This window comes from Zhongshania aliphaticivorans (assembly GCF_902705855.1).
Lineage (GTDB): Bacteria > Pseudomonadota > Gammaproteobacteria > Pseudomonadales > Spongiibacteraceae > Spongiibacter > Spongiibacter aliphaticivorans_B.
In genome coordinates, this window is sequence record NZ_CACSIJ010000013.1 from 114,603 (window position 1) to 172,273 (window position 57,671).

Annotated in this window: 46 protein-coding genes (2 of these 46 cut by a window edge); 36 read left to right on the top strand and 10 right to left on the bottom strand. The window is 48.3% G+C overall.

Features of this window, described 5'->3' with window-relative positions:
• From aceE to GVJ32_RS10195, 3 genes are all read left to right on the top strand, one after another.
• Positions 1 to 424 carry the end of a pyruvate dehydrogenase (acetyl-transferring), homodimeric type gene (gene aceE / locus GVJ32_RS10185; RefSeq protein ID WP_159240331.1) on the top strand. The gene continues 2,222 nt to the left of window position 1, outside the view, so 424 of the gene's 2,646 nt are visible here — the last part of the coding sequence; its start codon lies off the left edge, out of view; the stop codon is at positions 422 to 424.
• 20 nt (positions 425 to 444) lie between these two features.
• A complete protein-coding gene (locus GVJ32_RS10190) occupies positions 445 to 2,091 on the top strand; it encodes a dihydrolipoyllysine-residue acetyltransferase (RefSeq protein WP_159239958.1) in 1,647 nt (548 codons plus the stop codon).
• Positions 2,092 to 2,518: 427 nt separating this feature from the next.
• Positions 2,519 to 2,953 carry an SRPBCC domain-containing protein gene (locus GVJ32_RS10195; protein WP_159239959.1) on the top strand — a complete coding sequence of 145 codons (435 nt, stop codon included), beginning with the start codon at positions 2,519 to 2,521 and terminating at the stop codon, positions 2,951 to 2,953.
• Positions 2,954 to 2,969: 16 nt separating this feature from the next.
• Here GVJ32_RS10195 and GVJ32_RS10200 read toward each other — a convergent pair whose 3' ends face one another.
• The gene (locus tag GVJ32_RS10200) at positions 2,970 to 3,617 is read right to left on the bottom strand and encodes a response regulator transcription factor (RefSeq protein WP_159239960.1); all 648 of its coding nucleotides are present in this window, start codon (positions 3,615 to 3,617) and stop codon (positions 2,970 to 2,972) included.
• 114 nt (positions 3,618 to 3,731) lie between these two features.
• Here GVJ32_RS10200 and GVJ32_RS10205 point away from each other — a divergent pair, with 114 nt between their 5' ends.
• Positions 3,732 to 5,825 (top strand): sensor histidine kinase, encoded by a 2,094-nt coding sequence (locus GVJ32_RS10205; protein WP_159239961.1) that lies wholly within the window; start codon positions 3,732 to 3,734, stop codon positions 5,823 to 5,825.
• A gap of 307 nt (positions 5,826 to 6,132) precedes the next feature.
• Here GVJ32_RS10205 and GVJ32_RS10210 read toward each other — a convergent pair whose 3' ends face one another.
• Positions 6,133 to 6,609: an Lrp/AsnC family transcriptional regulator gene (locus tag GVJ32_RS10210; protein WP_159239962.1), complete on the bottom strand. Its 477-nt coding sequence runs from the start codon at positions 6,607 to 6,609 to the stop codon at positions 6,133 to 6,135.
• Between the two features lie 216 nt (positions 6,610 to 6,825).
• Between GVJ32_RS10210 and GVJ32_RS10215 the strand changes: the two genes are divergently transcribed.
• From GVJ32_RS10215 to GVJ32_RS10240, 6 genes are all read left to right on the top strand, one after another.
• Complete coding sequence (locus GVJ32_RS10215) at positions 6,826 to 10,302, top strand: indolepyruvate ferredoxin oxidoreductase family protein (protein WP_159239963.1); 3,477 nt, start codon at positions 6,826 to 6,828, stop codon at positions 10,300 to 10,302.
• A 25-nt stretch (positions 10,303 to 10,327) separates the two neighbouring features.
• Positions 10,328 to 11,383: a Glu/Leu/Phe/Val family dehydrogenase gene (locus GVJ32_RS10220; protein WP_159239964.1), complete on the top strand. Its 1,056-nt coding sequence runs from the start codon at positions 10,328 to 10,330 to the stop codon at positions 11,381 to 11,383.
• A gap of 449 nt (positions 11,384 to 11,832) precedes the next feature.
• Entirely contained in the window at positions 11,833 to 13,317 is a 1,485-nt protein-coding gene (locus GVJ32_RS10225; protein WP_159239965.1) for a circularly permuted type 2 ATP-grasp protein, read from the top strand.
• Positions 13,317 to 14,249, top strand: a complete 933-nt coding sequence (locus GVJ32_RS10230; protein WP_159239966.1) for an alpha-E domain-containing protein — start codon at positions 13,317 to 13,319, stop codon at positions 14,247 to 14,249. Before GVJ32_RS10225 ends, GVJ32_RS10230 begins: the two co-directional genes overlap by 1 nt.
• A 225-nt stretch (positions 14,250 to 14,474) precedes the next feature.
• Complete coding sequence (locus GVJ32_RS10235; protein WP_159239967.1) at positions 14,475 to 17,000, top strand: circularly permuted type 2 ATP-grasp protein; 2,526 nt, start codon at positions 14,475 to 14,477, stop codon at positions 16,998 to 17,000.
• Positions 16,997 to 17,944, top strand: a complete 948-nt coding sequence (locus GVJ32_RS10240) for a transglutaminase family protein (RefSeq protein ID WP_159239968.1) — start codon at positions 16,997 to 16,999, stop codon at positions 17,942 to 17,944. The genes GVJ32_RS10235 and GVJ32_RS10240 overlap by 4 nt, the downstream gene beginning before the upstream one ends.
• Positions 17,945 to 18,017: 73 nt before the next feature.
• Here GVJ32_RS10240 and GVJ32_RS10245 read toward each other — a convergent pair whose 3' ends face one another.
• The gene (locus tag GVJ32_RS10245; RefSeq protein WP_159239969.1) at positions 18,018 to 18,287 is read right to left on the bottom strand and encodes a BrnA antitoxin family protein; all 270 of its coding nucleotides are present in this window, start codon (positions 18,285 to 18,287) and stop codon (positions 18,018 to 18,020) included.
• 378 nt (positions 18,288 to 18,665) lie between these two features.
• Between GVJ32_RS10245 and GVJ32_RS10255 the strand changes: the two genes are divergently transcribed.
• Complete coding sequence (locus tag GVJ32_RS10255) at positions 18,666 to 19,010, top strand: PBPRA1643 family SWIM/SEC-C metal-binding motif protein (RefSeq protein ID WP_159239970.1); 345 nt, start codon at positions 18,666 to 18,668, stop codon at positions 19,008 to 19,010.
• Between the two features lie 49 nt (positions 19,011 to 19,059).
• On the opposite strand, the gene GVJ32_RS10260 is transcribed toward GVJ32_RS10255, so the two are convergent.
• Complete coding sequence (locus GVJ32_RS10260; RefSeq protein WP_159239971.1) at positions 19,060 to 19,428, bottom strand: DUF3703 domain-containing protein; 369 nt, start codon at positions 19,426 to 19,428, stop codon at positions 19,060 to 19,062.
• Positions 19,429 to 19,647: 219 nt separating this feature from the next.
• Between GVJ32_RS10260 and GVJ32_RS10265 the strand changes: the two genes are divergently transcribed.
• The 8 genes from GVJ32_RS10265 (at position 19,648) to GVJ32_RS10300 (ending at position 27,205) form a co-directional block, all read left to right on the top strand.
• Positions 19,648 to 20,508: an SDR family NAD(P)-dependent oxidoreductase gene (locus GVJ32_RS10265; protein WP_159239972.1), complete on the top strand. Its 861-nt coding sequence runs from the start codon at positions 19,648 to 19,650 to the stop codon at positions 20,506 to 20,508.
• 176 nt (positions 20,509 to 20,684) lie between these two features.
• Positions 20,685 to 21,518 carry an alpha/beta fold hydrolase gene (locus tag GVJ32_RS10270; protein ID WP_159239973.1) on the top strand — a complete coding sequence of 278 codons (834 nt, stop codon included), beginning with the start codon at positions 20,685 to 20,687 and terminating at the stop codon, positions 21,516 to 21,518.
• A gap of 2 nt (positions 21,519 to 21,520) precedes the next feature.
• The gene (locus GVJ32_RS10275) at positions 21,521 to 22,309 is read left to right on the top strand and encodes a fumarylacetoacetate hydrolase family protein (protein WP_159240333.1); all 789 of its coding nucleotides are present in this window, start codon (positions 21,521 to 21,523) and stop codon (positions 22,307 to 22,309) included.
• A 39-nt stretch (positions 22,310 to 22,348) separates the two neighbouring features.
• Positions 22,349 to 23,266: an acetaldehyde dehydrogenase (acetylating) gene (locus GVJ32_RS10280; RefSeq protein ID WP_159239974.1), complete on the top strand. Its 918-nt coding sequence runs from the start codon at positions 22,349 to 22,351 to the stop codon at positions 23,264 to 23,266.
• A 12-nt stretch (positions 23,267 to 23,278) separates the two neighbouring features.
• Positions 23,279 to 24,307, top strand: coding sequence for a 4-hydroxy-2-oxovalerate aldolase (dmpG, locus tag GVJ32_RS10285; protein ID WP_159239975.1), 1,029 nt, complete (start codon positions 23,279 to 23,281; stop codon positions 24,305 to 24,307).
• Between the two features lie 125 nt (positions 24,308 to 24,432).
• A complete protein-coding gene (locus tag GVJ32_RS10290) occupies positions 24,433 to 25,554 on the top strand; it encodes a helix-turn-helix transcriptional regulator (protein ID WP_159239976.1) in 1,122 nt (373 codons plus the stop codon).
• 40 nt (positions 25,555 to 25,594) lie between these two features.
• A complete protein-coding gene (locus tag GVJ32_RS10295) occupies positions 25,595 to 26,350 on the top strand; it encodes an SDR family NAD(P)-dependent oxidoreductase (protein WP_159239977.1) in 756 nt (251 codons plus the stop codon).
• Positions 26,351 to 26,482: 132 nt separating this feature from the next.
• Positions 26,483 to 27,205, top strand: coding sequence for a YebC/PmpR family DNA-binding transcriptional regulator (locus GVJ32_RS10300; RefSeq protein ID WP_159239978.1), 723 nt, complete (start codon positions 26,483 to 26,485; stop codon positions 27,203 to 27,205).
• Positions 27,206 to 27,463: 258 nt separating this feature from the next.
• On the opposite strand, the gene GVJ32_RS10305 is transcribed toward GVJ32_RS10300, so the two are convergent.
• Both GVJ32_RS10305 and GVJ32_RS10310 read right to left on the bottom strand, forming a co-directional pair.
• Positions 27,464 to 28,078 (bottom strand): hypothetical protein, encoded by a 615-nt coding sequence (locus GVJ32_RS10305; RefSeq protein ID WP_159239979.1) that lies wholly within the window; start codon positions 28,076 to 28,078, stop codon positions 27,464 to 27,466.
• Positions 28,079 to 28,616: 538 nt separating this feature from the next.
• On the bottom strand, positions 28,617 to 29,489 hold the full coding sequence (locus GVJ32_RS10310; RefSeq protein ID WP_159239980.1) for an AraC family transcriptional regulator: 873 nt from the start codon (positions 29,487 to 29,489) through the stop codon (positions 28,617 to 28,619).
• A 204-nt stretch (positions 29,490 to 29,693) separates the two neighbouring features.
• Here GVJ32_RS10310 and GVJ32_RS10315 point away from each other — a divergent pair, with 204 nt between their 5' ends.
• The 11 genes from GVJ32_RS10315 (at position 29,694) to GVJ32_RS10365 (ending at position 42,444) form a co-directional block, all read left to right on the top strand.
• Positions 29,694 to 31,112: an aldehyde dehydrogenase family protein gene (locus GVJ32_RS10315; RefSeq protein WP_159239981.1), complete on the top strand. Its 1,419-nt coding sequence runs from the start codon at positions 29,694 to 29,696 to the stop codon at positions 31,110 to 31,112.
• A 70-nt stretch (positions 31,113 to 31,182) separates the two neighbouring features.
• Positions 31,183 to 32,343 (top strand): acyl-CoA dehydrogenase family protein, encoded by a 1,161-nt coding sequence (locus tag GVJ32_RS10320; RefSeq protein WP_159239982.1) that lies wholly within the window; start codon positions 31,183 to 31,185, stop codon positions 32,341 to 32,343.
• Complete coding sequence (locus GVJ32_RS10325) at positions 32,340 to 33,131, top strand: enoyl-CoA hydratase (protein WP_159239983.1); 792 nt, start codon at positions 32,340 to 32,342, stop codon at positions 33,129 to 33,131. The genes GVJ32_RS10320 and GVJ32_RS10325 overlap by 4 nt, the downstream gene beginning before the upstream one ends.
• Positions 33,131 to 34,252: an enoyl-CoA hydratase/isomerase family protein gene (locus GVJ32_RS10330; protein WP_159239984.1), complete on the top strand. Its 1,122-nt coding sequence runs from the start codon at positions 33,131 to 33,133 to the stop codon at positions 34,250 to 34,252. Before GVJ32_RS10325 ends, GVJ32_RS10330 begins: the two co-directional genes overlap by 1 nt.
• Positions 34,253 to 34,378: 126 nt before the next feature.
• The gene (gene mmsB / locus GVJ32_RS10335; RefSeq protein ID WP_159239985.1) at positions 34,379 to 35,263 is read left to right on the top strand and encodes a 3-hydroxyisobutyrate dehydrogenase; all 885 of its coding nucleotides are present in this window, start codon (positions 34,379 to 34,381) and stop codon (positions 35,261 to 35,263) included.
• Between the two features lie 194 nt (positions 35,264 to 35,457).
• A complete protein-coding gene (locus GVJ32_RS10340) occupies positions 35,458 to 35,988 on the top strand; it encodes a shikimate kinase (RefSeq protein WP_159239986.1) in 531 nt (176 codons plus the stop codon).
• Between the two features lie 128 nt (positions 35,989 to 36,116).
• The gene (locus tag GVJ32_RS10345; protein WP_159239987.1) at positions 36,117 to 36,614 is read left to right on the top strand and encodes a 6-pyruvoyl trahydropterin synthase family protein; all 498 of its coding nucleotides are present in this window, start codon (positions 36,117 to 36,119) and stop codon (positions 36,612 to 36,614) included.
• Between the two features lie 124 nt (positions 36,615 to 36,738).
• The gene (locus GVJ32_RS10350; RefSeq protein ID WP_159239988.1) at positions 36,739 to 37,443 is read left to right on the top strand and encodes an SDR family NAD(P)-dependent oxidoreductase; all 705 of its coding nucleotides are present in this window, start codon (positions 36,739 to 36,741) and stop codon (positions 37,441 to 37,443) included.
• Positions 37,444 to 37,753: 310 nt separating this feature from the next.
• Positions 37,754 to 39,676, top strand: coding sequence for a PrkA family serine protein kinase (locus GVJ32_RS10355; protein WP_159239989.1), 1,923 nt, complete (start codon positions 37,754 to 37,756; stop codon positions 39,674 to 39,676).
• A gap of 30 nt (positions 39,677 to 39,706) precedes the next feature.
• Complete coding sequence (locus GVJ32_RS10360) at positions 39,707 to 40,930, top strand: YeaH/YhbH family protein (protein ID WP_159239990.1); 1,224 nt, start codon at positions 39,707 to 39,709, stop codon at positions 40,928 to 40,930.
• Positions 40,927 to 42,444: a SpoVR family protein gene (locus GVJ32_RS10365; protein WP_159239991.1), complete on the top strand. Its 1,518-nt coding sequence runs from the start codon at positions 40,927 to 40,929 to the stop codon at positions 42,442 to 42,444. The genes GVJ32_RS10360 and GVJ32_RS10365 overlap by 4 nt, the downstream gene beginning before the upstream one ends.
• Before the next feature lie 60 nt (positions 42,445 to 42,504).
• Here the strand turns inward: GVJ32_RS10365 and GVJ32_RS10370 are convergent, their stop codons facing one another.
• Complete coding sequence (locus GVJ32_RS10370; protein WP_159239992.1) at positions 42,505 to 43,320, bottom strand: enoyl-CoA hydratase-related protein; 816 nt, start codon at positions 43,318 to 43,320, stop codon at positions 42,505 to 42,507.
• 278 nt (positions 43,321 to 43,598) lie between these two features.
• Here GVJ32_RS10370 and GVJ32_RS10375 point away from each other — a divergent pair, with 278 nt between their 5' ends.
• Positions 43,599 to 43,889, top strand: a complete 291-nt coding sequence (locus GVJ32_RS10375) for a DUF6482 family protein (RefSeq protein WP_159239993.1) — start codon at positions 43,599 to 43,601, stop codon at positions 43,887 to 43,889.
• Between the two features lie 16 nt (positions 43,890 to 43,905).
• On the opposite strand, the gene GVJ32_RS10380 is transcribed toward GVJ32_RS10375, so the two are convergent.
• A complete protein-coding gene (locus GVJ32_RS10380; protein WP_159239994.1) occupies positions 43,906 to 45,216 on the bottom strand; it encodes a hypothetical protein in 1,311 nt (436 codons plus the stop codon).
• 500 nt (positions 45,217 to 45,716) lie between these two features.
• On the opposite strand from GVJ32_RS10380, the gene GVJ32_RS10385 reads away from it, so the two are divergent.
• The 3 genes from GVJ32_RS10385 (at position 45,717) to GVJ32_RS10395 (ending at position 53,405) form a co-directional block, all read left to right on the top strand.
• Positions 45,717 to 47,918 carry a peptidase M19 gene (locus GVJ32_RS10385; RefSeq protein ID WP_159239995.1) on the top strand — a complete coding sequence of 734 codons (2,202 nt, stop codon included), beginning with the start codon at positions 45,717 to 45,719 and terminating at the stop codon, positions 47,916 to 47,918.
• Positions 47,919 to 48,199: 281 nt separating this feature from the next.
• The gene (locus GVJ32_RS10390) at positions 48,200 to 52,339 is read left to right on the top strand and encodes a response regulator (protein ID WP_159239996.1); all 4,140 of its coding nucleotides are present in this window, start codon (positions 48,200 to 48,202) and stop codon (positions 52,337 to 52,339) included.
• A 106-nt stretch (positions 52,340 to 52,445) separates the two neighbouring features.
• Positions 52,446 to 53,405 (top strand): diguanylate cyclase, encoded by a 960-nt coding sequence (locus tag GVJ32_RS10395; protein ID WP_159239997.1) that lies wholly within the window; start codon positions 52,446 to 52,448, stop codon positions 53,403 to 53,405.
• Positions 53,406 to 53,451: 46 nt separating this feature from the next.
• On the opposite strand, the gene GVJ32_RS10400 is transcribed toward GVJ32_RS10395, so the two are convergent.
• Complete coding sequence (locus GVJ32_RS10400) at positions 53,452 to 54,504, bottom strand: NAD(P)-dependent alcohol dehydrogenase (RefSeq protein WP_286187612.1); 1,053 nt, start codon at positions 54,502 to 54,504, stop codon at positions 53,452 to 53,454.
• A 187-nt stretch (positions 54,505 to 54,691) separates the two neighbouring features.
• Complete coding sequence (locus GVJ32_RS10405; RefSeq protein WP_159239998.1) at positions 54,692 to 55,774, bottom strand: EAL domain-containing protein; 1,083 nt, start codon at positions 55,772 to 55,774, stop codon at positions 54,692 to 54,694.
• A 692-nt stretch (positions 55,775 to 56,466) separates the two neighbouring features.
• On the opposite strand from GVJ32_RS10405, the gene GVJ32_RS10410 reads away from it, so the two are divergent.
• Together GVJ32_RS10410 and GVJ32_RS10415 are read left to right on the top strand one after the other, a co-directional pair.
• On the top strand, positions 56,467 to 57,030 hold the full coding sequence (locus GVJ32_RS10410) for a CBS domain-containing protein (protein ID WP_159239999.1): 564 nt from the start codon (positions 56,467 to 56,469) through the stop codon (positions 57,028 to 57,030).
• Between the two features lie 233 nt (positions 57,031 to 57,263).
• Positions 57,264 to 57,671, top strand: partial view of a MarR family winged helix-turn-helix transcriptional regulator gene (locus GVJ32_RS10415; protein WP_159240000.1) — the 5' portion only. 93 nt of this gene lie beyond the right edge of the window; 408 of the gene's 501 nt are visible here — the first part of the coding sequence; its start codon is at positions 57,264 to 57,266; its stop codon lies off the right edge, out of view.

Genomic DNA, 57,671 nt, shown 5'->3' on the forward strand with positions numbered 1-57,671 from the left:
TGATTACAAAGTAGAGGCCGATATTTGGAGTGCGACCAGTATTAACCTGTTGCGCCGCGACGGTTTGGATTGCGAACGCTGGAATATGATGCATCCAGAAAGTGACGCTCGCGTGCCGTATGTGACTGAGCAGTTGCGCGGCAAGCAGGGACCGGTTATTTGTGCAACAGACTATATTAAGTCCTATGGTGAGCAGTTGCGGCCTTATATTGAGGCGCGCTACGTGGTGCTGGGTACAGACGGTTATGGCCGTTCAGACACCCGCGCCAAACTGCGCCAGCACTTTGAAGTAGACCGCCAGTACATTGTTGTTGCGGCATTAAAAGCCTTGGCCGACGATGGACAGCTCGCTGCAAGCGAAGTGACAAAAGCAATTAAGGCTTTTGATTTAGATGTGGATAAATCGAATCCACTTTATCGCTAATAGTTTAGAAGGATTTTTTTGTGGCAAAAGAAACGGTAAAAATTCCTGACCTAGGTGGCGGTGAAGTTGATGTCATTGAGGTCTGTGTCAAGGTGGGTGATATCGTCGCCAAAGAAGACTCGTTGGTGGTATTAGAGTCTGATAAAGCGTCTATGGAAATCCCATCGCCAAAGGCCGGTAAAGTGCTAAGTATTAGCATTAAAGAAGGCAGCACGGTAAGTGAAGACGACGTCATTCTTGAAATAGAAGTAGAGGGTGAGGCGTCCTCAGAAGCTGCTGTGGAAGAAAAATCAGAGGCGGAAGTGACATCTGCGGCGGAAGCCGAGCAAGAAGCGGCACCATCAACAGCTGCGCCGGCGAAAAGTGAAAAGCCCGCTGCTGGCGGCCTGAAACGTGAAATGATCGAAGTGCCAGACATCGGCGCTAGCGATGGCATTGAGGTTATTGAGGTTTGTATTGCGGAGGGCGACGAGGTTGGCGAAGGTGATTCGCTGATTGTATTGGAGTCTGACAAAGCCTCAATGGAAGTGCCTTCACCCTATAGCGGTAAAATTGTGTCGGTGGCGATTAAGACCGGCGACAATGCGAAGCAGGGTACGGCTATTGCAGAAATTGAATATCAAACTACTGCGGAAGAGTCTGAAACCAATATTGATGCGGCAGACACGGCGCCAGAAAAAGCGCCAGAGAAACCCGCTCCGGTGCCAGAAAAATCTGCCCCTGCGGCGAGCAAGGTAGCTGAACCCTTTGTTCCCTCCGTTGTTAGCCACGCCGGCGTGTATGCGGGGCCAGCGGTGCGCAAATTGGCAAGGGAATTTGGTGTCGAGCTAGAGCAGGTAACAGGTACTGGGCCACGGAATCGAATCGTTAAAGAAGATCTGCAGCAATTTGTAAAAGATCTAGCGACGGGTAAAACGGCGACGGTTGGCTCGGGTATTCCTGCCATTCCAGAGGTCGACTTCAGCCAGTTTGGTGAAATTGACGTTCAGCCGATGACCAAACTGCATAAATTAACTGCGGCAAATATGCATCGTAGCTGGGTGAACTTGCCTCATGTGACACAGTTTGATGAAGTAGACATTAGCGAGCTGGAAGACTTCCGCGCCAGTGTTAAGAAAGAAAGCGAGCAGCGCGGCGTTAAGCTTACGCCATTGCCATTCTTACTGAAAGCGGCGGCACTCGCGTTGCGTACCTATCCTAAGTTTAATGCCTCGCTGAGTAGTGATGGCGAAAACATAGTCTTTAAAAGGTATGTCAATATTGGTATCGCTGTAGACACCCCTGCGGGTTTGGTGGTGCCAGTGATTCGCGATGTAGATAAAAAATCGCTGTGGGAGCTTGCCGCAGAATCTGCCGAGTTAGCGCAGAAAGCGAAGGATCGTAAACTCAAGCCCGCCGATATGCAGGGCGGCTGTTTTACTATTTCAAGCCTTGGCAATATTGGAGGCACCGGCTTTACCCCAATTATAAACGCGCCAGAAGTGGCGATTATGGGGGTGTCTAAACTAGCTGTGAAACCACTGTGGAATGGCAGTGAGTTTGTTCCTGCTAAAATGTTGCCGGTGTCATTGTCATACGATCACCGCGCTTTAAATGGTGTTGATGCTGGGCAGTTCTTTAGTTATATGGGTGAGCTGTTAACTGATATACGGCGCTTGTTGTTGTAAGGGCGTAGTAATTTCCTCATCGCAAAATCTAGCTAGAAAGGCTTTCTTTAAGAAAATCTTTCTAGCTAGTATTAAAGATAGTCAGGATAAAATACTTAATTTACAAACTTCTTCACTTCGTTTCTGCGGCAAAAGTGGCTAGATATATTTCAGTTTAACGATATATTAAGGCGGCCTGCTGCCGACGTCTGTGCCGATATTTTTTTGCGGACAAAGAGGCATAAGAATAGGAGAAGGGAAGGCGTATATTTCATCCTTGGTAACTGCGTTGGTAGTTCGAGCAGATACGGTTAGAGATACAAAATAATACGTCGTGGGGCAAAGGTTCGTATAAGGCTCCGAAACAAAATATGGCCCTTGATGTCTGTCGAGCCGGTGGAATGACATCTTGCGCAGCAGGAATCATAGTTACTCTGGAGTTATCGTTATGACTAAAGAAAGAACACTGCGCTCTTCTAGAACTTTGCCATTCTCACCTAAAGAAATATACGGGGCCTTTGCGTCTGCTGATTTACTTTCTAGGTGGTGGGGACCTGACGGTTTTTCTAATACTTTCGAGATTTTTGAGTTTACTTCAGGCGGTCGCTGGAAGTTTCAGATGCACGGCCCTGACGGCAAAAGTTATCTTAATGAAAGCTTTTTTGAGGAGCTTGTGCCTGATACCAAAGTTGTAATTCATCATGATTGCCCGCCACACTTCCGGCTTACAATTACGCTAACTTCTGTTAGTGACGGTACGCAGTTGACGTGGGAGCAGTTTTTTGACGACGCCGAAACTGCGCAAGCTGTCAAGCAGCGGGTTGGCTCCGCGAATGAGCAGAATATTGATCGCCTGACTCGTGTACTTAGCGAAAAGTGTTAATGGGGTATAGCATCCCTTACTTATTTCGACTAATTAGCCCCAGCTCCATCGCTTTTAAAGTGGCCTCCGCCCGCGAATTTATTTGTAGCTTGCGGTAAATTTCTTTTACGTAGCTGGCCACGGTATGGTGACTAAGTGATAGTGATTCAGCGGTGCTACGCACGCTGTAGCCGTGTGCAATTAGCGTGAGTACTTCTTTTTCGCGGGGTGTAATCTCTGCTTCGGGAGTGGCCTTTTGAGGCTGAAAAAAGCTCAGCATTCTACGTGCAATACTGGGTGACAGCGGTGGTTGGCCTTCGAGAATGCCTTTAAGACGGGTGGTGAACACAGCTTCGGTTTCGTCTTTGAGTAAATAGCCTGTCGCGCCGGCCTTGAGTGCGTCAAACAGGTGATTTGAATCGTCGAAAATGGTGGTAATGACACATTGGCAGCTGGGGTTAATCGTAAAAATATCGGCCATGATGCCTATGCCTGAGCCATCTGGTAGGCCAATATCTAATAAGGCTAACTGCGGCACCCAGTCGCTAATTGATGATTTGGCGCTGCTAATAGAGTTCGCGGTGCGAATGTCGGCCCCTTCAAAACAGTCAGCACATACGCGGTAGAGCCAGTCCGCTACGTCCGGTAGGTCTTCAACGATTAGTATATTTTGATAGAGGGTCAATCCTGCCTCGCCGTCTTTTATCTGTATGGAATATAAACAATAATAGTGCCTGAATATATCTACTGCGCACATCCCCTATTCGCGGGTGAGGCGATAAAAGCAAAAAGAGAAACCATGAATTTACAGCTTCGCATTGGCTTTGTTTTAAGCCTACTTGTACTGCTATTAGGCGCCGCATTCTATCTTAGTATAAATTTACCTGAGACGAGTGGCCATTTTTACGCCGATGAGGATCGCCTCATCTATCAAGAACAAGGCAAAGACGCCATTGCCATCAGCCACTTCATAAGCAGTGCCGGCGACATTGAAGCCGAACCTTTATTGCTTATTCCCGAACCAGACATTATCGAAACGTTTACTGATTTTAACCGTTTGATGTATGCGCATACCCTTTTGGGTAAAGAGGCAAAGTCAGGGATTTTACAGTTTATGAGTGTGGGTGGTGAATCGAATACGGTATTGATTCGCGACCGTCATATTGCAGATCTACCCTGGGATTTTTGGTTTCAGCTATTGGTGGCGACGGGGGTTTGGTTAATTGGTGGTGTGGTGTGGGCCGCACAGCCAAGCAAGGCAACGAGTTTATACGCCTTGACGGGGTTTTGTTTAACCATCGCCATAGTTACGGCCTCTGTTTACAGCACGCGCAGTTTGCTAATAGACGGGCAATTATTTCGTTATCTGTCTAATACCAATAGCTCTAACGCAATTTTATTTTCTTCTGCTTTAGCGTCTTTGCTTTGGTATTACCCCCAGCGTTTAGGGCGTTTTCCCGCCGTTTATCTTAGTTTTGCAGCGGGTGTCGCCGGCGCGGTAACCGTATTTTTTCAGATAGGCTCTGGGGCATCTGACGCCTATATATATACCTTGCTGATATATTTGGCAGCGATTGTATTTGCCGCTACCCAGTGGTTTTACACTCGCCACAAGCCGCTAGAACGCGCTGCACTACTATGGTTTTTGCTGGCGATATTTTTAGGGACGGGGTTATTCGCAGGCTTTCAGCTTATTCCTGCTGCATTGGGGAAGGAGTTACTCCTGCCACAGTCGGTTCTGTTTGCGGTCTTTTTGTTGATGTATGCCGGTATTGCTTTGGGGCTATTACGTTACCGACTATTTGATATCGAACGATGGTGGTTCGAAATTTGGAGTTGGCTGCTCGGCGGTATTGCCGTCATCTTGGTTGATTTGGCTTTGGTGTCCATTCCTGCTCTAGGTGAGACAGCGGCCTTATCTTTGGCGTTAGCCACGGTAGGCTGGATTTATTTTCCCTTGAGGCAGTGGTTTTGGACACGCTTTGTGAGTGTGCCGACGCGGAATTTGCAGAAGATTTTGCACAGTAGCATTCCCCTGTTTGTCGACATTCGCGAAGTCGGTGAGCTACGCCTGCTTTGGATACGGCTATTAGAAGATATATTTTCGCCTCTCAGTATTTCTCCGCTAGACAAAATGCTCGAGCATAGTGAGATTCGAGACGGTGGGCAGGTCTTAGCTGTCAGTGGTGTTTTTAACGAAAATCACTCCATAGAATTGACGATGCCTGAAAAAGGTCGCGGTCTATTTAATCGTGGGGATATCGCCATTATTGAATTGCTGCAGGCGCAGTTTAAAGTGGCGATATCTGCTGTTGAGGCGAGGGAGGAAGGTCGTTTCGCTGAGCGAGATCGTATTCGTCGTGATATTCATGACGATTTGGGAGCAAGATTGCTCACCTTACTGCACCGCAGTGCTGATAGTGAGCGGCCTTTGGTGCGTGAAGCAATAAAGGATTTGCGCTTGTTGCTTGAGGCGCTAGATATACCACCTCGTAGTCTTTCACAAATGTTAGCTGCATGGAGAGTGGAGTTTGAAGAGCGCTGTCAAAGCGCTGATGTTGAGTTGATATGGCAGCAAAGCGGTGAATATCCACTTAGTCTGCTAACGCCAGAATCGCAGCATCAATTGCAGCGCATTGCACGTGAGGCGGTTTCTAATGCCCTACGTCACGCGTCGCCGACGTATGTGGCTATAGCGATTGATTTGAGCGAAGCTTGTTTGTGTCTTTCGATCAAGAACGATGGATCGGTGATAGAAGGCGGTGCTGACGGTCGCGGGTTGTCAATTATGCGCCAGCGCATCATGGAATTGAACGGGCAGCTTAATATTCAGCTTGAAGAGGGCTGCTGGGTGGTTGATGTGTCAGTGGATATTTCAGGGATCATCGCCTAACACTATTTCCACAATGGTTAATACACTCCCCCCCTTAAATGGGGGGATGTATTGAGGTAGTAACTCCATTACATTCCTGCATAGAGCCATAACACTTTTTATTGAAATTGTTCTTGGGTATTACTGGTGTCTTCGTGTGCATGAGTAATATCGCTGCTCGCCATCTCATAGGTCGACCACCGCGTCGGTGTATGAGGGGGCACAGGGACGTGCCACCTTCATTCGCCTAAGTCTTCTTTTTTCTCCCAAATTTTTTGATAAATAAATGCTGTGGTGACTACTCTTTCTTCGTAAAGAGCGTGTTGCGTCAAAGCTGGGTTTTTAATGGCAGCTCGGTGGTGTTCTTGATTTCAGTTACGGCGATGTGTGAGTGAATTTCTCGAATCATCGGTAGGCAGAGTAAACGATCACGCACAAAGCTTTCGTAGTTGCGAATATCCTTCACAATAATTTTAAGCATGTAATCCCAAATCCCCGTCATGGTGTAGCACTCCATCACCTCGTCAAAATTTTCAACTGACTGCTCAAATTCCTCTAAGTTTTGGCGGCCCGAGGTGGTTAGGTTAATCGTTGCGAACACCACTAAATCCATTCCTAGGGCGTGACGGTCTAGTAGCGCTACTTTCTTCTGAATCACACCGTCTTGTTCAATGCGGTTAATACGCCGCCAGCAGGGGGATTGCGACATACCAACCAAGTCGGCCACGTCACTAGATGACTTACTGGCATCTGATTGAAGAATTGTAAGAATGCCAATATCTTGTTTGTTTAGTTCTGCGCTCACTGTGATTCTCACTCTTGTTAATTGGCACTATTTAGATATTAGCTGCTATTACTGGTCTCTCAAGTGATATGTGGCGATATTTATGCGGCTATTGTTATATAAATGAATAACTATTTCGTAATTAACGCAATATATGGTCTAAATAAAATAAATATAGCCGGGTTTAAGGGATAGAATTTTCACTAATAATTCTTCAATAACGATGGGAATAGCGCCATGCCACTGTCTGATAAAGCCCTTAAGATCTCCTTAGAAGACAAGTATATGTTGGACAGTAGCCGTGCCTATATGACGGGTATCGAGGCTTTGGTGCGCCTGCCAATGTTGCAGCATCAGCGCGATTTAGAGCGCGGTTTGAATACCGCAGGGTTTATTTCCGGCTATCGTGGCTCGCCACTGGGCAATGTCGATCAGGCTATGTGGGCCGCGAAGAAATACCTCGATAAGCACAATATTCAGTTTGTGCCGGGGGTGAACGAAGATTTGGCCGCGACGGCGGTGCGTGGTAGTCAGGAAGTGGGCCTGTTTCCCAATGCTAAATACGATGGTGTGTTTGGTATGTGGTATGGCAAGGGCCCTGGGGTTGATCGCAGCATGGATGTTATTAAACATGCTAACGCGGTGGGTACCTCAAAGTTCGGTGGGGTCTTGGCGGTGGCTGGCGACGACCACGCGGCTAAGTCGTCTACCTTGCCCCATCAGTCTGAACATATGTTTATGGGGGCGTCTATTCCGGTGCTGGCGCCCGCCAATGTGCAGGAAGTTTTGGACCTGGGTATTTACGGCTGGGAGCTGTCTCGCTATGCCGGTTGTTGGGTGGGATTAAAAGCCATTACCGAGAATATGGATTCAGCGATCTCTGCTGAGATTGACGCGCGCCGCGTCAATATAGTGTTGCCAGAAGACTTTATTATGCCGCCTGACGGCGTGCACGCGCGCTGGCCAGACACGCCTCTGGCTCAAGAGCTTAGGCTGAATAAATACAAAATTTATGCCGCGCGCGCATTTGCACGGGCAAATAATTTGAATCGAATTGTGATCGACAGCCCCAAGGCGCGTTTGGGAATTGTAACCAGCGGCAAGGCCTACCTTGATGTATTGCAGGCATTGGAAGACTTGGGAATTGATAAGCAACATGCTGCCGCCATGGGTTTGCGGGTGTATAAGGTCGGCATGCCTTGGCCCCTAGAGCCTTTAACAACCCATGAGTTTGCAGCGGGTTTGGAAGAGATTCTGGTAGTTGAAGAAAAGCGCTCCATTATCGAGGATCAGATTACCGGCCAACTTTACAACTGGCCGGTGGCAGATCGTCCGCGTGTTATTGGCGAGTTTGATGAGCAGGGTAAAGATTTATTACCCAACCTAAGCGAGCTGACGCCCGCGATGGTAGCGCGCGCCATTGCTGCACGTATTCGTCGTTTTTATAAAAGTGATGAAATCGAAAAACGTTTAAAATTTTATGAGCAAAAAGAACAATCGATTGCTAATAAACACGGCGTTATAAATCGCACGCCACATTACTGTTCTGGCTGTCCGCACAATTCGTCTACTGTTGCACCAGAGGGCAGCGTGGTGCTTGGCGGTATCGGTTGTCATTATATGAGCACATGGATGCCAACGCGGCCTGCAACCACGTTCACCCAAATGGGTGGCGAAGGTGTGACGTGGGTAGGGCAGGCGGCGTTTACCGAAACAAAACATGTTTTCCAAAATTTAGGCGATGGCACTTATTTCCATTCTGGCAGCTTGGCGATTCGTCAGGCGGTCGCGGCGGGTGTCAATATCACCTACAAAATTCTGTATAACGATGCGGTGGCGATGACCGGCGGTCAGCCGATTGATGGTTCTTTAACCGTCGAGCAACTCATTATGCAACTGCGTGGCGAGGGTGTTAAGCGTATCGCCTTGGTGTCGGATCATCCCGAGAATTATTCTTGGCCTCAAAAAAATGGTTTTACTATTAGTCATCGCGACGATTTGCTGACCATTGAAAATGAGTTGCAAGACGTCGCCGGTGCGTCGGTACTTATCTACGAGCAAACCTGTGCAGCGGAAAAACGTCGTCGCCGTAAAAAAGGCACGATGGTTGACCCTAATCGCCGTATTTTTATAAACGATGCGGTGTGTGAAGGCTGTGGCGACTGCGGCAAAAAATCTAACTGCTTATCGGTACTGCCAAAAGAAACCGAATTCGGCCGTAAACGCCAAATCGATCAAAGTGCCTGCAATAAAGACTATTCTTGCGTGAATGGATTCTGCCCAAGTTTTGTGTCGGTTATTGGAGGCACGCCACGGAAAAATACTGCTGTTGATACAGATGGTTTTGCAAAAATCCCAATGCCAGTACTGCCGGCCATCACAAGACCTTGGAGTCTAGTTGTTACCGGCGTGGGTGGCACTGGTGTACTTACCATTACCGCAGTATTGGCCATGGCTGCACATATAGAAGGCAAGGGCTGCGCCACCATGAATCAGACCGGCTTGGCACAAAAATTTGGGCCGGTAGTGAGTCACTTGCGAGTCGCCAATAATCAGGATGATATTAATGCCGTAAGGATTCCTGCCGGCGATGCAGACTTATTATTAGGCTGTGATTTAGTGGTGTCGGCTTCTGATGAAGCGATTGCCAAGGTCAATGTTGAGCGCACTGTAGCCGTCGTCAACGACACTGAAATGACCACCGCAGAATTTATCTATAACCGCGATGCAGAGTTCCCCGCAGATTCAATGAAGCAGCTAATTGTTGATGAAGTAGGCGAGGGCAAGGTGAGCTTTGTTGACGCCACTGAGTTAGCCAGCCATTTACTGGGCGACACCTTGGCGAGCAACTTCTTCATGTTGGGCTACGCATTTCAGAAAGGCTATGTGCCGGTGAGTTATGACGCCATTGATCGGGCTGTTGAGCTTAATGGCGTGGCCGTGGACTTTAATAAGCAGGCGTTTTTATGGGGGCGCCGCGCTGCGCATGATATTGATGCGGTTCGCCAAGCGGCAGGGGTTGACGTTGAGCATTGGTCACCATTGCGTGAGCTTGATGACATTATCGGCTTTCGCTATGAGCATTTGCTGAAATACCAAGACAAAAACTATGCAGAAAAGTATTTAGCTATTTTGAATACAGTAAAAGTGAAGGAAGAAGAAGTTAGCGGAGCCGTAGGCGAGTTAACATCAACGGTTGCCAAATCTTTACATAAACTCATGGCGTACAAAGACGAGTATGAAGTGGCGCGTCTTTACAGCGATGGCGACTTTGTTAAGAAACTTAATGACGCATTTGAAGGTGATTATAAATTGCAGTTTCATATGGCGCCGCCACTGTTGTCCAAAACGGGTTCGGATGGTTTTCCCGTTAAGCGGGTATATTCGTCTTGGATGTTTGTGGCCTTTAAGCTGTTAACTAAATTGAAAGGTTTGCGTGGAACACGGTGGGATGTACTTGGCTACAGCGCAGAGCGTAAAGCCGAACGCGCGCTGCGTGATGAGTTTGTAGAGCAGCTTGATTTGGTTTTAGCTAAGTTAAATAGCAACAACATAAGTGTCGCGATTGAGTTATTTGCTTTAGTTGACGATGTACGTGGCTTTGGCCACGTAAAAGACGCGGCAATAAAGCAGTACCGTGTGCGTCGAGAGCACCTTGTTAAGCGCTTGAACGGTGATGTTGTGCAGCTCGTGGATATTCACGATGCCGCTTAAATAGAGTGCTAAAAAGGAGTCAGTAGTGACAGTATTTAATTCGCCACATTACGATGGCCATGAACTGATCTCGTTCAAGCACGATGCGCGCAGTGGCTTACGCGCAATTGTAGCCATACATAATTCCAATTTGGGGCCGGCCTTGGGCGGCTGCCGAATGTATCCCTACCTGAATGACGATGATGCATTGGATGATGTGCTGCGTTTATCTAAGGGAATGACTTATAAATCGGCCTTAGCGGGGCTGCCCTTGGGTGGTGGTAAGGCAGTCATTATTGGCGACCCTAGCAAGATGAAGTCGCGTGATTTGCTGTTAGCGATGGGTGGTTTTATCGAGGATCTGGGTGGGCGTTATATCACTGCAGAAGATTCAGGCACCACGGTAAGTGATTTAAAGGTTATCGCAGAGCGTACCTCCTATGTGTCTGGGGTTATGGAGGGTGGTCGCTTTGGTGGTGATCCGTCGCCATATACTGCGCAGGGCGTGTTTTACGGAATAAAAGCGGCTTTGAAATTTAAACACGGCAGCGATCAGTTGTTTGGCGTTCGTGTTGCCGTGCAAGGCGCCGGTGCAGTAGGGCGTCATTTGATTTCTTTGCTTATTGGCGAAGGTGCGGTGGTTTTTGTTGCTGATGTTAATCCAAGAAATGCCGAGCTGGCGCGCCAAGCTGGCGCGACGATAGTTACTTGTGATGAGGTACTGGGTTTTTCTGCGGATGTACTGGCGCCTTGCGCAATGGGTGCGGCTATTAATTCATGCACAGTAGAAAACATTCAGGCAGGTATCATTGCAGGAGCCGCTAATAATCAATTAGCGAGTGACGCTCAAGGCGATCGTTTATTGCAGCGAGGCATATTATACGCCCCCGATTTTGTGATTAACGCCGGTGGTATTAGTGATGTGTATTACCAGCGAGCGGAGGGTAGCTCTGCTAGCACCTCAGCACACATAGCGAGGATTGCGGATTCTTTGTTAGAAATATTTGCCCGCTCTATCGCCAGTAATGTCTCTACCGCGAGGGTCGCTGAGCGCTTGGCGGAAGAGAGATTCTTACTCAAAAAACGAGTTGAAGCTGCGTAAGCGGGAACAGTCCTACACCTACATTCCAGTGTGTTTTATTGAATCAATGGTTCTACTCATTTCGGTAGAGAACCTTTAGCGCGTTCGGTCATCTAAAATTTTTAGTCGTTAAACATGAAACTAATCGGTTTGTCTAAAAACCGGTATAGCTATTTTGATTGAAATCCACAGCGCGTGATTTTATGGCTGCTGTTCTACGTAAAAGCCGAGTATGCTGATTTAAGAAACAGGTCTGCGCATTAGTAAAAAATATTGATTAGCATGTGTCAATTTTGTGCAAGTTGGCCTGCCAATTGCTGTTTAGTGTCATAAGTATTGGGTATATTCAGGGCATAGGGGCTAAATGAAATCGCTTATGCGCTAACACAACGCGAGACTCTGATTGCGGTCGCTCTATTTTGGTGCGTCGCGATTGAGAGGAAAATAATTTTCAGCAAGGTGTTTTATAGATGACGAAAGGTGCAGACAAGGAATCTGGCGGTATCGATTGGAGTCAGTATCAGGCCGATGGCTTTTTCGATGAGATGATCACGCCCAAAGGAGGGGCCCGCCGCGCAAGTCAGCGTGTAGTTAAATACTTGGGGCAGTTAAGTCGCGAAGAGCTAGAGAGTCGGCGGGTAGCAGCAGAGAGCACCGTTCGTGATATGGGGGTGAGTTTTACCGTCTATTCAGATGGCGAGAACATAGACCGCAGCTGGCCTTTTGATCTTATTCCTCGGGTGATTAGTGCTAAGGAATGGGAACAGACCGCCAGCGGACTTAAGCAACGGGTGCGTGCGCTAAACTTGTTTATTAATGATGTGTACCACGAACAAAAGATATTTAAAGACGGCGTGGTGCCAGAATACCTGATTAAAGACTCTAAAAATTTCCGCCCCGAATGCGTGGGTATTACTCCGCCAAAAGGGGTGTGGGCGCATATTTGTGGCTGCGATTTAGTTCGCGATGAAGACGGCAAATTTTACGTACTGGAAGATAATTTGCGGGTACCTTCTGGCGTTGCTTACATGCTGGAGAATCGCGAAATAAGTAAGCGGGTATTGCCAGAGCTGTTTGAAACCAACAATATTTTGCCCGTCGATGACTACCCCGCAAAACTATTTAATATGTTGGCATCGGTGTCGCCACGCAAAGTTCGTCAGCCAGAAATCGTGATTCTTACCCCCGGTATTTATAACTCAGCCTATTTTGAACACGCTTATTTGGCCCAGCAACTGGGGGTTGAATTGGTTGAGGGTAGCGATTTATTTGTCGATACCGATGACTGCGTGTATATGAAAACCATTTCCGGTCTAGAACGGGTCGATGTGGTGTATCGCCGGATAGACGATTTGTTCTTAGATCCTGAAGCCTTCCATCCTGACTCCATTTTGGGGGTGCCGGGTATTATGCGTGCGTGGCAGGCGGGTAATGTGACCCTGGTGAATGCACCGGGCGCGGGGGTGGCCGACGATAAAGTGGTCTACGCCTACGTGCCTAAAATGATCGAATACTATTTGGGTGAAAAGGCGATTCTGCCCAATGTTGAAACCTATCTTTGCGATGACCCCGAACAGCTTAAATACGTGGTAGAAAATATCGAAAAATTGGTGGTTAAGCCCGCCAATGAGTCCGGTGGCTACGGCATGATGGTTGGCCCGCATGCGACTAAAAAAGAGCATGAAGAGTTTCGTAAGTTGGTACAGGAAAACCCTCGTAACTATATCGCCCAGCCAACCCTGATGCTGTCTACCGCGCCGGTGGTAACGGGGCCGGGTGAGGCCGAACCACGACATTTAGATTTGCGGCCCTTTGTTTTGCAGGGTACCGATTTAGCGGTAACTACCGGTGGGCTAACACGGGTGGCCTTGAAAAAAGGCTCACTTGTCGTTAATTCGTCACAGGGCGGTGGTAGTAAAGATACTTGGATCATCGCGGAAGGAGGCGCAAAATAATGATGTTATCTCGAGTTGCTGAGCGAGTGTATTGGTTTGCGCGTTATCTTGAACGCGTGGAAAGTATGGCGCGCTTGATTCAGGTTTATACCGGCTTATTATTCGACCTACCGAGAGACACGGGGATCAGTTGGCACAATCTGGTTATCGCCAGTGGTAGTCATGGCGAGTACAACCGTCGTTTTACCGTTCAGGACGAAAAACGAGTTGTAAAATTTTTGCTGGAAGATCTCAGCAACCCAAGTTCGCTGGCCTCGTCGCTGCGTATGGTGCGAGAAAATATCCGTACCACCAGAGACATCGTGCCGCAGGAGAGCTGGGAGCTGGTCAATGAATTTCAAATATATGTCTCAGACAATATTGCCCAAGGCCTCAACCGTCGTTATCGGCATGAGTTTCTTGAGGAAATCATTAAAACTTGTCAGCAGATTAATGGCTTGATTGCCGATACCATGCGCCGCGATGCAGCATGGCACTTTTTGAATATGGGCCGCAGTTTAGAGCGAGCAGACATGACCATCCGTATTCTGGAGGCTGGTGCGAGTATGTCCAGTGACCTTATTGAAAATGACACCAACCATGTTTTAGATGCGGTGTGGGGCAGCGTGCTGGGAACCTTAAATGCCACCATGCCTTACCGGCGGACGATGAAGGTTGCGGTGAATGGCGATGATTCAGCACGATTTTTATTGGAAGACACTCTGTTCCCGCGCGCGGTTAACTGCGGCTTATTAAGAATGCAAGATTCAGCCAAGCAGCTGCCATCTAGCGAGAACGTGGTGAGTTGTTTAGATAATTTTTTGAAAACGGTGACCAAGGGTAGTGATTACAGCGATGTGTCGGTGGGCTTTCCCGCCTACCTCACCGAGCTAGAAAAAAACTCGCTGGTGATTCATAAGGCTATTCAGGAGACGTGGTTTCAGCCAACATAATCAGTGTTATTAGGTAAATCTAGCAGCCGCATGGGTTTGCCCAGATTAGGGACTTACGGTAGTCTTCTCCATCGTGATTTGCTGTTGGTGGCGGTCGCGATTTCAGCCCCAACATGGTGCAAGATCGTGGTGTTGACGGTTTGGAAATCGCGGATGTGACCGTAGTGATATTCCTTTAATTCTGGGTATTTCTTTTACTCGACGCACGCTTTTGGCGCCACATCCATGTTAACTGAACGCTTTGTTTATAAACCGCAGCATGACCAATACGACGAGGTCATCGGAGCCGATGGCAATGTTCGCGAACATTGGCATTATCCTATGCGGGTACTTAATGCTATGGGGATGGATGCCCTGCTTGAACGGCAGCGCACCGCCAAGCGTATTCTTCGCGACGACGGTGCTAGCTATAGCCCCGGCGACCAGCTCAATGTTAGCCACACCTGGAGCCTAGATTTACTCCCCATGATCCTGTCGAGTCAGGAGTGGGAATCCATTGAAAATGCTCTTCGCGAACGCTCTGAGCTTCTTAATTTAATCCTGAGCGATCTTTACGGTGAGCGGACGCTTATCCACAACAAAGTCATACCGCCGGCAGCCATTTTTAGTCATCCAGGTTTTCTTCGCTCCTGCGATGGTATTCGTTTGCCTGGTGAGCATCAGCTTATATTTCATGCCGCAGATTTGGTGCGGTCGGCCAGTGGTGAGTGGTTGGTGATTGGTGACCGAACCCAAGCGCCATCAGGAACGGGCTACGCCCTAGAGAATAGAACGGTCTTGCGGCGGGTGATGCCTAGCTTATTCCGTGACGCCCATGTTCACCGGCTTTCAAACTTTTTTCTGCAATGGCGTCGTAAATTAGCAGAACTCAGCCCAACCAAAGACGCGCCATTAGTGGTGTATCTCACTCAGGGGGCCTTTAAAGAGAACTCCTTTGAAGACGCTTATCTTGCCAACTACCTAGGCTATCCTTTGGTGCAAGGGCGAGATTTAACCGTTCGCAAAGGCGCTTTATGGTTAAAGTCGCTGGATGGCCTGCGTAAAGTTGATGTTGTCCTTCGCAGAATAGACGACAGCGTGGCAGACCCTGTGGTGTCGCGGCAGAGTTTTGGGCAGGGAGTTCCCGGTTTAACGGAAGTGGCTCGCGCCGGTGGCGTTATTATCGCTAATCCGCTAGGTAGCGGCATATTAGAAAGTCCGGTGTTGGCTAAATACATGCCGGCAATTGCCCGCCATTTTCTTGGCCGCGACTTACGCCTGAGTTCGGTGCCAACTTGGTGGTGCGGTGATGCGGCAGACTTAGAATACGTTAAGGCCCATTTCGATGACTTGCTTATTCGCCATACCTGCCGGGTACCGGGTCGTCATAGCCAGTTTGTAGCGGAGTTAAATCCCCAAGAGCGCGCAGACTTATTGGCGAAGGTTTTAGCAAACCCTATCGATTATGTGGCGCAAAGCGCGGTGCGCCCCTCGCAAACACCGGCCTTAGATGGCAAGGTCTTTAGCAGCCGACCTTTGGTGATGCGCGGTTTTACCGTTGCCAGTGGCAGTTCTTACAGCGTTATGCCCGGTGGACTCACCCACATTGGCACCCACACCGACACCCAGCATATTGTTAGCCAGTACAGCGGCGGCAGCAAAGACACGTGGATTTTGGCGTCTGAGCCAGAAATAGAAGACAGCGTTTTCGAACCGGAAAAATTAGCGCGCCAGAAAATGGACCGCAACTTCAGTCTGCCTAGCCGTGTTATCGATAATTTATTTTGGTTTGGACGTTACGCAGAACGGGCGGAGTCAGGTTTGCGTTTGGTTCGAACCGTCTTTGAAGAACTCAATAGTATTGAACCCTTGTCGCCAGAAAACCGCCGCGTGCTGCTGTGCTCTGTTACCAAGGTTACTGGTACCTTCCCCGGTTTTACCGCGAAAGGTGCGGATTTTGAGACCCCAGAACACGAGTTACTCGACATTGTATCTAATCGCTCGCGGCCCGGCAGTATCGCCCATTGTCTAGAGGCTATTTTGCATTCCGCCGACGGTGTAAAAGAGCTGCTGTCTAACGACATGTTGCGCTTGGTAAACGACATCCGCGACGGCATGGAGTATTTGAACAAAAATCTTGAAAGTAGTTTGCAAGCCGCGCCAGAAGAATTGCTCGACCCGTTGATTACCAGTCTGTTGGCTCTGTGTGGTTTGAGTCAAGAAAGCATGGTGCGTAGTCGAGCTTGGCGGTTTATGGAAATGGGCCGACGCTTAGAGCGCGCGCAAAAAACGGTTGAACTGCTGAGCCATGTATTAGTGAACGACAAGGGCGATAGTCAGGGGGTTCCGTTATTAAAGCCGGTGTTGGCGAGCTTGGAATCGCGTATTGTTTATAAACGCTACTATCGCAGTGGCTACCGATTAGACAAGGGTATGGAGCTATTGTTGTTTGATCGTCAAAACCCGCGCTCAGTGATGTTTCAGTTAGAAAGTCTGCGTAGCCATTTGGAAGACGTAGAAGGCTCTAATAAAGGCGTTCAACTGAGTGACGATATGCGTTGTATTTTACGTGCAACAAATAATCTATTGCTCACGCCGCTAGAGGATATTGCCAAACGCGACGAGAAAACTGGTGATCATCTAAAACTAGGCGCATTACTTGAACAGTTAGACGCTGACCTGAAGGCGGCATCCCAAGCCTTGGCAGATCGTTATTTCGATCACGCTATGGGGCCGCAACCCGTTGAAATGAGTGGCAGAGGTGTTTCATGAAATATCGGGTAAGGCATTCAACCCGCTACGAATATGCCGATCAGGTGAATCAGGGATATAACGTCGCGTACTTAATTCCCCGCGAATGTAACGGGCAGCGGGTAAATTATAGTGATATTCGTATCATTCCTGCGCCGACGAGCAGAATTAAGCGTGTTGATTATTTTGGCAATGTAGTCTGCCATTTTACGGTAGAGCGACCACACCAATCCCTAGAAGTTATTGTGGATAGCGAGGTTGAAATCGCGCCATCTGAGCCGCGTTTACTGGGCGGGGGAACCACCTGCGCAGAAGTGTTGGCAGCCTTAAAATCAGGCAATGAATTAGAAGACATGTCCGCGACAGAGTTTTCCTTTAACTCACCAATGATTGCCACTAGTCCCCAGCTCGCTGATTTTGGCCGCGATCTATTTAGCCCCGAGCGGTCTTTTTTAGAGGCAGTGGGGGAATTAAATTCACGTATTTTTAAGGATTTTAAATACGATCCTGGCTTTTCAACGGTTGCGACCCCCTTAGTTGATGTACTAAAAAACCGTCGTGGCGTGTGTCAAGATTTCGCCCACTTGGCTATTGGCGTAATGCGCAGTCTTGGTTTTGCCGCCCGCTATGTAAGTGGTTATCTGGAAACATTGCCGCCGCCAGGTCAGGTTAAAATGCAGGGGGCGGATGCCTCGCACGCCTGGTTTGCGGTTTATATTCCGGGGGATGACTGGCAGGATTTTGACCCAACCAACGACGTAATGCCTGCAGATCAACATATAACAACCGCCTGGGGGCGAGACTACTCTGATGTGACTCCTCTAAAAGGCGTGGTGTTTGGCGGGGGTGGAAAGCAGATCTTGTCTGTGGCGGTAGACGTATCAAGGATTGAACTGGGTAATGCGGTTGGATTTAACACCGTAGCGCCGGCCCCCAGCCAAACTCAGAGTCAGTCGCAGACCTAGTGGCCGACGTAAGTCTTCTTGACGGTGATAATTTTATTTAAAGTTGAAGTATTAAAAACAAGTTAGATGTAGATTATCGACGGCTTTGCTGGACATCCTCGGCAAGCCAAGCTTTGATGAGAGACTGATACGGCATGTCTCTTTTGTTGGCTTCAACTTTAATGCTGTCTAGCAAGCCTTCAGGCAGTCTCAAAGAAATGGTCTTTGTTGAAGGCTTTAGGTTTGGCAAGATTGCGCGTTGCGCTTTACTCAAATCCAAGTATTCATTTGAATCATGGCTTTCCCAGAATTCGCGCTCTTCTTGTTCTGACTTAAAATTCGGTATTTTCTTAAGATTTTTCATAAATTGCTCTCTCCTTCCGGTGCATATCCCGTGCGGAAATTACACGAATCAGTGTGTCACCTTCCCGAAGGGTAAAAGTAATGTGCAGCTTTCGGTCATCATTGGTTTTGCCGTAAGCGTGGTATTTTGGTTGAACTCAGCACATTATAAAATACATATTTGGTCAAAATGCTAATAGGAGCAAGCACAGCGACAGCTTTTCCGTTTCGTTAGCTGCTCCGCTAAAAAGCGGTGTGTCGTGGTGTTAAATCTATAGCAATATATGAAGATTCCCTAGGTTTATAGCGACAAAAAGCAAATATCGACGTATTGTGCCGTCAGCAATTTTAATGGTCTGGGCGCTCTGTCCACATCCGATACTTTATCAAGGTCGTCAACGTGTCTAAGTTTTTCTTTAAAGGCCGCAAAGATGCGCGTCAAAGCCATATTAATCATGGTTATCAAAGCAAGGCGAATACTAAACCTGGCAGTAAAAAACATCCGCTGAATGTGGTGGTTACCACTGAGCTGCGCAAGCAGGAAGTGGAGGCGATGCTGAAGGAGGCGGGTTTGTATGCTGAGATCGAGGTCGATAGCAGCGAATCGGCGGTGGAAGATATTAGTGAGTTGACTGTGTTGTTAAGTATGAGCGGAACCCAGACCGTTGAAAAAACACCGGCTCGCAACGAGCCCTGTCATTGCGGCAGTGGTAAAAAATATAAGAAATGCTGCGGTGCGGCGTAGGCCTTATTTGGTGTTTTTACGGAGCTTGGCAGGCAGTTAAGCAAATCACTTATGATTGCGTCTGCTTTGCCTTCAAAATAGTTTGTTGATGCTCCGCTGATAGCGGCAATTTCGCAAAGGGGCTGATATTGCTGCCTCCGGTATTGCCGCTAGGTACTAAGCCAAATGCCGTTTTGGTGGAGGCGCCAATAATTCTAAATAGCTGTCCTAGCACTTCACGGCCATTTAATTGCCGCAAGCCCCACATCAACATTAGGCAGTGTACTTTGGTGTGTTGGTAGGTCGATTCTTGTCCCAGCACATGGGCATTTTCTAGATGCTTAAATTCCTGTTCTGGCTTGTTGGCACGTTTGGCGGCAGCGGCCAGGTCGAGTTCTTTGTTTACATGGGGTGTGATATTCCGTGTGAACGTCAGCATGGTGTAGTTCCTGCGATGGTGTTATTTAGCCACTCCTAAAATAATCTGATCGTTTCTCTAAAGCAATTTCTCTGTGCGGCGGTGTATCTCGTCTATCCGTGGGAGGGTGTTCGTCTATTAGGCGTACTATGATCAAGTATTTGTGGCTGATGTACTCCATGTCTTGTGATGAGTTTGATGCCTATCTAAATCGATAATAAAACAGAGAACGGAGCGGCTATGTTTTTGGGGAGCGAATGTATTGCGTTGGTGACCGGCGGGAGTCGTGGTGCCGGTAAGGGTATCGCTTTGGCGCTAGGGGATGCTGGCGCGACGGTTTACGTCACGGGGCGAACTCAGGTCGAAGGTGATGCGGCCTTGCCGGGAACGGTCTTCGCTACTGCTGAGGAGATTAATCAGCGTGGTGGCCGAGGAGTTGCGGTGATATGCGATCACGGAAATGACGACGAAGTGGCTGCTTTGTTTGCGCAGATTGAAGGCGATCACGGCAGGCTCGATATTCTCGTTAACAACGCTTTATGTGTTCCCGACGGTTTAACACTAGCCGGCCCATTTTGGGAAAAGCCATTAAACCTGCAAGATATTCTAAATGTGGGCCTGCGCTCTAGCTATGTGGCGGCGTATTACGCGGCTCCGTTATTAATTAAGCGCGGTGGCTTGCTGGTAAACACCTCATCACCCGGTGGCCGGAGTTATATGCACGGGCCGGCCTACGGTGCCGGCAAAGCCGGTGTTGATAAAATGGCACATGATATGGCCGTTGATTTTGAGCCACATCAGGTTGCTGTTGTTTCGCTGTGGATGGGCTTGCTGAAAACCGAGCGCACCCAAGCTGCGTTTGCGGCAGATCCTGATTTATACCGCGAAATGATGGCGATGGTGGAATCTCCCGAATTTACCGGCCGTGTTATCGCCGCCTTAGCGGCAGATAAGTTGCGTATGACACGCAGCGGTAAGGTCTATTTTGCTGCCGAGTTGGGTGCGGAATATGGATTGGCTGATACCGATGGTCGTTTGCCACCGTCGCCACGTTTGATGTTTGGTGATGAAACCCAATTCACAGACGTTGTTATTCAATAAGCGCGACGTTTGGGAATCATCTTAGCTAGTCAAAATAGCTGTCATCCGTTTGAGGTATTAGGGTGTATGGCCTAAGCCGGTAACATTGCTTGCAAATATAAGGTCACTGTTGGCGCGCAGCGTGACGCCAATTCAAACTTTAAAATCTGCAAAATTTGCTACTGGGGAAAATAATAATGGCAGCGATAGTCGCGGGTTTGCCCGAAGCACACTATGCAGATCTGCCTAATGGTCAGCGTCTGCATTATATCGACAATGGCAGTGGGCCGGTGGTGGTGTTTCTACATGGCAGCGGTAGTGGCGCCAGCGGTCATAGTAATTTTAAGTATAACTATCCGTATTTAGTTGAACAGGGATACCGAGTCATTGTGCCTGACCTTATTGGTTACGGCTATTCTGACAAACCTGACGATGTGCAGTATCACCTCGATTTTTTTGTCGAGTGTATCAAGCAGCTTCTCGACCATTTAGATGTGTCCGCCTGCGCCTTAATAGGTAATTCCTTGGGCGGTGCCATTGCCATTAAATTTACCTTAGATAACCCCAGCCAAGTCGAGAAACTGGTGTTAATGGCGCCCGGTGGTATTGAAGAACAGGCAGGCTATTTTCACATGCCGGGCATGCAGGTGATGAAGGAAGTATTCACTTCTGGGCCGATGGCGCCTGAGCGCTTAGAAGATTTCATTCGGCGTGGCTTGGTGTATGACGACAGCGTAGTTGACGAGCAGTTAATCAACGAGCGCTGGGGTATTTTTCAGCAGCAAAATAGTCAAGTTATCACCTCAATGGTGGTGCCCAATATGGCGGCTCGCTTGCATGAAATTAGCTGCCCCGTACTGGCCTTTTGGGGTGTGAACGAAAAAATGATGCCGGAAACGGGTATTCAAACTCTTGCTAAAAATTGCCCGAATATTCGTTTAACGCTGGTATCACAATGTGGCCATTGGGTAATGGTAGAGCACCGCGATATGTTTAATCGCAGCACCGATGATTTTTTGAGAAACGGCTAATGATGCACAAAGGATTGATTGAGTTACTAGGTGATGATTTGTATAAGGCCATGCGGACTTTTCGGCCATTGCAGCCTCTAGTTGAGCAGGCGCCAGATATCACTATTGACGATGCTTATTATATCTCTTTGCGGATGTTGGCGCGCCGTGTTGAAGATGATGGCGAGGTCGTTGTCGGCAAGAAAATCGGTGTGACCAGCAAAGTAGTACAAGACATGCTGGGTGTGCATCAGCCAGATTTTGGCTTTTTAACTGATGCCATGGCTTATCCAAATGGCGCGGATATTACGGTGGCCGGAAATTTAATTCAGCCTCGCGCAGAGGCCGAAATTGGGTTTAAGTTAAAAGCCGATCTACAGGGGCCGGGCGTAACTGAGGCCGATGTATTGGCTGCTACCGAATGTATTATGCCGTGTTTTGAAATTGTCGATTCGCGCATTAAAGATTGGAATATTCGGATTCAAGATACCATTGCCGACAACGCCTCTTGCGGTGTTTATGTCTTGGGCGATGCGAGTGCCGACCCCAATGAGCACGATTTACCTAATTTAAAAATTACCGTATGGAAGAACGGCGCCTTACTTAGCGAAGGCTTGGGTAGCGCGGTGCAGGGCAACCCGCTGACTGCGGTGGCGTGGCTGGCAAATACCTTGGGACGCTTTGGTATTCCCTTTAAGGCAGGCGAAGTGATTTTATCAGGATCCTTGGTACCGCTAGAGCCCGTCGTTGCTGGCGACAAAATGGAAATGGAATTACACGGTATTGGCAGGGCGTCAGTCCAGTTTGTATAAGGTGGGTTTTCCTGCTTTTTAATTAGAGAGTTCAACACAATGGCAGAAAAAATTAAGGCAGCAATTATCGGCCCCGGTAATATCGGCACCGACTTGCTCATGAAGGCATTACGCTCGGCGTTGATCGAGCCAGTGTGGATGGTGGGTGTTGATCCCGATTCGCCAGGTTTGTTACGCGCGGCTGAAATGGGTTTGAAGGTCACTGCCGGCGGTGTCGATGGCATGTTGCCTACGATGAAGGCGGATGGGGTGCAGATTTGTTTCGATGCGACTTCGGCCTATGTTCATGCTGAAAATTCCCGCAAGGTGAATGAGCAGGGTGCGTTAATGATCGACCTGACCCCCGCAGCCATTGGCCCTTATTGCGTACCGCCGGTTAATTTGAAAGACGCGCTTGCGGCGGGCAGCAGTAATGTAAATATGGTGACCTGTGGTGGGCAGGCGACCATCCCGATGGTTGCCGCGGTGTCGCGAGTGCAGTCGGTGAGTTATGGCGAAATTGTGGCGACGGTAAGCTCGAAATCCGTTGGCCCCGGCACGCGTAAAAATATTGATGAATTTACCCGCACCACGGCTGGCGCCGTAGAAATGGTTGGCGGTGCACGTAAGGGCAAGGCGATTATTGTCATTAACCCCGCTGAGCCGCCGCTGATTATGCGCGACACTATTCACTGCCTTACCGATGACGAGCCTGATCAGGACGCTATTCGCAAATCCGTTGATGACATGGTGGCCGAGGTACAAAAATACGTGCCGGGCTATCGTCTTAAAAACGGCCCGGTGTTCGACGGCAATCGGGTATCTATGTTTATGGAAGTCGAGGGGCTGGGGGATTTCTTACCCAAGTACGCCGGTAACTTGGACATTATGACGGCTGCCGGACTGCGCACCGCAGAAATGTTTGCTGAAGAGATGTTGGCTGGGCGCTTTTCATTGCCAACACTGGCGTCGGTCTAAGGGGATAGAAGCATGGATTTACGCGGTAAAAAAGTAGTACTACATGATATGTGCTTGCGCGACGGTATGCACGCCAAGCAGCACCAAATTTCTTTAGAGCAAATGAAGTCTATCGCCAAGGGCTTGGATGAGGCGGGTATGCCGCTGATTGAAGTAACCCACGGCGATGGTCTGGGTGGCTCGTCGGTCAATTATGGCTTTCCCGCGCATAGCGACGAGGAATATTTGAAAGCCGTGGTGGGCGTGGTAAAAAATGCCAAGATATCTGCGCTATTACTGCCTGGTATAGGCACAGTCGATCACCTAAAAATGGCGGCTGATTTAGGGGTGACGACAATTCGCGTGGCGACCCACTGCACCGAAGCGGATGTGTCTGAGCAGCACATCGGTATGGCGGCGCAAATGGGGCTGGATACCGTCGGCTTTCTTATGATGACCCACATGATAGAGGCCGAGCAGATAGTCGAGCAGGCCAAGCTTATGGAATCCTACGGTGCCAATTGCATTTATTGCACCGATTCAGCAGGTTATTTACTGCCTGACCAAGTGAAAGAGCGCATTGCCTTATTGCGCCGTGAACTGAAGCCAGAAACGGAACTAGGCTTTCATGCTCACCATAATCTTAGCCTTGGCGTAATGAACTCGCTGGTAGCGGTTGAGGCGGGTGCTAACCGCATTGATGGTTCAGTGGCGGGTTTGGGCGCTGGCGCGGGTAATACCCCATTAGAAGTGCTGGTGGCGGTAATGGATCGCATGGAGGTAAATCACGGTATTGATCTGTATAAAATTATGGATGTGGCCGAAGATTTAGTCACCCCTATTATGGACAACCCCATTCGTATAGATCGCGACTCTTTAACGCTGGGTTATGCCGGTGTGTATTCGTCATTCCTGCTGTTTGCCAAACGTGCGGCGGCGAAATATGGCGTGTCATCGCGGGATATTCTGGTTGAACTGGGGCGTCGGCGCACCGTGGGTGGCCAAGAAGATATGATCGAAGACCTTGCCTTAGACATGGCAAAGGCGCGCGGGCTAATTTAGCTAGGCAATTTGAGCTAGTCCACACCGGTTCATCTTAAAAGGCCTTCAATCGAAGGCCTTTTTTGTAAGCTTTTCTCGGTTATACTGGCGGCCCTAATAATTAATAAGGTTCATTTGCTGCCGTTATGCTTATTGATCCCGCCTTTGATGAAGTAATCGCAACAATTTACCAAGGCCCTTTAGAAGAGGAGCCATGGGAAGATTTTCTGTCAGTGCTGTGCAAGATGATGAGCGCAGTATCGGTGACGCTAGTATTAAATCAGCCATCTGAAAAAGGCCGTGGGGTATTGCGGGTGGTGGGGGGTAACCTCGAGTCGCTTGCTCGCTACCAAGAACGCCTATTTGCTATGGACCCTTTTCAATCACTGCGCCCCGGCGAAGTAAAAAGCTTGATGGAAATGGTTCCCGGGGAAGGCTGGTTAGATAGCGAACTCTATAAGTTGTGTATGAAACCTGCGGGCCTGTATGACTCGCTGGGCGTTGATATTGTGGTGCCCGGCGAAATGAATGCCGGCTTGCGTGTTGCTCGCGGTGAGCACTCCGCGAGTTTTGATCAGGCCGACCGCGATTTGATTTACGCGCTGGTGCCGCATTTAGAGCGCGCACTGCGTTTTCATGTCAGGTTAAATAAAGTTGAATCTGAGCGGGCTTTGTACGCTGGTGCGGTGGAAAGTTTATCATTAGCGACTATTATTCTTGATGAAAATGGTCGTGTGCTTAACTGCAATAGAATGGCTGAGCATCTGATTATTCGTGAGCCAGATGTTCGAGTTGAAGACGGCCAGTTGTTGTTGGGTGATCAGGCGACAACCAAGAAATTACAGCGCTTGATTAATCGAATATTGGAACATCGCAGCGGCGATGAGCCAACGGTGGTTGAGGCGATGAGAGTGCCGCGTGATGGCGACTTTTCTGATTTAGGCGTTATTGCACGCCCCGTGCCGGTAACAGAGTGGTCTGAAGGGAAGTCAGTGCCCACGGTGGCGATTTTTATTAGTGATCCGGAATACGGCGCAGAGGCACCTGTGGCGGTGATTATTCAGTTATTTGGCTTTACGCCGACTGAGGCGCAGCTCTCACTGCTACTGGCCGATGGCTTAAGTCTTGATGAGGCGTCTGCGGCTCTTGGCATGAGTCGCAATACCGCGCGCACACATCTGCGGTCGATTTTCTCGAAAACCGGTGTCAGCAGGCAAACGCTGTTGGTGCGGTTAATTCTGAAAAGCGTGGCACAGCTGGCAGACTAAGCTCAGTTGGCTGGTCGCATTCGTCGTTAGGGGGTGTGTGATGGCTATTTTGCAAAATAAAGTGGCGGTGGTAACGGGTGGCGGCCAAGGCGTTGGCGCCGGTATTGCCTTTGCGTTGGCGGCTGAAGGTGCAATCGTTGCGGTATTGGGTAGAACCTTAGCCACGCTAGAAGCTACTTGTTCAGAAATTCATCGGCGAGGCGGCGAAGCACAAGCCTTTGTCTGCGATGTTACCGTGGCGGAAGATATTGATGCGGCAGTATTAGAAATTGTCGATGAATTTGGTGGCGTCGATATTCTCGTTAATAACGCCCAGATCGTGCCACTTGGCAATCTCCTCGAAATCAACGAAGACGAATACCTAGACGGTATGGATTCTGGCCCTTTGGCAGCCCTGCGATTTATGAAAGCTTGTTACCCCTTTTTGCGCGGCGACGGCAGTATCGTTAACGTTGGAAGTTCTGCGGCCATGCGCTCAGACTCGTCGGGATTCGGGGCTTACGCTGCGGCCAAAGAGGCTACTCGCGCACTCAGTAGGGCTGCTGCCTGTGAGTGGGGTGACGACAATATTCGTGTTAATTGCATCATGCCTTTAGCAATGTCACCGGCCATGAGTCGCTGGGTGGAAAGCGGCGGGGATGATGTTGAGGACTTTTTGAACACCGTTCCTTTGGGGCGAGTGGGTGACTGTGAGGAAGATGTGGGTCGCGTTGTGGTGTTTCTATGCGGGCCGGATGCGGCTTATATCACCGGCCATACCTTGCCAGTAGACGGCGGTCAGGCCTTTTTACGCTGATTAGCTCCGCTAATTTGGTGTAGCAACGCAGTTTGGCGGTCGTTTGTATTGAATGAATGTGACGAAAAGTTTCCCTATCTGAATACCTCTCTGTAAAATCCGTATTTTTGTTATTTTCAGCGGAGCAGCGCAATGGGCAGAGCCTACCAAAACCGCAAAGATTCCATGGCCAAAACCTCAGATGCCAAGGCCAAGGTTTATAGTAAATACGGACGCGAAATCTATGTTTGTGCCAAAGCAGGTGGATTTGACCCCACTGGCAACTTGGCGCTACGCGGCATGATAGAGCGTGCTAAGAAAGATCAGGTGCCGACTCACGTCATCGACAAGGCAATTGAAAAGGCCAAGGGCGGTGCTGGTGAAGACTTCGCTTTAGCTCGCTACGAAGGTTACGGCCCGGGCAACTGCATGGTTATCATCGAATGCCTTACCGATAACCCTAATCGCACCTTCGGTGATGTGCGTTTATGCTTTACCAAAACTAAAAGTAAAATCGGCACCCAGGGCAGCGTCAGCCACATGTTTGATCACTCAGCGATTTTCGTATTTAGTGGCGAGGATGAAGAGGCAGCCTTAGAAGCGCTGATGGAAGCAGATGTTGATGTGGCGGATATTGAAAAAGAAGACGGGAAAATTTCTGTGTTTGCGCCTAATACCGACTATTTCAAAGCTAAGCAAGCCTTGATAGAAATGGGCGTTGCTGAATTTGATGTCGACGAAATTCAGTTCTTAGCCCAAAACACTGCCCCTGTCGGAGGCGATGATCTGCCGATGTTTGAAAAATTCATGGATATGCTTAACGATTTAGACGATGTGCAAAACGTTTACCACAACGCAGAATTGCCAGAATCGTAATTGTTTTTTTAGCTCAGCGTTCGCTGAGCTTTTGTGCCGCCCCAGTGTTGATGGCTGGGGTTAGGTCTTCTAAATCCTTCCTAATACGTCATTTTATCTCAGCACTTGCTGTTGAATTATTCATCGCGTAATAACTGAGCCATTTGTCGGTGTTGACGCTGCTTTAGTGCAGGCTAAAAGCCTTATAAGCGCAATAAACCGGCAATAAAAAGCCGAGTATGTCACTCGGCTTTGGTGGGAGAGCTTTGGCAGTGAGGCTTATAGAATATCGCCAACTATCGGCAAGCCGCTCACTACGCCGCCAATAACGGGTAATCCGCCCACAAGAGGGATGCCGCCACCTAGTAGGCCGCCAACAACTGGCAATCCGCCGCCCAGTAAGTTGCCTCCTAATAAGCCGCCGATGACGGGTAATGTACCAACAATTGGTAAACCGCCACCCGTCAGGCTGCCGATCACTGGCAGACCGCCGCTAGTTAGGCCGCCGATTATAGGTAATCCACCGCCTGACAAGCTGCCAATTACAGGTAGTCCGTTAAGTAAATTGCCGCCCGCTAGGCCGCCAACCACCGGTAATCCGCTAAGTAAGCCGCCGCCCGCTAGGCCGCCGATTACTGGCAATCCGCCTAATAAGTCACCGCCCGCCAGACCGCCGACTACTGGTAGTCCGCCTAGTAAGTCACCGCCTGCTAGGCCACCAATTACTGGTAATCCACCAAGTAAGTTGCCGCCGAGCAGGTCGCCACCGAGTATGCCGCCGACTACAGGTAAGCCACTCAGCACACCGCCTACAATTGGTACTTGTGCTTGCGCAGTCATTGCAGAGCTAGCTATAACCATGCCGCCGAATAGAGCTTTCATTTTTTTATTCATGGTGAATCCTCGTTTTTCTATAAGACTAATAGTGTTTAGCGTTGCACTGAGTATTAAAGCTGTCATTGGTGAGAACTTGTCTCTCGGTGCGGAACAAGGTCATTCTGTCTTAAACATATTGATCTCTCAATGTGCGCCTATAGTGAAATGTTATTTTTGTGAGTTTGGTCTAGTTTAAAGTAATTATGTCGTGAATAATTGAATTAGTAGATGTACGTATTTTATAAAAAATATTCACTATTACACGTTGTTTATAGTTTGCGTAAGTTAATGTCACGTAATATATGCTCTGTAATTTAGGTGTTTTAAGGGTGGGGGCTTAGTTGATGGGTGTGGGATTTGTCTATGACACACTTTTGCTATTTAGGGAATAATAATATTTTAATAGAGTATTAACTTGGTTGGGTATAAATATTGATAACTATATAGGCGTATTTATTTAATTACTTGGGGTTTTTAGTAGTGTTGTTTTAAAGCGGTGAGGTTGATGTTTGGGGTGATGGGTGGTGGGCGATTGCAGATAACTAAGCGTGAAGTTTTAACGTCGATGTTTACGGTAATCATTGNGTGCTACGCCGATGGTCTTTTTGAATAGCCGAGAAAAATAATAGGCGTCGTCATACCCCACCGACGATGCAACCTGCTTTACCGACTGGCTGGTGCTGTCTAATAAATAGCAGGCTCGTTGAATTTTCATATTTATAAAATACTGGATCGGTGACTGGCCCGTATGTGCTTTAAACTTTTTGGTGAAATGGTATTTAGATAATTTGGCGCTGGCGGCCAAGTCATCTAAATTAAGCTGCCCATGGACATGTTCTTGCATCGTTGCGCGCAATCTTTCCCAGTTGAGTGCCGTCCCACTCTGCGGCCGCTGTTGGCGGACCAGCAGCGCTATGTAACTGAGCAGTGCTTGAAGCTGGTGTCCGCCTTGAATGAACTCTGCAAATTGATAGCCGCTACGTCTCAGCTCAGATAAACCATCAAATATCCGCACAACCCGTGGCTGCACCCCAATATTAAATGACGGCGTACTTAGCTGAATATGCTGATAGAAGTGATCGGCCAAGCTGCCATTAAAATGTAGCCAATAGATTGTCCACGGGTCTTTGGTGTCAGCCTTGTAGGCATGGGGGTGATTGGGCGGCAGCAGAATAATATCGCCGCTGCGAATGCGGTAGCGTTTGTCGTCGCACATTAATGTGCCTTTGCCATCTATGCAGTAAATAAGTAGGTAGCTGTTTTCCTGCTGACGGTGCATGCGGTGGCCGAATGCGGCGGGGTAATAGCCCATCGCGATGGGGAATAGCCCCTCGGTTAAGGGGTGTCCCGCTAATTGAGTTTGTACAAATTGCGGCGTAAGAAAGCGAATTCCAAGCGGGGGGAGTGGCCAATCCGAGGTAATTGACATTTTAAGCCTTTGTTAAATATAGATATTTTGTATTTTTTAAATGAAGAAATACGCTTGCTTGCTTGCGCAATATAGTCCATCAAGTCGGCAATATAGTCAATCCTACCCCCTGCAGGGATGTGTTTATATAGTTGCCCTGTTTATGCGCATGCAGCAAATGCTGAATGCACTATTGTTAGCCACAAAATAACCCGGAGAAATACCATGGCCGCTGAAACCGCCGTAGCCACTACTGAAGAGGCAATTTTTGTACAGTCTCTAATTGAGCGTTCACGCAAAGCGCAGGCTCAGATCGCGAATTACACCCAAGAGCAGGTTGATGAGTTGATTGCTGCCATGGTGTGGTCTGTTGCACGTCAGGACGTGGCTGAGAAAATTGCTAAGTTCACCGTAGAAGAAACTCAGCTGGGTAATTACGACGGCAAGTTCCTTAAAATTTTTAAGAAAACCCGCGCGGCCTTATTCGATATTATCAATGACAAGTCAGTGGGTGTTCTGGAAGAAGACAAAGAGCGCAACATCGTTAAAATCGCTAAGCCTGTTGGTGTTATCGGTGCTCTAACGCCGTGTACCAACCCAGAGGCGACGCCAGTCATTAAGGCGATTTCTGCAGTTAAAGGTCGTAACTCTATTATTGTTGCACCGCACCCACGCTCTAAGCTAACTAACAAAATGATCTGCGACTTGATGCGCGAGGCACTCAAAGCCTGCGGCGCGCCAGAAGATTTGGTTATCTCTATGGATAGCCCATCTATGGAAGGTACAGCAGAGCTAATGAAACAGTGCGACCGCATTTTAGCTACTGGCGGCGCGCCAATGGTTAAATCTGCTTACTCAAGCGGCACCCCCGCATTGGGTGTGGGCGCGGGTAACGCGGTTATCACGGTAGATGACACGGCTGATCTGGACGAAGCGGCTGAGAAAATCCGCATTTCTAAGACCTTAGATCTGGCGGCATCATGCTCTTCTGATAACGCCGTTATCGCCTTTGAATCAAATGTAGAGGCCTTGCTTGAAAAGCTTCAAGCGCAGGGCGGTTACATTTGTAATGCAGAAGAAAAAGCGAAATTACAGGGCATTATCTGGGAAGACGGTCACATCGCCGCCCGTATTGTTGCTCAGCCTGCAACTGTACTAGCTGAAATGTCGGGTATTGATCTGCCCGAAGGCAAGACTTTCTTCATCGTGCCAGAAACGGGCGCAGGCCCAGAGCACCCATTCTCTGGCGAAAAAATGTCAGTGGTAATGGCCTTCTACACGGTGAAAGACATTGATGGCGCGATTGCCATGACCAACGCCATTCAAGCCTACCAAGGTCAAGGCCACTCTTGCGGTATTTACTCGTACAGCGATGAGAACATCATGAAGTTCGCTTACGCGACCAAAACTTCACGGGTGATGGTTAACCAGCCACAGGCTCCGTCTAATAGCGGTAACTTGTGGAATGGTATGCGTCAAACCTTCTCGCTAGGTTGTGGTTCTTGGGGTGGTAACAGCACCAATAACAACATTACATGGCGCGACCTGATCAACGAAACTTGGGTATCTAAGCCATTAGCGGTGACCAAAGTGATTCCGTCTGACGACGTATTGTTTGGCAAAGTGATGGATAAATTCAAGTAAGACGTCGCGTGCAAACGCCGCAGTGATTGCGGCGTTTTGCATTATTTGGTGTAAATAAAAAGAGAACAACATGGACTTTAACCTTTCTGACGATCAAAAAGCGTTCGCCGAAAGTGCGCGGTCATTTGCTGACGGCGTGTTCAAGCCAAATGCGGCCCAATGGGACGCTGAACATATTTTTCCTAAAGATGCGCTAAAACAAGCCGGTGAGCTGGGCTTTATGGGTATGTATACCCCTGAAGACGCGGGTGGCTTGGGTATGAGCCGCTTAGATACCAGCGTGATTGTTGAAGAGCTGGCGCGGGGCTGTACCTCTACCGCCGCGTTTTTGACCATTCACAATATGGCGACCAGCATGGTCGGCACCTACGGTATGCCTGCCTTAATTGAAGAGTGGTGTGGTGATTTGGTGATGGGTGAGAAGCTGGCTTCTTACTGCTTAACCGAGCCCAGTGCTGGTTCAGATGCGGGAAGCCTACGCAGTACTGCCCGCGCCGATGGTGACAACTATATTGTTAACGGCAGCAAAATGTTTATCTCCGGCGCTGGCTCAACTGACCTGCTGGTCGTGATGTTGCGCACGGGTGCTGATGGTCCTAAAGGCATTAGCGCCTTTGCGATTCCGGCTGATGCACCGGGCGTAAGCTACGGTAAAAAAGAAGAGAAAATGGGCTGGAATAGTCAGCCGACTCGTACCGTGAGTTTTGAAGACGTGGTAGTCCCTGCTGCCAATATGCTTGGTAGTGAAGGCCAAGGTTTTAAGATTGCGATGAAGGGTTTGGATGGTGGTCGTATCAATATTGCCACCTGCTCCATAGGTACTGCCCAAGCCGCTCTTGAGGCGACCATTGAATACGTGAAAGAGCGTAAGCAGTTTGGTCAGGCAATTGCGGACTTCCAAAACACCCAGTTTAAATTGGCCGATATGACCACTGACTTAGTGGCTGCGCGGCAGATGGTGCGTTTGGCTGCCTTCAAACTTGATAGCAGCGACCCAGAAGCCAGTACCTACTGCGCGATGGCAAAACGCTTTGCTACCGATGTGTGTTTTAACATTTGTAACGACGCCCTGCAGTTGCACGGCGGTTATGGTTATATTAAAGAATACCCGCTGGAGCGGCATGTTCGCGATAGTCGTGTGCATCAGATTCTGGAAGGTACGAACGAAATTATGCGGGTCATTATTGGCCGACGTTTATTAATAGATGGCGCCTTGGAGGTGATTAAGTGAGCAACTACAGTCCCACAGAAAAACTAAAAGTAGAGATCATTGACCACACTGCTTTGATTACTATCGACAATCCCGGTGCAAATACGTGGGACTCTGAATCTTTAAGCGGTATGCGCGAGTTGATAGCCAATCTAAACGCTGACAAAAATATTTACAGCTTGGTTATTACTGGCGCTGGTGAGAAATTCTTCTCAGCGGGCGCAGATTTAAAAATGTTTGCCAGCGGCGACAAAGCCGTGGCGCAAGACATCGGTTTGAAATTTGGCCAAGCTTTTGAGGCCTTGGCTGATTTCCGCGGTGTATCTATTGCGGCAATCAATGGCTTTGCCATGGGTGGCGGTTTGGAGTGCGCCTTGGCCTGCGATATCCGCATTGCTGAAGCTCATGCACAAATGGCTTTGCCAGAAGCGAAAGTGGGCTTATTACCTTGTGCTGGCGGTACTCAGCGTTTGACTGCCTTGGTTGGTCCCGGTTGGGCGAAGCGCATTATTTTGTGCGGCGAGCGTATTAAAGCCGACAAAGCATTGAGCCTAGGTTTGGTTGAGGAAGTGGTCGAATCAGGTACTGCTAAAGCCGCGGCCTTGGCCTTGGCTGCACAGGTTGCCCAGCAGAGTCCTGTTTCAGTGACCTTCTGTAAGGAGCTGATTCACTCGCCGCGCGAAGCGGTTATGCCACAGGGCTTGTTGCTGGAGCGCGAGCGCTTCATTCAGTTGTTTGACACCTTAGATCAAAAAGAAGGCGTGAATGCCTTCCTTGAAAAACGCAGCCCAGAGTGGAAGAACGCGTAATGGAAGCGCATGTAGAAGAAGTTTTATTTGAAGAGCGTAAGTCGGCGAGTGGTCCTGCAGTGGGTGTTATTACCCTGAATGTAGAAAAAACGCTGAACTCGCTCACCCTGAACATGGTTGAGCTGATGCTGCTGAAGCTCCGCGAATGGCGCGAGCGTAGCGATATTGCCTGCGTCTTTATTCATGGCTCAGGCCAAAAAGCACTGTGTGCTGGTGGTGACGTTCAGGCTTTATATAAGTCATCTATTGAGCAGCCGGGCGGTCCTTGCGAGTACGCAGAAGCGTTTTTTGAGCAGGAATATCGTGTTGATTACTTGCTACATCAATTCGACAAGCCGGTCATTGTTTGGGGTCACGGCATTGTCATGGGTGGCGGCATGGGTGTGTTTGCGGCGGGCAGCTATCGGGTTGTCACCGAAAGAACCCGTCTTGCTATGCCAGAGATCACTATCGGTTTATACCCCGACGTAGGCGGTAGCTACTTCTTAAACCGCATGCCAGGGAATGCGGGTTTGTTTCTGGCCTTAACTGGCGCGTCGTTTAATGCTGCAGATGCGGTGTACCTTGGTTTGGCCGAAGGCTTTATTGAGCATGAGTACGCAGGTGAAGTCTTGAATGCGCTGACTGATGCTGTTTGGTCTACCGGCGTGGCTGAAAACCAAGAACGTGTTTTTGATTTGATGAATGGCTTTGCCGCTCGTTCTAAAGCGGCATTGCCGGCTGGGAATGTCGAAGCCGCAGCAGTAGAAATAGAACAGTTGTGTACTGGTGAAGACGATCTAGCGGTGATTAACAACATTATCGCCGCCCAGTCTGAAAATCCGTGGATACAGAAAGCTGCCGCGACCTTGGCATCGGGTTCGCCGCTGAGTGCTCGCTTGATTGCCGAGCAAATTCGCCGTTGTAATGGCCTGAGTCTGAAAGCGGCTTTTCAAGCTGAAGCGCTGCTATCGACAACCATTATTCGCCAGCCAGAATTTGCTGAGGGAGTTAGGGCCTTGCTAATTGACAAGGACAAGAACCCCGCATGGCAGCATGCGTCGCCAGCAGATGTGCCACAGGCATTAATTGAGCAGCATTTTACTGCGCCGTGGCCAGAAAATCCGCTGCACGATCTTTAAGGGATCGTGTGGCAAGTATTTGTAGAACGTTTAGTCGCAGGTTTTGAGGCGGTTTCGGTCGTCTCATTTTTTATATAAAAAGGGCGCCCATGTGGGCACCCGCAGTCTAATAAACAGGTGAGTATTATGGCTAAGGTAGCGTTTATTGGTTTGGGTAATATGGGCGGGCCAATGGCTGCCAATTTGGTCAAGGCCGGTCACCAAGTGACGGTATTTGATTTGGTAGAAGCGGCGATGGACGCGGTTGTTGCTCAGGGCGCAGGCAAAGCTGCCAGCGCACTTGAGGCGCTAGCGGGTGCAGATACCGTTATCACAATGCTACCCGCTGGTAAGCATGTTGCAGGTTTGTATTTGGGTGACGAAGGCCTTATTGCCAAAGCAGCAGACGGCACCCTGTTTATGGATTGCAGTACCATTGATGCAGACACCGCTCGCCGTGTTGGCGAAGCGGCGGCTGCACGTGGCCTGCAAATGATCGATGCACCTGTGTCTGGTGGTGTCAAAGCGGCGCAAGCCGGTACCTTGGCCTTTATGTGTGGCGGCAGTGCTGACGGCTTTGCCCGTGGCAAATTGGTGTTAGAAGGTATGGGTAAGAATATCTTCCACGCGGGTGATCACGGCGCCGGTCAAATCGCCAAGATCTGCAACAACATGTTATTAGCTGTGCACATGGTTGGCACCGCTGAAGCGTTGCAATTGGGTGCTAACAACGGCCTAGATCCTAAAGTGCTGTCAGAAATTATGCTGAATAGCTCTGGTAAAAACTGGTCCTTAGAGAACTACAACCCATATCCAGACGTTATGCCAACGGCACCGGCATCAAACGATTATAAGCCGGGCTTTATGGTTCAGCTGATGCTGAAAGACCTTGGTTTGGCGATGGAAAATAGCCTAGTTACCCAGAGTTCAGTGCCTATGGGTTCATTGGCGCGCAGCCTTTACGCTTCGTTCTCATCTAAGGGCAATGCTCAGCGTGACTTCTCCTCAATATTAGAAATGTTCCAGTCTTAATATTGCGGTGGGAGGGGGCCGTTGTCGTCCCCTTAATAAACGTCTTTACCCAGTTCCTTTCAAGTAAGATCTTTGGCGGTACCTGTTTCGACGGGTACCGTCTTTTTTTTTGTTTGTCATTCTGTATTTTTGTTGCTGCTACTTTGTGGCACTGTGATGTATTGCTTGGTGTATCTGAGGTATCCACTCTGTCTATGTCTGAAGTTGTGTCGTCCAGTGTTGTGCTTATCGGTATGCCGGGAGCGGGAAAATCCACTATTGGTCAGGCACTGGCATTGCGCCTTGGCGTCGAATTTGTCGATACCGATCGGCTCATAGAGCAGCGGGAAGGGCGGAGCCTGCAGGCGATGCTCGACGCTAGTGGCTACCAGTATTTGCGGGCTATCGAGGCGGATGTATTGCTGAGAAATGACTTCGTCAATAAAGTGGTAGCGACGGGCGGCAGCGCGGTGTACAGCGATGCCGCAATGATGCATTTACGACGTTTTGGCCCCTGTGTTTTTATTGATATATCTCTGTCAGCCATTGAGGATCGTGTGCAAAATTTTGCTGAGCGCGGTATTGCCGGTCCGCCAGGGCAGGATTTGCAAGGCGTTTACAGCGAGAGACTGCCTTTATACCAGCGCTATGCCGATATTACCGTTGATGGTGCCGGCCTAGATGAAGCAAGCTTATTGGTTGAGGTAGAGACCGCGTTGGCGGCTTATACTCGCTCAGGGGTGTAAGGGTTGGCAGCGCTGAGGTAAGCTATGACTATGTAGTTTTCTCTAAGTGGCGGCGGATATCGATTGCTGTTGCGCCGAGTCAAAACCCGAGTAGCGAGTCGCAATACTAATAAGGAATAGTGAGTGTAATGCCTGTAAAAGCCTACACCAGCATTGAAATTTGCAAAGAAGATCTAAAGTTCTCCGGCGCCCACTTCACCATTTTTTCTGCTACTGACCGAGAGCGTTTACATGGCCACAACTTTAAGGTCAGCCTGCTAGTAACGGCGGATGTTGGTGACAATGGCATGTGCTTTAGCTATGTGGAAATAAAGTCCCGCCTGCGCAAGTTGTGCGCTCGTCTTGATGAATACACGCTGTTACCCGCCGAATCGCCGTATATGCGAGTTGTCGAACGCGGTAATTTTTATATTGCTGAATTTAATGGTGAAGAGATCCCGTTTTTACAATCGGATACCTTGGTGTTGCCAGTTCGCAATACCACGGTCGAGGAGTTTGCGCGGTATTTATTAGAGCTGTTACTGACTGATGCGCCGTTTATAGAGGGCAACGAGATTCGCGAACTAGTGATGAAGGTGTCGTCGGGGCCGGGGCAATGGGGCTCGGCGAGTTGGACGCGCGACTAGCCGCCTGCGGCTAGCACTGCATTTAAGTAAAATCCAAAAGGGTGTGCGTCCGCTTGCCGGCTATGGTCGGTCGCGTCCACCTGTCAGTTTGATTCGTAAATATATTACTAGCTGGGAAAATGTCATGAGCAAAGTTTTGATATTGAGTGGTGGCAGCCAAGGTATTGGTTTTGCGACCGCAAAACGCTTTCTTGCTGAGGGCTATCGCGTTGTAAATCTATCTCGTCGGGCTATCGACTTGGCGGGTGCCGAGCACATTGGCGTCGATATGCAAAAGCGTGATTGGCTGGATAATTGCATTAACGACTTAGAGGCCGTAGCTAAAGACGCTGACGAGTTAGTGTTGCTGCATAACGCCGCTCGCCATGACAGCGATACAGTGAGAGATTTGTTGGTAGAAAACTTCGCTGATGTGCTACAAGTGAATTTAGTGGCACCGCAGCAACTGAACACCTTACTGATTCCGCTAATGAAACCAGGGTCGGCAATTTTGTATATGGGATCTACACTAAGTGAGAAAGCTGTCGCGGGCTGTGCATCATACATAGCGAGTAAGCATGGGGTGGTGGGCTTGATGAAGGCGACAACCCAGGATTTGATTGGTCGAGGTATACATACTGCCTGTATCTGCCCCGGGTTTACCGACACCGCGATGTTGCGGGGGAATCTTGGTGACGATCCCGTTGTGATGGCGGCGATTACGGGTATGGTCAGCTACGGTCGCTTGATTGATCCCACTGAGATTGTCGACACAATATGGTTTTGTGCACAGAGCCCGGTCATTAATGGCAGCGTGCTGCACGCCAATCTGGGGCAGATAGAGCGCTAGGATTAGCTCATAGAGCCAAGATAACGCCGCGGGCATACGCACATCGTGTGCGAAAATAGGTAGTATCCAAGATAGAGAATTTTTGTGATTCACACGATTATTTTTACCGTGATGCGACACAGTTCCGTTTTGAGATATCGTAATTTTTTATTAATAATTTTATCTAAATTATTGATAAACCAGCTGGATGACAGTTACGTATCAGAGTAGAGTAAAGTAAAGATGCTTGCACACTTTTAAGGCGCTCTGAATAGGTCGGCTAATTAGGTCATTCTCGGCGTCAAAGTACAGCACAGAGGAGATTGCAAAGATGGGCATACTTGAGAATGTTCGTGAGCAATACCTAAAGGGGCGTGACGAAGAAATGTCCCTAGAGGCCTACCTTGACCTATGCCGTCAAGACCCACTTGCTTACGCAACCCCCGCTGAGCGTATGCTTGCCGCAATAGGCGAGCCTGAGTTGATCGACACCCGCAAAGATCCGCGCTTATCCCGAATATTTTCTAATCGTCTTATCCCTCGCTACCCCGCGTTTGAAGAGTTTTATGGGCTTGAAGATGTTATTGCGCAAATAGTCGCTTTTTTCAAACATGCTGCGCAGGGCTTAGAGGAGCGGAAGCAGGTTCTGTATCTGCTTGGTCCGGTTGGCGGTGGTAAATCATCGATTGCCGAACGCTTGAAAAAGCTGATGGAAGCTGCACCGATATACGCTATTAAAGGCTCGCCAATTAATGAGTCGCCGCTGGGGCTATTTGATCCGCTACGTGACGGTAAACAGTTAGAAGAAGAGTACGGCATTCCCCAGCGTTACCTTACCGGCTTGTCCTCGCCTTGGGCGATAAAACGCCTAGAAGAGTACGAAGGTGATTTGTCGAAATTCCGAGTGGTAAAAATTCAGCCTTCGGTCTTGAAGCAAGTTGCGGTGACCAAAACAGAACCTGGCGACGATAATAATCAGGATATCTCTACCCTTGTGGGTAAGGTCGATATTCGTAAATTAGAAGCGTATGCGCAGGATGATCCAGACGCCTATTCCTATTCAGGTGGCTTGTGTCTCGCGAACCAAGGTTTACTTGAATTTGTAGAGATGTTCAAAGCACCCATCAAAATGCTGCATCCCTTATTAACAGCGACTCAAGAGGGTAACTACAAAGGCACTGAGGGCTTTTCGGCCATCCCATTCCAAGGGGTGATTCTTGCCCACTCCAATGAGTCGGAATGGCAGAGTTTCCGTAACGACAAACACAATGAAGCGTTTCTAGACCGCGTTTATATTGTGAAAGTGCCTTACTGTTTGCAGGTGTCTGAAGAAGTAAAAATTTACCAAAAATTGCTACGCCATAGCTCGCTCTCTGCTGCGCCTTGCGCGCCGGGAACCATGGAAATGCTAGCGCAGTTTTCGGTTTTATCGCGTCTTCACGAGCCAGAGAATTCCAGTATTTACTCTAAAATGCGGGTCTATGATGGCGAGTCCCTAAAAGATACTGACCCCGCTGCCAAGTCCTTCCAAGAGTATCGTGACTACGCGGGTATCGACGAGGGCATGAACGGCATGTCGACGCGGTTTGCATTTAAAGTGTTGTCGGCGGTTTTCAACTACGACAATTCTGAGATTGCCGCTAACCCAGTGCATCTAATGTACGTACTAGAACAGCGTATTCTTCGTGAGCAATTACCAGAAGACACCCAGCGCGTGTACCTAGAGTTTATTAAAGGTTGGCTCGCGGTGCGTTACGCAGAATACGTGGGTAAAGAGATTCAAACCTCGTATTTGGAATCGTACTCAGAATACGGTCAAAACATATTTGATCGCTATGTGACCTTCGCCGATTACTGGATACAGGACGAGGATTATCGCGATCCTGAAACCGGTGCTATTTTTGACCGTGGCACTTTGAATGGCGAGCTTGAAAAAATCGAGAAGCCTGCGGGTATCGCTAATCCCAAAGATTTCCGCAACGAGATTGTTAATTTTGTGCTGCGAGCACGGGCGCAAAATGAAGGCCGCAATCCAAGCTGGACCAGTTACGAAAAATTGCGTGAAGTGATTGAGAAGAAAATGTTCTCTAGCACAGAGGAGTTGCTCCCGGTTATTTCCTTTAATGCCAAGGCTTCGGTTGAAGATAAACAGAAGCACGAAAACTTTGTTACCCGAATGGTGGAGAAAGGATATACGCCTAAACAAGTGCGTTTGTTGTCTGAGTGGTATCTGCGGGTCAGAAAGGCAGGTTAATTATACGACCGTTTGTAGAAGGGGCGTACTATGTCAATGATTATTGACCGCCGCCTGAATGATCGCAACAAAAACGCGACGAATCGCCAGCGGTTTATCAAGCGGTACAAAGAGCAATTGCGACGGTCTGTCGCAGATATTGTGGCCGACCGATCCATCACCGATATGTCTCGCGGTGGCGAGGTTGGAATTCCCGTAAAGGACATTTCCGAACCGAGGTTTCGTATCGGTCGTGGTGGCGACCGAGAAATGGTACACCCCGGCAATAAGGAATTTAATACCGGCGATATGATTGCCAAACCTAAATCTGGCGGTGGTGGCGGCAGCGGTTCTGGTGGTGAAGGCCAAGGAGAGGACGGGCAAGATAATTTCATGTTTACTCTTTCTAAAGAAGAGTTCATGAATCTGTTTTTTGACGACCTCGAACTTCCTCGTCTGGCGCGAACCGTGCTGGGCGATTCTCAGCAATTTACCTATCGTCGTGCGGGTTATACGCCGAGTGGCGTTCCGGCTAATCTGTCGGTGCCACGCTCAGTTAAAAATGCCATGGCGCGCCGTATTGCATTAACTGCTCCGCTTAAGCGCGAGCTCGAGGAGCTGAAAACCTCCGGTGCTGACGTAGCCGAGATCGATGCACTTGAAAAAAGAATTGCACGTATTCCCTTTCTGGACGAATACGATCTACGGTTTCGTCATCGCGTAAAAGAACCCAAGCCTATTAGTCGAGCTGTGATGTTTTGCTTAATGGATGTTTCCGCCTCGATGTCGGAGAAAAAAAAGGATTTGGCAAAGCGGTTTTATACTTTGTTATACCTTTTCTTAAGTCGAAAATATGAAAAGGTTGAGCTGGTATTTATTCGCCATACCTCAAATGCCGAAGAAGTCGACGAACACGCTTTTTTCCACGACCCACAAACCGGCGGCACAGTGGTCATGTCGGCGTTGGATTTGATGATAGAAATTCAGCGTGAACGCTACTCACCTAATGAGTGGAATATATACGCCGCTCAAGTGTCAGATGGCGATGCGTTTGGAAGTGATCCACAACGCAGCGCGATGAGATTGAGCAAAGATATTCTGCCTTGGTGTAAATATTTTGCCTACGTTGAAGTACCGGACAGTCCTTCTACTATTACCCCTTTGGCCGCTGCGTATAGTCAGATTCGGAATGAAACCTTTGCAATGAGTACCGTCATGGATCGCAGCGATGTGTATCCAGTCTTGCGCGAACTGTTTCATAAGGAGTCTGCATGACAACAGTGAAAAGAAAGAAGACTATTTTATCCCACGGTGGTGATTGGGATTTCGAACTCTTACAGCGCTACGACAAGGAAATTTCTGCCATTGCCAAGGAGTATGGCCTTGATACCTATCCTAATCAGATAGAGGTTATCGCGTCTGAACAAATGCTAGATGCCTACGCTTCTGTCGGTTTGCCAATCAGTTACAGTCATTGGAGCTACGGCAAGGAATTTATACAGAACGAAGAAGCGTATCGGCGTGGCATGCGGGGCTTAGCTTACGAGCTGGTAATCAATTCCGACCCCTGTATCGCCTATTTAATGGAAGATAATAGTCTGCCGATGCAGGCGCTGGTTATTGCCCATGCCTGCTATGGTCACAATTCCTTTTTTAAAGGCAATTACCTGTTTAAACAGTGGACTAGCGCAGATGCGATAGTCGATTACATGGTATTTGCACGGAAGTATATTTTTGACTGCGAGCAGCGCTACGGCGAACAGCGTGTAGAGGAGACCATTGATGCCTGTCACGCGCTAATGGATCACGGTGTTGATCGTTTCCATCGGCCGTCGCCACTGTCGGCAGAAGACGAACTGCAGCGTCAGCACGAACGCGAAGAGCATGCGTGGACGCAGTACGATGATATATGGCGCACGCTTCCCCAAAAGACGGTGGATAAAGCCGGCGCTAAAAAGAAAAAGCGAACCTTTCCGCCTGAGCCACAAGAAAATTTATTGTATTTTGTCGAAAAGTACTCGCCAACACTGGAGCCGTGGCAGCGCGAAATTGTCAGAATCGTTCGCAAGCTCGCTCAGTATTTCTATCCCCAGGGTTTAACTAAAGTGATGAACGAGGGCTGGGCAACCTTTTGGCATTACACCTTGTTGAATACCATGTACGACCGCGGGCTGGTTGATGACGGCTTTATGTTCGAGATTTTGCAGTCTCATACCAATGTGGTCATGCAGCCGGGTTTTGATCACCCTGGCTATTCGGGTATCAATCCCTATGCCCTAGGTTTCGCAATGATGCGTGATATACGCCGAATTTGTGAAGAGCCAGACGATGAGGATCGGGCGTGGTTTCCCGATATAGTGGACAAAGATTGGCGCGAGGTGCTCGATTTCGCCATGCGCAACTATAAGGACGAGTCGTTTATTGCCCAGTATTTGTCGCCCAAATTGATTCGTGAATTTCATTTGTTTGCGATTGCCGACAAGCATAAAGAAGATCACCTAACCGTTGAAGCTATTCACAATGAGGCTGGTTACCGTGAAGTGCGGCGCTTGCTGTCAAAGCAATATAATCGTGATGTGCTGATTCCCGATATTCAAATATTGCGTTACGAGCACATGGGGGATAGATCATTGGTTCTGCGCTATAACCAGCTTCGCGAGCGACCATTAACCGACGATGCGAAGGAGGTATTGAAACATCTCAGCCGCCTGTGGGGATTTACAGTTACGATGGAGGTGTTTGAAGAGGGGCGTGGTGTGGTCGACAAAGTAGAAGTAAGTCCTGCCTGATTTTTTGCCACCACATACTGTGGTGGCAAATAACTGTACTGCACAACGGTGTGTTTTAGATTAATTGCCCTCAAATTGCGCAGTTGTTTTATTTAAGAAGGCATTTAGTGCACGTTGATGATCTTCGGTGTGATGGCATTGGCCCTGAACATCAGCGCATACATCGAGAAAATCCCCAAGCTCTTGTCGCTGTGCCAACTTCATTAAGCGCTTAGTTGCCCGCAGGGCCTGCGGTGGTTTACTGGCGTATTCACTTGCGTAGCGTTCGGCGGTAGTGAGCAGTGTTTCTTTTGGTACACATTCAAGTAACAGTCCGAGTTTGAGTGCTTCGGCGCTGTCGATGATGCGTCCGCTAAAAGTGAGTTCGGCCGCGCGTTGGTAGCCGACTAAGCGTTGCAGAAACCATGCACCGCCATCGCCGGGAATGATGCCAAGGTTGATGAAGGTTTCGCCAAAGCGAGTCTGCTCACAGCCAATACGAATATCCGCCATGCAGCAAAGGTCGAAGCCGGCGCCGACTGCCGCGCCATTAACGGCGGCAATGGTGATGATTTCTGCGTTATGCATGGCGTGGGATATACGTTGAATCCCGTCTTTATAGCTGGCGCTAATTTCGGTGGCGCTACCGCCAAACATTCCCACTTTGTCACGCATATCTTTGATGTTTCCGCCTGCGCTAAATGCGGAGCCCGCACCGGTAATAATCAGGCAAGATATCTCTTTGTTTGCGTTTGCCCATTCTATGGTGGCGCATAAATCATCAATGAGTGTGGTTCCGGTTAGCGCATTGCGAACGTCGTCGCGCTCAAAGCACAGGGTGGCGTAACGATTGGTGACAGTAAGTGTGGCGTCGCAAAGTATTGGTTGGGCAGGCATAGGAGGTGGATTCCGAGTGAAAACAAAGTTAAAAAATTATAGCAAAGTAAATGCAACTAAGTTGTTTTGAATGGGGTCATAAAATGGGAGCAGAGAAAATTTTTAAGCTGGCCTTGTTTTTGCAGTCACATATTGGACAGCAGAGCCATATATGCATTTTTGCGATTAGTTGAGTTTGACGGGAATTGATCTACTACTGCAGTGCATACGTAATGAGTTTTTATTTGTGTGTTGGCATATATGCTGTATTCCATTCGCACATAATAATAGGTGAAAAAATGACCAAAGTATTTACAGACCAGTTAGCGGCATTACCTATTACAGAAATTGTAATTAAGGCAATAGAAGGAGGACGCTATACTGCATTTTTGGCCTTAGAAGGCAGACTGTTGCGAATATACGAGCTAGACAATACGGCTTTGTGTCGTCGTAGTATTGCCGATATAAAATCTGTTTTACTTGAATATGGTTGTGGAAAGAGAGCGGTGTTAGTTCATCATTCCGCGAATGATGAACTCATGGTAAATGAGTCCGCGCTAGGTTCGGCCATGAAGCTTGCTCTAGGATAAAGATTAGAAAATATCTTTATCTCGGGTTTCCCATGGGTAATGACAGTATCCAAAGTCCGGCGACGGTAAAGGCGATCATTAATAGCAGCATTGGAATTTGGCTTAGCATGGCTTGCCGTTTCGAGCTAAATAATCCAAGCGCTTGGCGATGGGCAATATAGACACTCATAATATGCCCAAGCACAATTAGACTTAGCTGCGCATGCCAGACTGTTTCGACATTTGGAATAATTGGCGCTCGAAACCACCCGGCAGTAGAAAAAATATTCATGCCAATACCAAAAGGGTCCGATGCCAAGCTGATGATCTTAATACCCTGTGTTTGTACTAATGGATAGTAGTGGCTTAGGTGGTAGGCCAGCACAATGGGCAGTAGTGAATAAGCAAAATGCAAAGCGAGTTGTTTGCTAGTGAGCGTGCTTTTCGAAATATATTTACTTATGGCAATAAAGCCAAAATAAATTAAAAAATAGAGTAAGGGTAAGAATACTAACCACGTTGTTTGATAGATTAAATACAGTGTCCTTAATTTTGGATAGGCGCTGAACGGATTTTTCCCGACGTACGGTTGTAGGTAAGGATTTAGTTCAACCCAGAACGTGCGTACCCAGAGCTGTGACTCGTGTAGACCGTCAAAGGCAGTTGAGGCGAGCATGCATAAAATGAAGGCGAGTAGGCTAAGTTCGGAAGGAGATGATCGATTCAATCGTATAAACGGGCTCTGAACGTACACATCTGGATCAGAATTCCCCTTTGTTATATTTCTGAATACAAAGCTCATTTTTGAGAGCAACATCAAAAGAACACTAAATAACTCACCGTATTTATACCAATTGTTTGTGCCTACTAACCCTGCTGCTAGTAAATTAAATACGGTGTAGGCGAGCAAATATTGAGATAGCGACAATGGTGTTGCAGACCCAAATAACTCTATCCAGATAAAACCCATATACAGAATAGTGGCAGGCCAATAACTTAGCTGCGCCGGGTAGTTGAATAGCCCCTGGTGGTAGGATTTATAAAATCGGCCAATGCCATCTGACAGTATTTTCCACGGGTTTAACCATTGGTAACTATTTCCCGTAAACGCGCAGATATAAGTGTAGGCCAGTACAAAAATCACCCAGAAAAAGGTCATATTAAAGTTGCCATAGGGATTGCGGTTGCCAAAAAAGCCAGTCGCAATGCATAGCAATAGCATGAATACGCTCAGCCCTTTTAGCCAAGGTTTTACGGATCGCAATGTTGAGATCAGTGTGGAGGGAATGCTTAAACGCATACTTGAATTAGTTTGCGAGCGTTCGCCGTGCAAAAAATACCCGAACACGATAAAGGACACCGCAACAGCCGCGGCAGAGCCGTATAGATATAAAGACAGTGGTACAGGTAAGGAATACGTTTGGCCGAATGAGTGGGCGTAAGATGTATTGCAATAAAGTAGGCTTATAGCTATCAGCCCAAAGAATCTGATTAGACGAGGTTGTGAGTGAGGGGCTACCCGTAAAAGCCCCTTGCGTAGCGTGTAAGAGGCCGTTTTCTTGATACTGCATTTACTCATCTTATTGCCTTGTTGAGTTTAGTGCTTGGCCTGCCATACCTTACTAAGGTGATGGCGATCTTGGTAATAGCTGCTAATAATAAGCATAAGGGGCTATCCGTGGTGGTTAACTTCTTTGAAGTTGCTATCGGTTGTTTGTAAATGTGACTTCTGACACGGCAGCTAGTGTGTATTGTTAGATATAACTGCACATTATGATAGCATGCGCCATTGTGAAATTGCTTGGCAGCGGTTGGGTCGGCAATACCGGTCTATTTTAGGATGCGACTATGTCTGTATTTTCTCGTATAGGAATTATTCTTGCTGTTGCTGCGGCGCTGTCAGCCTGTGGCGGCTCTTCTTCATCCTCGTCATCGCGGGGGAACTCCGCTCCCACGCTCAGTTTTGCTGAGAACAACTTTGTTTTAGCAAATTCCTGTTTTGCGATGCGAGATAGTGCTGGCCGTTTTGTGGTTCGAGGCGACGACGGTAACTATGTATCTAACGCGACAAGGCTGGCCGACGCGACGCCGTTTTATATGAAGCCAACGGCGCTGGGTGAATATCTTATTTATGGCGACGATGGCACATTTTTAAATGTTGCCGCTGGCATTATTAAAAGTGCTGCCACACCGTCTGAAACATCGAATTGGATTGTGAGTGGGGTGGGTACAAGCTTTACCTTGGTGTCTGAGTTCGCAGCAGGCATGGCGCTGGCGGTGAATCCTAGCACGGCTCGACTGGAACTGGCCGATGCCTCGGCGGCAAGCGTATTCCAGTTTGCGGAGAATACAGGCTGTGCAACATTTCCAGAATTGAGTACCAATGTCAGTGGCACTACTTATAAAGGGCGTGGCGTTGATGCACCGGTTATTGGCTTTGCCGATGTTCACTCTCATATCAGTGCAACGACCTTCTTAGGTGGCGCCCACGCTGGACGGCCTTTCCACCCCTTTGGTGTGACGGAGGCGATGGGCAGTTGTGAAGCTGAGCATGGCCCTCAGGGTTCTCTAGATTTGGTTGGCAATTTGATGGGCCCGAGTGGTATGCCTTTAGGCGTACACGATACCGCTGGCTGGCCAACGTTTGTAGACTGGCCTAAGCGCGACGCGCTGACCCATGAAGCAATGTACTACAAGTGGATTGAGCGGGCATGGCTGGCGGGTTTGCGGGTCTTAGTGAACGATTTAGTTGAGAATGAAGTACTTTGTACATTGCAATCCGAGGCCGCTATTGCCAGTCAGTCAGGCTTTGATTTAGCAGACATTATTGGCGATGCGGCGGGAATGGTCACGCTAGCAAAATGCAATGAGATGGAAAGTGCGATATCGCAGATCCAGTTTATGCAAGATATGCAAGACTATATTGATGCTCAAGAAGGTGGGCCGGGTCTCGGTTGGTTCCGTATCGTTGATAATCCAGCGACCGCGCGTGAAGTTATTAATGAGGGCAAACTTGCGGTTGTTCTCGGTATTGAAATTTCTCACCTTTTTAATTGCGATGTGACTCAGCCTGGCGGACTTACCGAATTTAGCGGCTGCGATGAAGCAGAAATAGCGACGCAGATGGATCGCCTATACGATTTGGGTGTGCGTGAGATGTTCCCCATTCACGAATTTGATAACGCGTTTGGGGGCAATGGGATCTTTGACGGCTTGGTACTTAACGTTGGTAACTTTGTTGATACCGGCAAATTTTGGCAGACCTATGACTGCCCTGAGCAGCCGTATTTCTTTGAGGCTGGCGCGATCATGACCTCGCTAGATCCTTCCGGTGGTGGCAACCCCGTGTCGGATTTACTCACGGAACTTACCCAAGGTATATTGCCGATTTATCCAACCGCAAAGCGTCAGTGTAATGCGCGTGGCCTGACCGAACTTGGCGAGTTTATGTTTCAGCGCATGATGGACAAGAAGCTGATTATTGAAATTGATCACTTAGAATTGTCGATTAAAGATGACGTTCTGGCGATGGCAGAGGCCAAAACGCCAAAGTATCCGCTGGTATCTACCCACGGTGGTCACGGGGGCATTAGTATTGAGCAGGCCAAGCGCATATTGGACGTTGGTGGAATTTTGTATCCCGCTAAGGGCAATGGTAAGCAATTTGTTGCAGACCAAAACCGCTTGCGCCCCCTCAAAAGTAGTAACTTTGATTTTGCGATGGGCTACGGTGCCGACACCAATGGCTTGGCGACGCAGTCTGGGCCTCGTGGTAGTGATTCCGTCAATGTTGGCTATCCTTTCACTCTGTTTAGCGGAGAAGGCTGGGGAGCGCAATTTGCCGACATTCCCGCGCTGACCTTTCAACAGTCAGTGGTGCCTGAGGGTAATCGCAGTTTTGATATTAATGCCGAAGGGTTGGCTCACTACGGCATGATTGCTGATTGGGTAGAAGCGGTACGTATAGAAGGGGGGGAGCAGGCCATCACTGATCTGTATAACTCCGCAGAAGTCTACTTGCAGATGTGGGAGCGAACAATTAACCGCTAATTTGCCACGTGGGCGGCGAGCGCTGCCCACGCCTCTTCTCAGCCTTAGCATACTTTCGTAAGGCTCTTATCTATATACCTCAAAAGCATAAACTATTTCAGTGCTTTTGGCGGTTGTTCTTTGTAAAACCTACGGCAATTGCTAATTGAGACTTTAGGGCTCAGGGTCTATAAGATACTAAACTAAGTACGGCGGCGTGAGATCGAGATTATAACGGCTATGCAATTACGTTATAGTCATCCTGAGGTCTATTTTGCCCTTAGCATTAATGGGAGTATTGGGTGTTTAAAAGCTATAAATCGATAGTGAATGCGCTGCAGTGGCGGTATATCGTCATAGTGCTGCTGATTTTTGCGGTGGCAGCAACGGTGATGATCCCAATCTCGGACCACAATGTCCGCAAGAGTCAGGTGAATACGCTGGCGCGTCACCTTGATGACGTGGCGGCCGCCCGCAGCAAGGCCTTGCTTGCTACTTTAGACAGGCTTAAAAAAGACGCTTACTTTCTGTCTGGAACCCCTCCAATCAGTGGCATTATTCGCGCTAGCCGCAACAATGGTTTTGACGAGCGGGAAAAAAGCTCTCTTCAAATATGGTCAAAGCGCCTACAAGAGATTTTTGAGGCCTATCTAGAAACCCACCCCTCCGTTATGCAGGTGCGCTATATCGGTGTTGATGATGGTGGTAGAGAACTCGTGCGGGTAGACCGCAAAGATGGTCGCATTCGCAAAATAAAAGCGGGCGGGTTACAGCAAAAGTCCGACAGTGAGTATTTTAAAGAGGCCATGACCCGTCATGCCGGCGAAGTCTATGTTTCACAAATTAATTTAAACCGCGAGTACGGTGAGATCGAAGTGCCTCACGTGCCAACATTGCGCCTAGCGACGCCGATTATTGATGATCAAGGCGTGTTTGGCATACTTGTGATTAACCTAAATATGGAAGAGATCTTCCGTACCTTAGGCAGTGAATTAGAAAGCTATGAAAATATTTATGTGCTGAATGGCGATGGTGATTTTCTTTTACATCCCGTGCAAGAAAAAACATTCGGTTTTGAGTTGGGGAAAAACTATCGCTGGTCTGACGAGTTCAGTACCGGCGACGATGACACCGATTCGGCATTTATTCGTTTAGACAATCAAAATGTCGTTCACGCGATATTGAGAACAATCACGTACGACACTAATCGTTCTATTGATTTAGTTGTCACCGCGCCAAACACAGTCATTGATGATGCGGTGGCAGCGGCGAGACTGTTTAATCTTTACATTTTATTTGGGTTTATCGCTGTATCCTTGCTTTTTATATACCTCGTTGCGGTTAACCTTCGTCGCCGTGCACTGGCAGATCAACAAAATGCAAGCATGGCGGCCATTGTTGATGGAACCGATGATGCGGTGGTGAGTAAAGCGCTCAGTGGTGTAGTACAGAGTTGGAACCGCGCCGCGGAAGCGATGTTCGGCTACAAAGCAAGTCAAGCTATCGGTCAGAAAATGACAGACCTTATTGTTCCAGAAAGCTTACTGTCGGAAGAGCTTGGAATATTCTCGCGTGTTTCTAAAGGCGAAACGGTCTCTGATTTTATAACTCAGCGTCGCACCTTAGGCGGTGACCTTATTGATGTTGCTATTACTGTTTCGCCTGTGCAGCGCGAGGGGGGCGAGATATTTGGTATCGCACATATCATTCGTGATATCTCCGAAGTAAAGGCTGCGCAAGAGCAATTAGTTTTATTGAATGAGCAGCTCGAGAAGCAAGTTGAACTGAGAACTCGGGAGCTACAGCGAACTGCTGCCTTACAAAATGGTATTTTAACTAATGCGGGATACGCTATTTTTACTAATCGTCCCGACGGCACAATCACATTGTTCAACCCCGCTGCAGAGAAAATGCTGGGTTATAGCGCAGATGAGGTCGTTGATAAAAAGCCAATGTGGATGTTGTTTGAACCTTCGGAAATTCAGCCTGAACTAGAGCGCCTTAGTAAAGCAGGCGGTACCGGAGATCAAATCCTTAGCAATGTGAACTATGAGCGTGAATGGACCTTCGTTCGCAAAGACGGTTCGCATTTCCCCGTCATGCTGAAAAGCAATACCTTGTACGATAACGATCAGCAAGTGATCGGCTACTTAGGTATTGCACGGGATTTAACAAAACAAAAACGGCAACAGCAAGAGCTAGAGGAAGCGAAAGCGATTGCGGAGGATGCGAGCAAGGCAAAAAGTGAGTTTTTGGCCAATATGAGTCATGAAATACGCACGCCAATGAACGCGGTGTTGGGTATGTTAAACCTGCTTAAATATACCGATATGACAGATCGACAATTAGATTATGTGCGCAAAGCCAGCGGCGCGGCAGAGGCCTTGTTGGGAATAATTAATGATATTTTGGATTATTCAAAAATTGAAGCTGGAAAATTAATTCTCGATATTCGTCCAGTTATTATTGACGATGTTTTACGTGATATCGCCGTGATCCTCAGCATGAATCTTAGCGAAAAAAATGTAGAGATTTTGTTTAATATCGATCCCGATGTGCCGAAGATGGTGATGGGCGATGCACTAAGAATGAAACAGATCTTGATTAACCTTGCAGGAAACGCGGTGAAGTTTACCGAGCAAGGTGAAGTGATGTTGTCTTTGTATGTGCAGTATGAGCGCCAGCAAAGATTGGTGCTTGGGTTTAGCGTGCGCGATACCGGTATCGGCATGACGCAGGAGCAGCAGCAACGGGTGTTTGAATCTTTTGCTCAGGCTGAGGCGGGTACCAACCGCCGTTTCGGCGGCACAGGTTTAGGTCTGGTTATTAGTCAGCGTCTTATTCGGTTTATGGGCGGTGAGCTAGAAGTAGAAAGTGAGCTGGGTAAGGGAAGTACTTTTTCATTTTCATTGATAGTTGATAAGGTCGAAGATCAGGAGTTGATCGAAGCCGGGCGGCGAGTTGTTGCGCCTGAGTGTCGAAACTTACATATATTGATAATTGATGATAATGCCAGTGCACGACAGATTATTTCTGGAATTTGTGAATCCCTTGGTTGGAGTGCGGTGGAGTCCGAATCTGGTGAAAAAGCAGTTGAGTTGATAAAAGAGAGCCTTGTTAGCGGCAAACGTTTTGATATTGCTTTCATCGATTGGATGATGCCGAACATGGATGGCTGGGAAGCTGCAAAGGCCATTCGGAATTTAGGGGAGAGTGCAGAATTACCGCGTCTGGTAATGGTTACCGCCCATGCTAGGGAGGTATTTGATCAACGTGTTGATGCAGAACATTCGCCTTTAAATGGATTTTTAATGAAGCCGGTGACAGCATCAGATATATATAACTCCGTGGTTGACGCTCAGTCTGGGAAGCTGTCAGCAGCCTTGGAGAATGGTTCTCGCGATGCTCAAAAGGCTAAAAATTCTCTTTCAGGTATGCGTATATTACTTGTTGAGGACAACTTAACTAATCAACAGGTGGCCCGGGAGTTATTGGCGATAGAGGGGGCGGAGGTTGATGTCGCCGACAACGGGCAAATTGGTGTTGACCGTATTCGTCGTGCCGAAATGCCCTTCGATGTGGTGCTGATGGATTTACAAATGCCGGTAATGGACGGTTACGAGGCAACGCGGGAAATTCGTGAAACTCTGGGCCTTAAGTTCTTGCCAATAATAGCCATGACGGCAAATGCTATGCCTTCTGATAAGGCGGCGTGTTTAGCTGCGGGGATGAATGACCATATTGGTAAGCCATTTGAATTGGCAGAATTGGTAAATGCTTTATTAAAAGCCGCTGGTAGGGAGCAAAATCCGAGCACAGCTGAGCTTGAAAGAAATGACGCTGTTCCCAACAACATTACGTTGCCGGAAGCGCCGAAGGGGTTTGTTTTTAAAGAAGCCCTGCTGAGAATGGGGAATAACCGCAAGCTGTATGCTAGCCAAGCGCGTATGTTTGCAGATCGGCATTGCAATGATGTACAGAGAGTGCGGGATTTATTGCACAAAAATAATCGCCCTAGTGCGGTTCGTGAGTTGCACACTCTGAGAGGGGTGTCGGCGACGTTAGGGGCGCAGGCATTGGCGGCATCGCTGTCTGAGGCTGAATTAGCCGCGAAAAGTGTCGTTGAGGTGTCGGTCATTGAAACGATACTTAGTAAATCTGACGAGTTACTGCAGCAAGCGAGTGAAGTGCTGGCGGATCTTGCTAATCATCTCGATCCTCTTGAAGCTGTCAATACAGCTGACAAAGACTTAGACGAGGAAAAGCTACAAGAGCTGCTTCAGCTTTTGAAAGAAAGTAATATGCGTGCGATGGACGTTTATGCAGAATTGAAGGCAGGTCTGCTTGCTTATACTGATCAAGCGCAGGCCTTGGATGAGGCAATCTCGATGTTGGATTTTGCTAAAGCCTACGAGATTCTCAATAGTATTTTGCCAGCGTAAGTTTGAGTTTGTATGATGAACTTTTCTGTGCGCTGTCGTCAGTTGTGAATGCACAAATATTCAATACCAGCGGTGATGTTCAAATTCGTGTAAATGGGCTTAATATATGACTGAAGCACAATCTTTATTTTCTTTGGATGTCGACTTGGTGCCCGGAGCGATATTTCCAGAGCGTCCTAAACTGCTTATTGTTGACGACCAACCAGTGAACATTCAGGTTTTATATCAGGTGTTTAGTGCTAGCTGTGAAGTGTTTATGGCAACTAGCGGTCAGCAGGCTTTGGATGTTTGTCGCCAGAAAGATCCAGACCTTATTTTACTTGATGTCGTAATGCCTGATATGGACGGTATTGAAGTTTGCCGCAAACTTAAGTCCGAATCGGAAACCCGTGATGTTCCAGTGATTTTTGTGACCTCGCAAGACAGCCCAGAAGAAGAGACCTTGGGCTTAGAAGTTGGCGCCGTAGATTTTATTACCAAACCGGTTAATCCCGCCGTTGTGAAGGCGAGGGTTAAAACCCATTTAATGCTGAAAATTCAGGCAGATGCCCTGCGGCAATTAGCATCGGTAGATGGTTTGACGGGGATTTCTAATCGACGGATTTTTGATGAGCGAATGGAGGTGGAATGGCGTGCGTGCCGCAGAACCGAAAAGCCACTATCGGTCATTATGATTGATGTGGATCATTTTAAAAAATATAACGACCATTACGGTCATCTAGAAGGTGATGCCTGTTTAAAAACGGTTGCTCAGGCTTTGAAAGAAAATGAGTGGCGTGGTCGTGATGTCGTGTCTCGCTACGGTGGTGAAGAGTTTGTGTGTTTGATGCCCGAAACGAGCATGGTAGCGGCCTTAGCAAAAGCTGAGGCGATTCGTAGTAGAGTATTTGAGCTGGCCATGCCCCATGCTACGTCTGGGAATGCTGACCGCGTTACCATTAGCGTCGGAGTCGCCTGTACAACACCAGGCGGCAGTGAATCTAGTGAGCTGCTATCTGCCGCCGACGAACAACTGTATAAAGCAAAGGAAGGTGGGCGGAACCGCGTAGAGGGTGCTTCACTATAGTGGTGTCAGTAATCGCGCTATTCTTCTAGAGAATGGCGCGCATATTTTACTTTTGGTTTTTTAATGTCGCTAAGTCAATTACAAAGCGGTATTTCACATCACCTTTAACTACCCGTTCAAAGGCGTCGTTTATGTCATCAATACTGATTAATTCAACGTCTGCTGTAATATTGTGTTTGCCGCAGTAATCGAGCATTTCTTGGGTTTCTTTTATGCCCCCTATCATTGAACCAGATATCACCTTATTGCTTAACACCAGTGATGATTTAAAGGCTAATTGTTGATCCGGCAAGCCAACCAAGCACAGCGTGCCATTACGCTTTAAGGCCGATAAATAGGGATTGATGTCGTGAACGGCGGATACGGTATCAAGAATAAAATCAAAACCGCGGGCTGATTTCATCGCCTCTCTGTCGCTGGAGACCACAATATGGCTTGCGCCAAGCTTTTTGGCATCGGCAGCTTTAGATTCGCTGGTGGTAAATAAAGTGAGCTCTGCGCCAAAGGCGTGGGCAAATTTTAGTGCCATGTGGCCGAGTCCGCCGAGTCCTACGACGCCGACCTTCATGCCGGGGCCAATATTCCAGCGCCGAAGTGGCGACCATGTTGTGATCCCCGCGCAGAGCAGCGGTGCGACAGCCTTAGGGTCGAGGGAATCTGGAATACGAAGCGCAAAATCTGCGTCTATCACATAGTTTGTGGAGTAGCCGCCTTGGCTGATTACGCTACCGTCTTTGCGTTCCTTGCTGCCGTAGCTCATGGTCACACCTTTCTGGCAATAGTGTTCTTCGCCATCCTGGCAGGGCTCACAATGCCGGCAGGAATCGATGATGCAGCCTACGCCAACCAAATCGCCAACCTTGAACCCACTGACGTCGCTGCCAACGTTGCTAACGCGACCAATCATTTCGTGACCGGGCACGATGGGAAAGCGGCTGTATCCCCATTCATTGCGAGCGTAGTGTATATCTGAGTGGCATACCCCGCAGTAGAGCAGTTCTAGCACGAGATCGCGGCTATCTGCTTCGCGACGCTCAAATTCAAAGGGGGCAAGAGGTAAATCAGCGGCGCTGGCGGCATAGGCTTGAGATTTAATCACTGGCGTTCTCCGTAATAACAACGATGGCAATTGGTAGGGGAAGAGTTTTTTAATTTGTAAAACCGACACCATACAAGAAATGGGTTTCACCATAGCCTAGGTGCGGTGCGTATCTCAATGATAATGTTGGGGTAGCTAAGCAAGTATAGTTTGTATGTTGCTGCAGAGGTGTGAAGCGAGGAGTAGCTTAGTCTGGTGTGATGGCGGCGGGGCGTCCGTAGTAATAACCTTGAAAATAATTAATACCGATATTATGGCAGGCGATGGCGTCTTCTTCAGTTTCCACACCTTCCGCTAATGTTGCAATCCCCATGTCTTGAACCAGCTTATTGAGAGATGCCAGTAATTTGTAGCGCGCAGAATCGCTGCTGCCGATGCCACGAACTAGACTGATGTCGAATTTAACTATGTCTGGTGGCGCCTCGGTGAGTTCGCGCAAGCGGGCTTGTCCTGCGCCGAAATCGTCATAAGCTAAGCCAATATTTAAGGCATTTAAACCATTGCGAATGGCTATCATGGCGTCAAGATCAGTTACCGCTGCCTCATGCACTTCAAATATTAGCTGCAGAGTAGGGTGGAGCTTACGGAGCTCGCCGAGTTCCGTCAGTAGTTGGTCGGGGTTGTGACATTCTTCAGGGTGGGAATTAAAAAATAAGGGCTTTTGAATACCTGCTAATTCCGCTTGCATAAAGCCCCGCCGCCGAAATAGCACGCTGAGTTCAATTTGCTTATTAAGGGATTCTGCTAGCTTAAATAGCTCAAAAGGGCTGGCGTCTAATGAGGGGTGCTTACCTCTACCTAGCAGCTCGTAGCCGTATACGCCACCGTTTTGTAGTGTGATGATTTGTTGAAATGTGGTCACTAGCTGCTGGTCGAGTAGCTCTGCAAATTCCTTGCTTTTAATCGCAAAATGCTTAGGCAGGGTGTGCATATAAATGCGCGTTCGGTCGTCGTCTTCTGCGCTGTTGTCTTCGGCTTTTAGGCAATATTCAATGCCTGCAAAATGCACAATATCGCCAAGCTGTAATTCGGTATTTGACTCAATACGCTGATGATTTACAAAACTGCCATTGGTGCTGTTTAAATCGCAGAGAATAAGTCTGTCAGCTTGCTGCTCAATGCGAGCGTGAACACGGGACAGGGATGAGCTATTGATAATGATCGCGCAGTCGGCACTACGCCCAATGGTGATGGGAAGCGTGTCGAGTACGATTCGCTGTGAAATTGTGCTGCCAGCGATACGGCTTTCAAGATAGTAGGTTTTATCCATAAGACCTGTTTGTTCACATCAACGTACTTGCGCGAATAATACCGCTATTGGATTCTCAGTCTGGGAATATACCTTAGCTGCCAGTGTGAGTCATCGTCCGCTTGAATATCGTTATGTTTACTTGGTTGCTACTGCCTTAATAAGTTGATTTTACATATAATTTGTTGAGACGCTGGGTTTTCGACGAAGAGCTTATGTCGCGGTCTGGATGGTAAATATTAGGCATTAAAAATGATAAACATGTTAATTTTCCGCTAATCGTAAGCAAATACGCTATGGCTGTTTGTTCTAAAACGGAGTAAGTTTAGTTGTGTCGCGGTTTTAACTGAGCTGTATATGTTGCGAATTGTCTTTTCCATAATGGTTTTAATGCTGTGCAGCTTTGTGCTGGCAGACAGCCATCATGTCGCAAAAAATACAATACCCGCCAGTGTTAGTAGCATTGTAGAGCTTGATTCTGGTTTTCCTGAAGCCCCCGAACTTGTACTTACTTTTACGAAGCCCCTTAATACGTTAGCGCCCATTTACTTCTTAAAAAGGCGTGTTCTCGCACTGAAATCCCATCGTGTCACCCAGCGTGTTTATGGGAATACCTCTATTCGGTCCCCGCCACTCACATTCTGATTATACAAAATATTGTTAATGGCCCTAGGCGATTAACGGTTAGTTTGAATATACAGAGTGAAAAGATCATGAGACATTTTGAATTGTATGAGGCTGATCAAGTCGATCAGTTGGTACGCCCCGAAAACTTCCAAAAAATTAGTGCAGATTCCCCAGCTACGGTGGTGTTTACTGACTTTACGGTCTACGAGCCATTGGTCATTGACGCAAATAGCAGCGCAGTGGATGCAGAGAGGATGATGAAGCGCTCGCATGTTCGTTTAAAATTGGTGATTGATGAGTATGGTTTGTTTGTTGGCGTCATTGCACTTGAAGACTTGAGCGACAGTGAAATTATTAAAAAAGTCGCCAAAGGCTTTAACCGTGAAGAACTACAAGTCGCAGATATGATGCGTAAGCGCCAAGACTTGAAGGTGTTTGATTATAGTGACTTGGCGTTGATGACCGTTGCCGATGTGCTGTCGGTGTTAAAGCAGTTTGGTCACCAGCACTGTTTGGTTGTTGAGCGTGAAAGGCATCAGATTCGCGGTGTTATTTCAGCCAGTGATATTGCGCGGAAATTGAAAATGGATGTCTGTATTCAGCAGCCACCAAAATTTGCCGAATTGTATTTGTCGGCCCTTCATCGCTAGCAGTGCCTAGTCGCGTCTCCCGCGCTAACGGGAAGCGCGACTCTCGTATCTACGGCTTTTCCTATTCTTTCTGGCGACAGTTCCGCTATTTTTGAGCGTTGACTAAGACTGGGCGGATTACTTTACCTATTGTGACCTGCTATGACTTTTTACTAAATAATCGTATTTTAGGTAGGTGCCTAGTTAATAGGTGGCTATTGATTAGGTGGCTATCTATTGGTTACTATGGCGCCATGAAACGTACTAGCCAATTTTCAGTAGCAGCATCAACGCTGGCCGAAACCTCTCGAATGGTGAGAGAGGAGTTTCGTCGTCGGGCGCAACATTTGAATCTAACGCAGCCTCAATGGCTGACATTGCTGAAGTTATCTCGTGAGCCGGGTATTAATCAGGCTAGCCTAGCTGTGCATCTAGATGTCAATCCGGTGACGGTAGCGCAGAGCGTTGACCGCTTGGTTAAGGCAGGTTTGGTACTTCGCGAGCGTCAAGAGAGCGACCGTCGGGCGGTTAGTTTGTATTTAACCGATAAAGCCGAGCCTTTGTTAGAGGAGTTAAACGAAATAGCGGAGCAGACTAGAGCCATTGCGTTTGCGGGTTTTAGTGTTGCAGAAGCGAAAGTGCTAGAAGACATGTTAGTGCGG

Coding starts and splice junctions, on each gene's coding strand:
- GVJ32_RS10365 (WP_159239991.1), top strand. CDS start 40,927: ATGACAACAGTGAAAAGAAAGAAGACTATTTTATCCCACGGTGGTGAT.
- GVJ32_RS10385 (WP_159239995.1), top strand. CDS start 45,717: ATGTCTGTATTTTCTCGTATAGGAATTATTCTTGCTGTTGCTGCGGCG.
- GVJ32_RS10355 (WP_159239989.1), top strand. CDS start 37,754: ATGGGCATACTTGAGAATGTTCGTGAGCAATACCTAAAGGGGCGTGAC.
- GVJ32_RS10370 (WP_159239992.1), bottom strand. CDS start 43,320: ATGCCTGCCCAACCAATACTTTGCGACGCCACACTTACTGTCACCAAT.
- GVJ32_RS10360 (WP_159239990.1), top strand. CDS start 39,707: ATGTCAATGATTATTGACCGCCGCCTGAATGATCGCAACAAAAACGCG.
- GVJ32_RS10235 (WP_159239967.1), top strand. CDS start 14,475: ATGTTAACTGAACGCTTTGTTTATAAACCGCAGCATGACCAATACGAC.
- GVJ32_RS10280 (WP_159239974.1), top strand. CDS start 22,349: ATGGCAGAAAAAATTAAGGCAGCAATTATCGGCCCCGGTAATATCGGC.
- GVJ32_RS10275 (WP_159240333.1), top strand. CDS start 21,521: ATGCACAAAGGATTGATTGAGTTACTAGGTGATGATTTGTATAAGGCC.
- GVJ32_RS10245 (WP_159239969.1), bottom strand. CDS start 18,287: ATGAAAAATCTTAAGAAAATACCGAATTTTAAGTCAGAACAAGAAGAG.
- GVJ32_RS10330 (WP_159239984.1), top strand. CDS start 33,131: ATGGAAGCGCATGTAGAAGAAGTTTTATTTGAAGAGCGTAAGTCGGCG.
- GVJ32_RS10410 (WP_159239999.1), top strand. CDS start 56,467: ATGAGACATTTTGAATTGTATGAGGCTGATCAAGTCGATCAGTTGGTA.
- GVJ32_RS10320 (WP_159239982.1), top strand. CDS start 31,183: ATGGACTTTAACCTTTCTGACGATCAAAAAGCGTTCGCCGAAAGTGCG.
- GVJ32_RS10240 (WP_159239968.1), top strand. CDS start 16,997: ATGAAATATCGGGTAAGGCATTCAACCCGCTACGAATATGCCGATCAG.
- GVJ32_RS10290 (WP_159239976.1), top strand. CDS start 24,433: ATGCTTATTGATCCCGCCTTTGATGAAGTAATCGCAACAATTTACCAA.
- GVJ32_RS10305 (WP_159239979.1), bottom strand. CDS start 28,078: ATGAATAAAAAAATGAAAGCTCTATTCGGCGGCATGGTTATAGCTAGC.
- GVJ32_RS10265 (WP_159239972.1), top strand. CDS start 19,648: ATGTTTTTGGGGAGCGAATGTATTGCGTTGGTGACCGGCGGGAGTCGT.
- dmpG (WP_159239975.1), top strand. CDS start 23,279: ATGGATTTACGCGGTAAAAAAGTAGTACTACATGATATGTGCTTGCGC.
- GVJ32_RS10345 (WP_159239987.1), top strand. CDS start 36,117: ATGCCTGTAAAAGCCTACACCAGCATTGAAATTTGCAAAGAAGATCTA.
- GVJ32_RS10405 (WP_159239998.1), bottom strand. CDS start 55,774: ATGGATAAAACCTACTATCTTGAAAGCCGTATCGCTGGCAGCACAATT.
- GVJ32_RS10205 (WP_159239961.1), top strand. CDS start 3,732: ATGAATTTACAGCTTCGCATTGGCTTTGTTTTAAGCCTACTTGTACTG.
- GVJ32_RS10270 (WP_159239973.1), top strand. CDS start 20,685: ATGGCAGCGATAGTCGCGGGTTTGCCCGAAGCACACTATGCAGATCTG.
- mmsB (WP_159239985.1), top strand. CDS start 34,379: ATGGCTAAGGTAGCGTTTATTGGTTTGGGTAATATGGGCGGGCCAATG.
- GVJ32_RS10340 (WP_159239986.1), top strand. CDS start 35,458: ATGTCTGAAGTTGTGTCGTCCAGTGTTGTGCTTATCGGTATGCCGGGA.
- GVJ32_RS10350 (WP_159239988.1), top strand. CDS start 36,739: ATGAGCAAAGTTTTGATATTGAGTGGTGGCAGCCAAGGTATTGGTTTT.
- GVJ32_RS10230 (WP_159239966.1), top strand. CDS start 13,317: ATGATGTTATCTCGAGTTGCTGAGCGAGTGTATTGGTTTGCGCGTTAT.
- GVJ32_RS10315 (WP_159239981.1), top strand. CDS start 29,694: ATGGCCGCTGAAACCGCCGTAGCCACTACTGAAGAGGCAATTTTTGTA.
- GVJ32_RS10375 (WP_159239993.1), top strand. CDS start 43,599: ATGACCAAAGTATTTACAGACCAGTTAGCGGCATTACCTATTACAGAA.
- GVJ32_RS10395 (WP_159239997.1), top strand. CDS start 52,446: ATGACTGAAGCACAATCTTTATTTTCTTTGGATGTCGACTTGGTGCCC.
- GVJ32_RS10300 (WP_159239978.1), top strand. CDS start 26,483: ATGGGCAGAGCCTACCAAAACCGCAAAGATTCCATGGCCAAAACCTCA.
- GVJ32_RS10225 (WP_159239965.1), top strand. CDS start 11,833: ATGACGAAAGGTGCAGACAAGGAATCTGGCGGTATCGATTGGAGTCAG.
- GVJ32_RS10260 (WP_159239971.1), bottom strand. CDS start 19,428: ATGCTGACGTTCACACGGAATATCACACCCCATGTAAACAAAGAACTC.
- GVJ32_RS10215 (WP_159239963.1), top strand. CDS start 6,826: ATGCCACTGTCTGATAAAGCCCTTAAGATCTCCTTAGAAGACAAGTAT.
- GVJ32_RS10195 (WP_159239959.1), top strand. CDS start 2,519: ATGACTAAAGAAAGAACACTGCGCTCTTCTAGAACTTTGCCATTCTCA.
- GVJ32_RS10295 (WP_159239977.1), top strand. CDS start 25,595: ATGGCTATTTTGCAAAATAAAGTGGCGGTGGTAACGGGTGGCGGCCAA.